General features: G+C 69.1%; 53 protein-coding genes (2 of these 53 only partly in view). 33 read left to right on the forward strand and 20 right to left on the reverse strand.

The window, feature by feature from the left end; all coding sequences use genetic code 11:
• Positions 1 to 2,646: the 5' portion of a DEAD/DEAH box helicase gene (locus JUB11_RS04375; RefSeq protein WP_207456490.1), read on the reverse strand. The gene continues 696 nt to the left of window position 1, outside the view; the window shows 2,646 of its 3,342 coding nt (coding positions 1-2,646); its start codon is at positions 2,644 to 2,646; its stop codon lies beyond the left edge, outside the window.
• Between the two features lie 272 nt (positions 2,647 to 2,918).
• Here JUB11_RS04375 and JUB11_RS04380 point away from each other — a divergent pair, with 272 nt between their 5' ends.
• Positions 2,919 to 3,197 carry a helix-turn-helix domain-containing protein gene (locus tag JUB11_RS04380; protein ID WP_207456491.1) on the forward strand — a complete coding sequence of 93 codons (279 nt, stop codon included), beginning with the start codon at positions 2,919 to 2,921 and terminating at the stop codon, positions 3,195 to 3,197.
• 53 nt (positions 3,198 to 3,250) lie between these two features.
• Here JUB11_RS04380 and glgX read toward each other — a convergent pair whose 3' ends face one another.
• Complete coding sequence (glgX, locus tag JUB11_RS04385) at positions 3,251 to 5,518, reverse strand: glycogen debranching protein GlgX (protein WP_247886836.1); 2,268 nt, start codon at positions 5,516 to 5,518, stop codon at positions 3,251 to 3,253.
• Between the two features lie 577 nt (positions 5,519 to 6,095).
• Between glgX and JUB11_RS04390 the strand changes: the two genes are divergently transcribed.
• Entirely contained in the window at positions 6,096 to 8,240 is a 2,145-nt protein-coding gene (locus JUB11_RS04390) for an ATP-binding protein (protein ID WP_207456493.1), read from the forward strand.
• Between the two features lie 128 nt (positions 8,241 to 8,368).
• Complete coding sequence (locus JUB11_RS04395; protein WP_207456494.1) at positions 8,369 to 9,664, forward strand: pentapeptide repeat-containing protein; 1,296 nt, start codon at positions 8,369 to 8,371, stop codon at positions 9,662 to 9,664.
• Positions 9,665 to 9,680: 16 nt separating this feature from the next.
• On the opposite strand, the gene JUB11_RS04400 is transcribed toward JUB11_RS04395, so the two are convergent.
• The 3 genes from JUB11_RS04400 to JUB11_RS04410 form a co-directional block, all read right to left on the reverse strand.
• A complete protein-coding gene (locus JUB11_RS04400; protein WP_207456495.1) occupies positions 9,681 to 10,328 on the reverse strand; it encodes a PRC-barrel domain-containing protein in 648 nt (215 codons plus the stop codon).
• Between the two features lie 87 nt (positions 10,329 to 10,415).
• Positions 10,416 to 11,066, reverse strand: coding sequence for a methionine biosynthesis protein MetW (metW, locus tag JUB11_RS04405; RefSeq protein WP_207456497.1), 651 nt, complete (start codon positions 11,064 to 11,066; stop codon positions 10,416 to 10,418).
• A 22-nt stretch (positions 11,067 to 11,088) separates the two neighbouring features.
• A complete protein-coding gene (locus tag JUB11_RS04410) occupies positions 11,089 to 12,267 on the reverse strand; it encodes a homoserine O-acetyltransferase (protein WP_348771358.1) in 1,179 nt (392 codons plus the stop codon).
• Positions 12,268 to 12,460: 193 nt separating this feature from the next.
• Between JUB11_RS04410 and pheA the strand changes: the two genes are divergently transcribed.
• A complete protein-coding gene (gene pheA, locus JUB11_RS04415; protein ID WP_207456502.1) occupies positions 12,461 to 13,354 on the forward strand; it encodes a chorismate mutase in 894 nt (297 codons plus the stop codon).
• Between the two features lie 12 nt (positions 13,355 to 13,366).
• Positions 13,367 to 14,458, forward strand: a complete 1,092-nt coding sequence (gene hisC / locus JUB11_RS04420) for a histidinol-phosphate transaminase (protein ID WP_207456504.1) — start codon at positions 13,367 to 13,369, stop codon at positions 14,456 to 14,458.
• 25 nt (positions 14,459 to 14,483) lie between these two features.
• Here hisC and JUB11_RS04425 read toward each other — a convergent pair whose 3' ends face one another.
• Positions 14,484 to 14,771, reverse strand: a complete 288-nt coding sequence (locus JUB11_RS04425; RefSeq protein WP_207456506.1) for a HigA family addiction module antitoxin — start codon at positions 14,769 to 14,771, stop codon at positions 14,484 to 14,486.
• Positions 14,772 to 14,906: 135 nt separating this feature from the next.
• On the opposite strand from JUB11_RS04425, the gene JUB11_RS04430 reads away from it, so the two are divergent.
• Positions 14,907 to 15,116, forward strand: a complete 210-nt coding sequence (locus JUB11_RS04430) for a DUF1902 domain-containing protein (protein WP_207456508.1) — start codon at positions 14,907 to 14,909, stop codon at positions 15,114 to 15,116.
• A gap of 37 nt (positions 15,117 to 15,153) precedes the next feature.
• Here the strand turns inward: JUB11_RS04430 and JUB11_RS32620 are convergent, their stop codons facing one another.
• The gene (locus tag JUB11_RS32620) at positions 15,154 to 15,360 is read right to left on the reverse strand and encodes an entericidin A/B family lipoprotein (protein ID WP_247886837.1); all 207 of its coding nucleotides are present in this window, start codon (positions 15,358 to 15,360) and stop codon (positions 15,154 to 15,156) included.
• 72 nt (positions 15,361 to 15,432) lie between these two features.
• Here JUB11_RS32620 and JUB11_RS04440 point away from each other — a divergent pair, with 72 nt between their 5' ends.
• A complete protein-coding gene (locus tag JUB11_RS04440) occupies positions 15,433 to 15,618 on the forward strand; it encodes a hypothetical protein (RefSeq protein ID WP_207456509.1) in 186 nt (61 codons plus the stop codon).
• 146 nt (positions 15,619 to 15,764) lie between these two features.
• Positions 15,765 to 16,655: a prephenate/arogenate dehydrogenase family protein gene (locus JUB11_RS04445; protein ID WP_207456510.1), complete on the forward strand. Its 891-nt coding sequence runs from the start codon at positions 15,765 to 15,767 to the stop codon at positions 16,653 to 16,655.
• 62 nt (positions 16,656 to 16,717) lie between these two features.
• On the opposite strand, the gene JUB11_RS04450 is transcribed toward JUB11_RS04445, so the two are convergent.
• Positions 16,718 to 17,734 carry a DUF2125 domain-containing protein gene (locus tag JUB11_RS04450; protein WP_207456511.1) on the reverse strand — a complete coding sequence of 339 codons (1,017 nt, stop codon included), beginning with the start codon at positions 17,732 to 17,734 and terminating at the stop codon, positions 16,718 to 16,720.
• A gap of 160 nt (positions 17,735 to 17,894) precedes the next feature.
• Here JUB11_RS04450 and JUB11_RS04455 point away from each other — a divergent pair, with 160 nt between their 5' ends.
• From JUB11_RS04455 to JUB11_RS04470, 4 genes are all read left to right on the forward strand, one after another.
• Entirely contained in the window at positions 17,895 to 18,545 is a 651-nt protein-coding gene (locus JUB11_RS04455; RefSeq protein ID WP_207456847.1) for a gamma-glutamylcyclotransferase, read from the forward strand.
• 56 nt (positions 18,546 to 18,601) lie between these two features.
• Positions 18,602 to 20,575 carry a M1 family aminopeptidase gene (locus JUB11_RS04460; RefSeq protein WP_207456512.1) on the forward strand — a complete coding sequence of 658 codons (1,974 nt, stop codon included), beginning with the start codon at positions 18,602 to 18,604 and terminating at the stop codon, positions 20,573 to 20,575.
• Positions 20,576 to 20,914: 339 nt separating this feature from the next.
• Positions 20,915 to 21,130: a hypothetical protein gene (locus tag JUB11_RS04465; protein ID WP_207456513.1), complete on the forward strand. Its 216-nt coding sequence runs from the start codon at positions 20,915 to 20,917 to the stop codon at positions 21,128 to 21,130.
• A gap of 359 nt (positions 21,131 to 21,489) precedes the next feature.
• Complete coding sequence (locus JUB11_RS04470; protein WP_207456518.1) at positions 21,490 to 23,754, forward strand: PAS domain S-box protein; 2,265 nt, start codon at positions 21,490 to 21,492, stop codon at positions 23,752 to 23,754.
• 16 nt (positions 23,755 to 23,770) lie between these two features.
• Here JUB11_RS04470 and JUB11_RS04475 read toward each other — a convergent pair whose 3' ends face one another.
• Complete coding sequence (locus tag JUB11_RS04475; RefSeq protein WP_247886838.1) at positions 23,771 to 24,100, reverse strand: hypothetical protein; 330 nt, start codon at positions 24,098 to 24,100, stop codon at positions 23,771 to 23,773.
• Positions 24,101 to 24,199: 99 nt separating this feature from the next.
• Between JUB11_RS04475 and cutA the strand changes: the two genes are divergently transcribed.
• Entirely contained in the window at positions 24,200 to 24,553 is a 354-nt protein-coding gene (gene cutA, locus JUB11_RS04480; protein WP_247886839.1) for a divalent-cation tolerance protein CutA, read from the forward strand.
• Positions 24,554 to 24,980: 427 nt separating this feature from the next.
• Here cutA and JUB11_RS04485 read toward each other — a convergent pair whose 3' ends face one another.
• Entirely contained in the window at positions 24,981 to 25,328 is a 348-nt protein-coding gene (locus JUB11_RS04485) for a hypothetical protein (RefSeq protein WP_207456520.1), read from the reverse strand.
• A 310-nt stretch (positions 25,329 to 25,638) separates the two neighbouring features.
• Between JUB11_RS04485 and JUB11_RS04490 the strand changes: the two genes are divergently transcribed.
• The 7 genes from JUB11_RS04490 (at position 25,639) to JUB11_RS04520 (ending at position 31,231) form a co-directional block, all read left to right on the forward strand.
• On the forward strand, positions 25,639 to 26,865 hold the full coding sequence (locus JUB11_RS04490; protein ID WP_207456523.1) for an MFS transporter: 1,227 nt from the start codon (positions 25,639 to 25,641) through the stop codon (positions 26,863 to 26,865).
• Between the two features lie 86 nt (positions 26,866 to 26,951).
• On the forward strand, positions 26,952 to 27,437 hold the full coding sequence (locus JUB11_RS04495; RefSeq protein WP_207456525.1) for a PaaI family thioesterase: 486 nt from the start codon (positions 26,952 to 26,954) through the stop codon (positions 27,435 to 27,437).
• Between the two features lie 182 nt (positions 27,438 to 27,619).
• Positions 27,620 to 28,084 (forward strand): 50S ribosomal protein L13, encoded by a 465-nt coding sequence (gene rplM / locus JUB11_RS04500; protein WP_207456527.1) that lies wholly within the window; start codon positions 27,620 to 27,622, stop codon positions 28,082 to 28,084.
• A gap of 5 nt (positions 28,085 to 28,089) precedes the next feature.
• A complete protein-coding gene (gene rpsI, locus JUB11_RS04505; protein ID WP_207456530.1) occupies positions 28,090 to 28,578 on the forward strand; it encodes a 30S ribosomal protein S9 in 489 nt (162 codons plus the stop codon).
• Positions 28,579 to 28,846: 268 nt separating this feature from the next.
• Entirely contained in the window at positions 28,847 to 29,899 is a 1,053-nt protein-coding gene (gene argC, locus JUB11_RS04510) for an N-acetyl-gamma-glutamyl-phosphate reductase (RefSeq protein WP_207456532.1), read from the forward strand.
• A 29-nt stretch (positions 29,900 to 29,928) separates the two neighbouring features.
• Positions 29,929 to 30,447 (forward strand): gamma carbonic anhydrase family protein, encoded by a 519-nt coding sequence (locus JUB11_RS04515; protein WP_207456534.1) that lies wholly within the window; start codon positions 29,929 to 29,931, stop codon positions 30,445 to 30,447.
• A gap of 199 nt (positions 30,448 to 30,646) precedes the next feature.
• On the forward strand, positions 30,647 to 31,231 hold the full coding sequence (locus JUB11_RS04520; RefSeq protein ID WP_207456536.1) for an OmpA family protein: 585 nt from the start codon (positions 30,647 to 30,649) through the stop codon (positions 31,229 to 31,231).
• A gap of 170 nt (positions 31,232 to 31,401) precedes the next feature.
• Here the strand turns inward: JUB11_RS04520 and phaC are convergent, their stop codons facing one another.
• The gene (phaC, locus tag JUB11_RS04525) at positions 31,402 to 33,153 is read right to left on the reverse strand and encodes a class I poly(R)-hydroxyalkanoic acid synthase (protein WP_207456851.1); all 1,752 of its coding nucleotides are present in this window, start codon (positions 33,151 to 33,153) and stop codon (positions 31,402 to 31,404) included.
• 532 nt (positions 33,154 to 33,685) lie between these two features.
• Here phaC and JUB11_RS04530 point away from each other — a divergent pair.
• The 6 genes from JUB11_RS04530 (at position 33,686) to JUB11_RS04555 (ending at position 38,864) form a co-directional block, all read left to right on the forward strand.
• Complete coding sequence (locus JUB11_RS04530) at positions 33,686 to 34,075, forward strand: hypothetical protein (RefSeq protein ID WP_207456538.1); 390 nt, start codon at positions 33,686 to 33,688, stop codon at positions 34,073 to 34,075.
• Positions 34,076 to 34,250: 175 nt separating this feature from the next.
• Entirely contained in the window at positions 34,251 to 35,543 is a 1,293-nt protein-coding gene (locus JUB11_RS04535; RefSeq protein ID WP_207456541.1) for an LL-diaminopimelate aminotransferase, read from the forward strand.
• A complete protein-coding gene (locus JUB11_RS04540; RefSeq protein WP_207456542.1) occupies positions 35,540 to 36,865 on the forward strand; it encodes a homoserine dehydrogenase in 1,326 nt (441 codons plus the stop codon). The genes JUB11_RS04535 and JUB11_RS04540 overlap by 4 nt, the downstream gene beginning before the upstream one ends.
• 84 nt (positions 36,866 to 36,949) lie before the next feature.
• The gene (glpX, locus tag JUB11_RS04545; RefSeq protein ID WP_207456854.1) at positions 36,950 to 37,909 is read left to right on the forward strand and encodes a class II fructose-bisphosphatase; all 960 of its coding nucleotides are present in this window, start codon (positions 36,950 to 36,952) and stop codon (positions 37,907 to 37,909) included.
• A 176-nt stretch (positions 37,910 to 38,085) separates the two neighbouring features.
• On the forward strand, positions 38,086 to 38,439 hold the full coding sequence (locus JUB11_RS04550) for a hypothetical protein (RefSeq protein WP_207456543.1): 354 nt from the start codon (positions 38,086 to 38,088) through the stop codon (positions 38,437 to 38,439).
• Complete coding sequence (locus tag JUB11_RS04555; RefSeq protein WP_348771353.1) at positions 38,436 to 38,864, forward strand: PIN domain-containing protein; 429 nt, start codon at positions 38,436 to 38,438, stop codon at positions 38,862 to 38,864. The genes JUB11_RS04550 and JUB11_RS04555 overlap by 4 nt, the downstream gene beginning before the upstream one ends.
• A 64-nt stretch (positions 38,865 to 38,928) precedes the next feature.
• On the opposite strand, the gene JUB11_RS04560 is transcribed toward JUB11_RS04555, so the two are convergent.
• Together JUB11_RS04560 and JUB11_RS04565 are read right to left on the reverse strand one after the other, a co-directional pair.
• Positions 38,929 to 40,293 carry a type II toxin-antitoxin system HipA family toxin gene (locus JUB11_RS04560; RefSeq protein WP_207456544.1) on the reverse strand — a complete coding sequence of 455 codons (1,365 nt, stop codon included), beginning with the start codon at positions 40,291 to 40,293 and terminating at the stop codon, positions 38,929 to 38,931.
• The gene (locus tag JUB11_RS04565; RefSeq protein WP_247886840.1) at positions 40,290 to 40,799 is read right to left on the reverse strand and encodes a helix-turn-helix transcriptional regulator; all 510 of its coding nucleotides are present in this window, start codon (positions 40,797 to 40,799) and stop codon (positions 40,290 to 40,292) included. Before JUB11_RS04565 ends, JUB11_RS04560 begins: the two co-directional genes overlap by 4 nt.
• 473 nt (positions 40,800 to 41,272) lie before the next feature.
• On the opposite strand from JUB11_RS04565, the gene JUB11_RS33115 reads away from it, so the two are divergent.
• Positions 41,273 to 41,401 (forward strand): hypothetical protein, encoded by a 129-nt coding sequence (locus tag JUB11_RS33115; RefSeq protein WP_282188999.1) that lies wholly within the window; start codon positions 41,273 to 41,275, stop codon positions 41,399 to 41,401.
• A 39-nt stretch (positions 41,402 to 41,440) separates the two neighbouring features.
• On the opposite strand, the gene JUB11_RS04570 is transcribed toward JUB11_RS33115, so the two are convergent.
• The 3 genes from JUB11_RS04570 to JUB11_RS04580 form a co-directional block, all read right to left on the reverse strand.
• Positions 41,441 to 42,109 (reverse strand): response regulator transcription factor, encoded by a 669-nt coding sequence (locus JUB11_RS04570; protein WP_207456545.1) that lies wholly within the window; start codon positions 42,107 to 42,109, stop codon positions 41,441 to 41,443.
• A 390-nt stretch (positions 42,110 to 42,499) separates the two neighbouring features.
• Complete coding sequence (locus JUB11_RS04575; protein ID WP_207456860.1) at positions 42,500 to 43,558, reverse strand: PLP-dependent cysteine synthase family protein; 1,059 nt, start codon at positions 43,556 to 43,558, stop codon at positions 42,500 to 42,502.
• 301 nt (positions 43,559 to 43,859) lie between these two features.
• A complete protein-coding gene (locus tag JUB11_RS04580) occupies positions 43,860 to 44,156 on the reverse strand; it encodes a hypothetical protein (protein ID WP_207456547.1) in 297 nt (98 codons plus the stop codon).
• 240 nt (positions 44,157 to 44,396) lie between these two features.
• Between JUB11_RS04580 and JUB11_RS04585 the strand changes: the two genes are divergently transcribed.
• From JUB11_RS04585 to JUB11_RS04610, 6 genes are all read left to right on the forward strand, one after another.
• Positions 44,397 to 45,419 carry a DUF4118 domain-containing protein gene (locus JUB11_RS04585; protein WP_207456549.1) on the forward strand — a complete coding sequence of 341 codons (1,023 nt, stop codon included), beginning with the start codon at positions 44,397 to 44,399 and terminating at the stop codon, positions 45,417 to 45,419.
• Positions 45,420 to 45,609: 190 nt separating this feature from the next.
• A complete protein-coding gene (locus tag JUB11_RS04590) occupies positions 45,610 to 45,990 on the forward strand; it encodes a response regulator (protein ID WP_207456551.1) in 381 nt (126 codons plus the stop codon).
• Between the two features lie 301 nt (positions 45,991 to 46,291).
• Entirely contained in the window at positions 46,292 to 47,452 is a 1,161-nt protein-coding gene (locus JUB11_RS04595; RefSeq protein ID WP_207456554.1) for a class I SAM-dependent methyltransferase, read from the forward strand.
• Positions 47,453 to 48,078: 626 nt separating this feature from the next.
• Complete coding sequence (gene recJ, locus JUB11_RS04600; protein WP_207456556.1) at positions 48,079 to 49,872, forward strand: single-stranded-DNA-specific exonuclease RecJ; 1,794 nt, start codon at positions 48,079 to 48,081, stop codon at positions 49,870 to 49,872.
• 91 nt (positions 49,873 to 49,963) lie between these two features.
• Positions 49,964 to 51,673 carry an adenine deaminase gene (ade, locus tag JUB11_RS04605; protein ID WP_207456558.1) on the forward strand — a complete coding sequence of 570 codons (1,710 nt, stop codon included), beginning with the start codon at positions 49,964 to 49,966 and terminating at the stop codon, positions 51,671 to 51,673.
• Between the two features lie 165 nt (positions 51,674 to 51,838).
• Entirely contained in the window at positions 51,839 to 52,570 is a 732-nt protein-coding gene (locus JUB11_RS04610) for a hypothetical protein (protein ID WP_207456560.1), read from the forward strand.
• 9 nt (positions 52,571 to 52,579) lie between these two features.
• On the opposite strand, the gene JUB11_RS04615 is transcribed toward JUB11_RS04610, so the two are convergent.
• The 4 genes from JUB11_RS04615 to gloB all read right to left on the reverse strand — a co-directional run.
• A complete protein-coding gene (locus JUB11_RS04615) occupies positions 52,580 to 53,851 on the reverse strand; it encodes a DUF1835 domain-containing protein (protein WP_247886841.1) in 1,272 nt (423 codons plus the stop codon).
• A gap of 188 nt (positions 53,852 to 54,039) precedes the next feature.
• A complete protein-coding gene (locus JUB11_RS04620; protein ID WP_207456562.1) occupies positions 54,040 to 54,468 on the reverse strand; it encodes a cupin domain-containing protein in 429 nt (142 codons plus the stop codon).
• 27 nt (positions 54,469 to 54,495) lie between these two features.
• Positions 54,496 to 55,098 (reverse strand): glutathione S-transferase N-terminal domain-containing protein, encoded by a 603-nt coding sequence (locus JUB11_RS04625; protein WP_207456864.1) that lies wholly within the window; start codon positions 55,096 to 55,098, stop codon positions 54,496 to 54,498.
• 52 nt (positions 55,099 to 55,150) lie between these two features.
• Positions 55,151 to 55,251, reverse strand: partial view of a hydroxyacylglutathione hydrolase gene (gene gloB, locus JUB11_RS04630; protein WP_207456564.1) — the final stretch only. The gene runs 667 nt beyond the window's last position; 101 of the gene's 768 nt are visible here — the last part of the coding sequence; its start codon lies off the right edge, out of view; the stop codon is at positions 55,151 to 55,153.

Here is a 55,251-nt window from a genome sequence, read left to right on the forward strand (position 1 = left end):
GTCGAGATCGATGTGCTCGACCATTTCCGTCTTGGGCGGCAGCTCCGTCGCGACCTGCTCCTTCGTGCGCCGCAGCAGGAAGGGCCGGACCCGCCGGGCGAGCGCACGGGCACGATGCTGGTCACCCCGCTTTTCAATGGGGGTGCGGTACAGCCGCTTGAAGGTCTTCTCGTCGCCGAGGAATCCGGGCACCAGGAAATGGAACAGCGACCACAGCTCGGCCAGGTTGTTCTCCATCGGCGTGCCGGTCAGGCACAGCCGGTGGCGTGCCTTCAGCTGCACCGCGACGAGCGCCGCCTGGGATTTCGGGTTCTTGATGGTCTGGGCCTCGTCCAGCACCACCAGATGCCAGTCCTGGCCCAGCAGGGCCTCGCGGTCGCGGGGCAGCAGTGGGTAGGTGCTGACGACGAGGTCGTGCTCCCCGATCCGGTCCAGGTCGCTCTTGCGCCCGGCGCCGTGCAGCACCAGCACGCGCAGGTCCGGCGCGAAGCGGGCCGACTCTGCCCGCCAGTTGGCAACGAGGCTGGTGGGGGCCACGACGAGGCAGGGACGGTCGAGCCGGCCGGCTTCCTTCTCGATCAGAATGTGGCTCAAGGTCTGGACCGTCTTGCCCAATCCCATGTCGTCGGCGAGCACGCCGCCGAACTCCACCTCCCTCAGGAATTGCAGCCAGCTCACCCCGTCCCGCTGGTAGGGGCGCAATTCCGCCTTCAGCCCGGCCGGTGGGGGCACCGGCGCGATGCTTCCGATCTCCCGCAGCTTGCGCCCGACCTCCAGCAGCCGGCTGTTGCCGGTCCAGCGCAACCCGGTGGCGGCCGAGGCCGCCTCGGCCTCGGCGAGGGCAGCGGCGTCCGCCCTGGACAGGCGCAGGGTGCCGTCCTCGCCCAGAGCGCCGGCCTGGAACAGGTCCCACAGCACGCGCAGCATCGCGGCCAGCCGGTCGCCCGGCGTCGGCATCAGCCGCCCGTCGGGCAGGGGCACGAAGAGGGGCTCCGTCCTTCCGGCAAGCTGCTCCAGATGCTCCTCTCCCTGGATGCCGCGCAGGAGGGGCAGGAGGAGCGGCAGCAGGTCGAGCCGTTGGCCGTCCACCGTGACGCCGAGCGACAGACCGAACCAGTCGATGCCGCTCGCTTCCTCCTCCAGCGCGGCGGACCAGTCCTCGCCGGGCTCGGCGAACCCGATCTCGTAGGCCGGGTCCGTCTCGACCCGCCAGCCTTCCGCGCGCAGCAGGGGAGCGTCACGGTAAAGGAACCGCATCAGCCGGTCGTGACCTTCGTTGAAACCGCCGAGCTCCTGCGGGGGGACCTGGAAGCGGGGCGCCCAGCCGGCCATGTCGCCGCCATGCTCCAGGATGTCCGTGTCTTCGAATCCCAGCTCCTCCAGACGCGCGACGGCCCGGGTCTCCAGGTCCCGGCGGCGCGGAACGCGAATCGGGCGTCCGTTCTCCACGAACGCCACCCAATCCTTCGGATCGGACGGGGAGAGGATGCGGCCCTCATAATCGAAGCCGAGCACCGCGCCGAGGCACTGTATCTCCTCGATATCGAGGCCGTAGCCGTCCAGCTCATCGAAGAAGTCGTCCGTGACCGCGTACACCAGCCCGACCCGGAGCACCGGCACGGGCTCGGCGGGGCGTTCCTCCGGCTCGGCCGGAAGGGGCGGGAGAAGGGCGGGCTGGTCCGGCAGGCGCTGCTCCAGCTCCTCCCGGACCCGCACCACCTCTTCCACGGGGACCGCAGGGGCGGCCAGGAGCGCCGCCGCGACCCGGTCGGGCAGCCCGGTCTCGAGCGGGCCGCACAGGCCCGTCTCCGGGTCGAGGTACCAGGGCGGCACCAGCGGCAGGACGATGGCGCCCGGCTCCTTCATGACGAGGACCGGGCGCTGGGCGCCGTCCGCGTCCATGCGCCAGCGCGGCTCCGCATCCCGGCGCGGCCCCGGCCGCAGAAGCGGGCCGTCCAGACCTTGCCAATAGGCTCGGCCCGTCCGCAGGATCATGCCCAGCACGGCCGGACCGGCTTCCGAGCGCAGGGGAAACTCGGTCCGGTCGTAGCGGCCGTCCGACTCGGACAGGACGGGCAGCAGCCGGAAGATCGACCGGTCGTCCGCCTGGATGTAGTCCGGCGCCCCGAAGCCCGGGTGAAGCGGAACCGCGTCAGCGCGCAGGGGCTGGACCTGTTTCCCGAACCCGCCCCCTTTCAGCTTGTGCACGCGCAACGGGAGGACGACCGTTTCCGGCGCGTTCCGGTTCGCTTTGATGTCGAGGCAGTAGACGAGCATGCGGCCGGGCGGCGCCTCGTCTCCGGCCGCCGATTCCAGCGACGACAGCCAGCGCTTCAACGCCTTGTCGGACGTGGCCGTGCCCTGCGCCAGCGTGTCGAGCAGGAGCGCCACCATGTGCTTGCAGTGATATCCCAGGTAGCAGCTGCAATGGCCCGAGAACAGCACCGCGCCCAGCCGGTGGCGCTGCACGTTCACGGAGACGCGATAGGGATCCAGCGCGTTCCCCTGAACCATCCCGGTGATCCGCATTCCGTCCGAATCGGTCTCCAGGTCGATCACGTGGCCCCGGCGCTGGTATTCCTGACCACGTTCGAAGGCTCCCCTGGGGAAAGCCTGGCGGATATCCGCCTCGGTGAATGGAAGCATTCCGTCCCGCAAGCCTGCCAGCATCGCGCTGCCGGCCATGGATGAATTGAAACAAGCGGGCGGACGATGAAACAGGATGTCGGATTCTGCAACAGCTCGTCTGCCATGTGACAGCGGCGAAATCCGGGCGACACACGCGAACAACAATGCCCCTCTAAAGTCTCTCCCCGGATACCAATGGTCCGGCGGCCCTCCGCCGGGCATGGATCCGGCCGGAGGCGGTTGCGAACCGTCGGTCCGGCTCACCGTTTGACTTCAGAGACGAGGCCGCCATGCCGACACATGACTACCTCTCCAGGGCCGTTTCGACCGACCGCGACATCACCTTGGAAGCCTTGCGCGTCTTCACCTACCTGAGCCGGCGCCTGCAGTACGATCATCCGGTTCCCGTGCTTCAGTCGGAACTGGCCGACGCGCTCGGCATGCAGCGGCCCAACGTCAACCGGGCCATCAAGCTTCTGGAGACGAAGCGTATCCTGCTCCGTGACGCCAAGCATGGCCGCGCGGTCACCTTCCGCCTGAACGGAGAGCTGGAAGCCGGCCACGCCTGACGCGTTCCCCGCGGGGGGAGGTCATGGCGGAGCTCCGCCGGCCTCCCCCGAGGTCACTCGGCCGGTGTCTCCAGCGCCTGCACTTCCTCCGCGGGCAATGCCGCCTTTTCGTCCAGCGCCCGTGAGGCATCCCGCAAGGCACGGGCGGCGGCCTTCAGCGCGTTGGTCGGGCGGCGCCGTTCCGGCATCAGTTCGAACAGCTGGAGCGAACGCCCGCCGACCGCGATCTCGTCGCCGCTCTGTGCCGTGGTCAGTTCCACGCGCTCCGGATCGCGCGTGTCGATCAGGTTCACCCAGCGGCTTCCGCCGACCACCGCCGGCAGGGTGAAGGGCACGACGTCGTGGTGGGAATTGACGATCAGCAGCACGGTTGCGTCCGAGGCCGGCTTCTTGATCCCGGTTGCCTGGGCGCGACCGTCGATCAGCAGCCCCAGGCAGCGGGCCATCGGGTCCTGCCATTGCTCCGTCGTCTTTTCCCGGCCGGCCGGCGTCACCCAGGTGATGTCCTTGACCTCCGTGTCCGGGTTGAAGGCGCCGGTCAGGAAACGGGCACGGCGGAGCTGCGGATGGCTCTGCCGCAACGCGATCAGCCGCCGGACGAAGTCGGTCAGGGCCAGCCCGTCCTCGTCGATGCCCTCCCAGTCGATCCAGCTCACCTCGTTGTCCTGGCAATAGGCGTTATTGTTGCCGTTCTGCGTCCGGGCGAACTCGTCGCCGGCCAGCAGCATCGGCGTGCCCTGGGACAGCAGCAGCGTGGCCAGCAGGTTGCGCATCTGCCGGAAGCGCAACGCCTTGATCTCCGGGTCGTCGGTCGGCCCCTCGACTCCGTGGTTCCACGAGATGTTGTGGGAGTGGCCGTCCTTGTTGCCCTCGCCGTTCGCCTCGTTGTGCTTCTCGTTGTAGGAGACGAGGTCGTGCAGCGTGAAACCGTCATGGGCGGTGATGAAGTTGACCGACGCCCAGGGCTTGCGCCCCCGGTGGTTGAAGGTGTCGGCTGACGCGGTCATGCGCGTCGCCAGTTCCGGCAGCTTGCCCTCGTCGCCCTTCCAGTAGGCGCGCACCGTGTCGCGGTACTTGTCGTTCCATTCCGCCCAGCCCGGCGGGAAGCCGCCGACCTGATAGCCGCCGGGGCCGCAGTCCCAGGGCTCCGCGATCAGCTTCACCCGCGACAGCACCGGATCCTGCCGGCAGCTGTCGAGGAAGCCGCCGCCCTGGTCGAAGCCGTGCGGCTCGCGCCCGAGAATGGTGGCGAGGTCGAAGCGGAAGCCGTCGACGTGCATCTCGGTCACCCAGTACCGAAGACTGTCGGTGACCATCTGGAGCACGCGCGGGTGGCTGAGGTTCAGCGTGTTCCCGGTGCCGGTGTCGTTGATGTAATAGCGCTGGTCGGGGGCCAGCCGGTAGTAGCTGGCGTTGTCGATGCCCTTGAAGGACAGGGTCGGACCCATCTCGTTGCCTTCGGCGGTGTGGTTGTAGACCACGTCCAGGATCACCTCGATCCCCGCCTCGTGATACCGGGCGACCATCTCCTTGAACTCGCTGATGCGGCCGGTGCCGAGATAGCGCGGGTCCGGCGCGAAGAAAGAGATGGTGTTGTAGCCCCAGTAATTGCGCAGCCCCTTTTCCAGAAGATAGCGGTCGTCGACGAAGGCGTGGATCGGCAGAAGCTCGACGGCGGTGACGCCGAGCGAGCGGATGTAGTCCACCACCTCCTGCTGCGCCATGCCGGCGAAGCTGCCGCGGTGCTGTGGCGGCACGGCGGGGTGCCGCATCGTGTAGCCGCGCACGTGGGCCTCGTAGAAGACCGTGTTTTCCCATGGAACGCAGGGCAGCCGTTCCTTGCCCCAGGTGAAGGCGGGATCGACCACCACGCATTTCGGCATGCCGGGCGCGCTGTCGCGCCGGTCGAAGGACAGGTCGCCCCGCGCCGCACCCACCCGGTAGCCGAAATGGGCGTCCGACCAGCGCAACGGCCCGACGAGCTGCCGGGCGTAGGGATCGAGAAGAAGCTTGTGCGGGTTGAAGCGGTGTCCGGCGCGCGGCTCGTAAGGGCCGTGCACCCGGTAGCCGTAAACGGTGCCCGGCCGGGCGTCCGGCAGATAGCCGTGCCAGACCTCGTCCGTGTATTCCGGCAACTCGATCCGCTCCAGCTCGCGCCGGCCCTCCTGGTCGAACAGGCACAGCTCCACCTTGGTGGCGTTGGCCGAGAAGAGGGCGAAGTTCACGCCCAGCCCGTCCCAGCTTGCGCCGAGCGGGTAGGGAAGGCCCTCCCGCACGCGTGAACGGCGGAGGATCTGCGGTGCGAACGGAGTCTTCTTCAATTGGGAGCCTCTTGGATGGGACCGCCTGGCCGGTCCGTGCGCCGAAGGGCGGGCATGGACAGACATGGGAACCGGGCTGGCGGGCGCAATGATCCGCCCGTGGGGCCTGCCCCGAACGAACGGGCGGGCTTTGCTGTCGAATTCGTGTGGCTCTCGTGCGAAGGGGGTGCTGCCTTAGGCGCATCGTCATAGTCGCCAAGGCAGGTCGCGCCAGTGCGCCGCTCATGCTATGCTACAGCCTAGAAATAAAGATAAATTCCCAAATGGTCGGGGTGCCGGGGCCAGTGTCGCGGCAGTCTGTCCCAGTCGCCGTCCGGTAGGGCGCTTGTGCTCCTCTGGCTTGGTTGTTAAGGATGGCGGCGTCTTTGCCGTGAGTGCAGGGTTTTGACGGGCGGCGCGGCCAAGCCACCTTCGGTGGAAAGATTTTTCCGCGTCTTCCAGCCTTGCCGGGCGGGTGCCGGTCCTTGCGCCGGTGAAACCTTGCCCCGACGCCGTGCCGCCGAGAGCTCTCCCTCGCCCTCTGTTCCGACGCCCTCCGTTACGACGACGCCTGCTCTTCAATCTTCGTCCTGGTGCCATGCTTCGCTTCCCGAACCGCACATCCTCCTCGGCTCCGCGGGCGGTCCTGATCGGCATCGTCGTGGCGATGACGGCGTTGGGCGGGCTGTCCTGGAGCGCCGTGACCGCGCTGGATTTTTTGGACACGCTGGACCGGGCGGAGGGTGACACGCTTCAGGCCGCCTCGATGATCGAGGGGCAGGCCGGTCCGGTCCTGCGCCACGGCTTCGAGCGGCTGGACGGTGTTGCCCGGCGGCTGGAGGCGGGCGGCGGGCTGTCGGCATTCGCGGACGCGGCGATCGCCGAGGGGCTTTCGGCGTCCGGGGCCGGAACCCTCTCCATCCTCGACACCGAGGGCCGGACCATCTTCGGCCCGACCATCGCGCTGGATGCGGGGGTCGCGGACAGCCTCGTGAGCGAGATGACGGCGGCCGTTGGCCGGGGTGTGGCCGCCCTGCCGGGCCGGGCCGAGGGCGAGGAAGCCGTCGTGCTGGCCCAGCCGGTCGCCGGGCCGGGCGGCCGTTTCCAGGGAACGGCGCTCTTCGCCATTCCCGCCGTTCGGCTCACCGGCGTGTCCAAGGCCTTCGAGGGGCGCGAGCGTACCGCCGGCCTCTTCCGGCCGGACGGGCTGCGGCTCGCCGGCCATGGTGCGCTCGGCCTGGGCGCGCTTCCCCTTCCCGCGCCGGGCGACGGCCTCGTGGAGATGGAGCGGCCGCTCGGCGGGCGGGCCTCCCTGCTGGCGCTGCGGCGGGTCGGTGACCTGCCGGTGCTGGCGGCGGTCGGCGTGCCGCGCGAGGTGGTGCTGGCACCCTGGCGCATCCGCCTGGACCGCGGCGTGGCCGTGGCCCTCACCAGCCTGCTGGCCCTGTTCGGCTTGGCCTGGATGGGCTGGGCCAGCCAGCGGCGCGAGACGGCGGCCCGCACGGCGCTGGAGGAAGCCAACACCCGGCTGGAGCAGCGGGTGGAGGAACGGACCTCCGACCTGCGGGCGCTGAACCAGAAGCTGGTCCGGGCGCTGAACGAGAAGGAGCGCGCCAACCAGGCCAAGGCGCGCTTCCTGTCGGCCGCCAACCACGACCTGCGCCAGCCCTTCCAGGCCCTGCGCCTGTTCCACCACATCCTGATCGAGCGGCTGCGCGACACGCAGGACCGCGAGATCGCGGAGCGGATGGGGGAGGCGCTGGACAGCGGCGAGAAACTGCTGCACTCCCTGCTGGAGGTCGCGACGCTCGACGCCGGGGTGGTGCGGCCCAACGTCACCGACGTGCCGGCCGCCGCCGTGCTGGAGGACGTGGTCTCGGAATTCCGCGCCGCCGCCGCCGCCAAGGGGCTGGCCCTGCGGGTGCGGCCTTGCCCGCTGCTGGTGCGCACCGACCGGGCGCTGCTGACGCGCATGCTGCGAGACCTCGTGCGAAACGCGGTCGCCTACACGGAATCGGGCGGCGTGACGGTCGGCTGCCGGCGGCGCGGCCAGTGGCTGCGGATCGAGGTCTGGGACACCGGCCCCGGAATCCCGGCGGAACAGCTCGACGCCATCTTCGAGGACTTCGTCCAGCTCGGCAACCCGGAGCGCGACCGCAGCCGCGGCCTCGGGCTCGGGCTCGCCAAGGTGCGGCGCAAGGCGGCGCTGCTCGGCCACGCGGTGGAGGTGCGCTCGCGCCTCGGCCGGGGCTCCCTCTTCGCCGTCAGCGTGCCGGTCGCGGCCGCCGATCGGGCCGCCCCCGCCTTCGCACCCGCCTCGTCCGGGCGGGAGCCCCGGAAGGACGGGCGGCTCATTCTGGTGGTCGAGGACGATCCGGTGCAGCGCGGCGGCATGCAGCTCCTCCTGGAAAGCTGGGGCCACCACGTCCTGACGGCGATGGACGGGGAGGCCGCACTCGCCCGGCTGCGCGCGGCGGAGCGGCCGCCCGACGTGGTCGTCTCCGACTTCCGCCTGCCGGGCGACCTCAACGGCGTGCAGATCGTGACCCGCGCCGGCGAACTGCTGGGCCGTCCCGTGCCTGGCATCATCCTCACCGGCGACACCGCACCCGAACGCATCCGCGAGGCGGTCGCCACCGGCTGCCGGCTGCTGCACAAGCCCTTCACCCCCGATCTTCTGCGCGAGGCGCTGGCCGCCGTCGGCACGGAGCGGGCCGCCCGTCAGGCGCAGACGGCGGCCTGACCGCGGGCGTTGCCGAGGCCTGTCCGGGCCGAAGCGGCGGCACCCATTAAGACATTGTTGAAACCGCGCGCTTAGCCTGGGCGGAACGGGCCCGCGCCATCGGCGCCCCGGAACCGGAACCGAGGCGAATGATCCAGTCGCGGCCCTACAACAAGTTGGACCAGGCGCAGCTCGACACGGCGGTTCGCCGGCATGAGATGTTCCGCAACGCCCGTATCGGCGGCGCGCGGGCGATCCTGTCCTTCTGCGACCTGACGGGGCTGAATCTTGCCGGGCGCGACCTCGCGCACGCCGACATGACCGGTGCCATCCTGCGCGGCGCGAACCTCGCGGGCGCGCGGCTGGACGGGGTGGCGCTCTTCGCCGCCGACCTCCGGCAGGCCAACCTGGAGAACGCCAGCCTCATCAAGGCGGACCTGCGCGGCGCCTGCCTGCGCGGCTCGATCCTGATCGGGGCCAACCTGTTCGAGGCGGACCTGCGCGACGGCTCGCTCGCCGAGAAGGACCGCATCGGCAACCTGCATGTCGTCCAAGTGGAGGACCGGCCGACCGAGGCTTCGGGAGCCGACCTGTCGGGCGCCAACCTGACCAACGCGCGGCTCTCCGGCGCGATGGCCGTGCACACCGACTTCACCGACGCCGTCATGAAGGGTTGCAAGCTGGTGCGCGCGACGATGCGCGGCGCCAACTTTTCCGGCTCGAACCTGGAAGGCGCCGACCTGTCCGGGGCCGACCTGCGCGGCGCCTGCCTGCGGGGTGCCGTGCTGACCGGCGCCTCGCTCACCATGACCGACATGACCGACACCGACACGGAGGACGCGCTGACCGACAGCCCCGTCGGCCGCGTCGTCGCCGAGCTGGGCCGCCCGCTGGAGGCCCTGGTGGCCGAACACATGTCCTGGGTCGGATCGGGCGGCGCCGAGGGAACGGCGCTCGACCTGTCGGGCTTCGACCTGCGCCACGCCCCGTCGCTGGCGCACAGCTGCCTGACCATGATGCGTGCCGTGGGGGCGACGCTCTACGGGCTCGACCTCGCCGGCATCCAGCTCCAGGCGGCGGTGATGGAGAAGGCGGATTTCCGCTTCGCCCGGATGGGCGGCGCCGACCTGCGCGGCATCAACCTGAAGAACGCGAAGCTCAACAACGCCGACCTGCGCGAGGCCAAGCTGGACGCCCTGTTCTTCAGCGCCGAGCGCTCGATGCGCGCGGACCTGTCGGGCGCGAAGCTGCGCTACTGCGACCTGCGCGGGGCCAGCCTGCGCAACGCCAGCCTCGCCGGCGCCGACCTGTCCTACGCCAACCTGATGGGCTGCGACCTCGCCAAGGCCGACCTCGGCAACGCCAAGCTCTTCGGCGCCCGGCTGGAGCGCCGCGCCCTGATGCAGGCCGCCAGCCTCGAAGGGCTGGCGGGGGTGAAGCTGTAGGGGAGTGCGCGCGGGATTACTGGTTGTTCACCAGCGTCTTGGCCTTGCCGTCATAGGCGAAGGACGGCGCCTTGGTCAGCTCCTCCAGCGTCATGTCGAGGCTGAGGCGGGTGGTCGGCTTTTCCGATGCGGGCGGGGTGCTGGCGTTTTCGGGCGCGTCCATCCGCAGCTCCGAGGCGGGGACGGAGATCATCTCGGCCTCCGCGCCGATGAAGGCGCCGCTGCTCAGCACCACGCGGTCCACGCCGCCGTTCGGGCCGCCCAGCGTGAAGTCGCGGATCATGCCGCCCGACTTGCCGTCGCGGGTCTGCACGTCGCGGCCGACCAGCTCGCGCGCGGCGGCCGTGTCGAGCGTCAGGGGAGGGGCGGCGGCCACCTCCTCCTGCGCACCGCCGGTGCCCTGGCTGGCCGTGCCCTGGGCCGGAGCGGTCATCTCGTCCGAGGGCGCGCTGCCGTCCATGCCCTCCTGCGAGCTTTGCGGGGAGGTGGTGGCCGTGTCTTCCGGACGCGGCGCGGTCATCAGCGGCGTGGTGCCGCCGGCCGCGGGCGCGGCGCTCTGGCCGGCCGTGCCTTGGTTGACCGTGTCTTGAGCGGCGGCCGTCGGGGCGGCCGCGGCTGCGGCCAGCAGGGCGAGGGCGGACGCGGCGAGGATGGCGGAACGCATGAACGGATCTCCGGTTCGGCATCTGGGTCCGTGATCAACAGCCCAAACTGCCGTCCGGTTGCACCCTGCCGCCGCGAAGCCTCCGCTTCAGTCGCCGCGCACCAGGAAGACGCCCTGTTCCCCCATCAGGTTGGCGAGCCAGCCATGGTCGCTGCCGGTGATGCGGCCGGCGCGGTTCACGATCACGCTGCGCTCGACCCGGAGCCCCATATCGCGCACCAGCTCGACGAAGTCGGCGATGGTGCAGAGATGGATGTTGGGCGTCTCGTACCACTGGTAGCCCAGATTCTTCGTGACCGGCATGCGCCCGCGCGTCAGGAGCTGGAGGCGGATGCGCCAGTAGCCGAAGTTGGGCACGGACACGATGGCCCGCCGGCCGATCCGCGCCAGATGGCCCAGCACCGCGCGCGGCTCGCGCATGGCCTGGAGCGTCTGGCTGAGGATGACATAGTCGAAGGCGCCGGCCGGATAGTCCTTCAGATCGGTTTCGGCATCGCCCTGGATGACCGACAGGCCGCGCGCCACGCATTGGTGCACGCCGTCCATGGACAGCTCGATCCCGCGCCCGTCCACGCCCTTCTCGCGCGTCAGCACCTCCAGCAGCGCGCCGTCGCCGCAGCCGACGTCGAGCACGCGGCTGCCCGGCTCGACCATGTCGGCGATCAGCTTCAGGTCGAAGCGGATGTCGCGAGCGCTGCGGGCGGCGAGGCGGGAGGCGGTGTCGTCAAGAGGGCTCATGGCCGGAAGAACCTTTCTGAACTCAGGGCGCGCGGCGCCGGGCCAGCCCGCGGTGCTCGGCGCATCCGTCGAGGAAGCCGCGGATCACCTGGTGCAGTTCCGGCTCGTCCAGCAGGAAGGCATCGTGGCCCTTGTCGGTCCGCACCTCCACGAAGCTGACGTTGGCCGCCACCGCGTTCAGCGCGTGCACGACGGCGCGCGATTCCGACGTCGGGAACAGCCAGTCCGAGGAGAAGCTCGCCAGGCAGAAGCGCACCGGCGTGGTCTTCCCTTGCGGCCGGAAGGCGTTCGCCAGCACGCCGCCATGGTCGGCGGCGAGGTCGAAATAATCCATGGCGCGGGTGATGTAGAGGTAGGAGTTGGCGTCGAACCGCTCCACGAAGGTGATGCCCTGGTGGCGCAGGTAGCTCTCCACCTGGAAATCCGCGTCGAATCCGTAGGTCACCGACTGGCGGTTCTGCAGGTTGCGCCCGAACTTGCGGTGCAGCGCCGGCTCCGACAGATAGGTGATGTGGGCGGCCATGCGGGCGACGGCCAGCCCGGCGCGCGGCCGGCGGTCCTCCAGCAGGTAGCCGCCGCCGCACCATTCCGGATCGGCCATGATGGCCTGGCGCCCGACCTCGTGGAAGGCGATGTTCTGCGCCGAATGGCGCGCCGCCGTCGCGATGGGCACGGCGGCGAAGACCGACTCCGGGTACGCCACCGCCCATTGCAGCACCTGCATGCCGCCCATGGACCCGCCGATCACGCAGAAGAGTTGGTCGATGCCCAGATGCTCGACCAGCAGCTTCTGCGCCCGCACCATGTCGCCGATGGTGATGACCGGGAAGTTCAGGCCGTAGGGCTGTCCGGTCGCCGGGTCGGTCTCCTTCGGGCCGGTCGAGCCCATGCAGCCGCCGATCACGTTGGAGCAGATGACGAAGTAGCGGTCGGTGTCCACCGGTTTGCCGGGGCCGACCATCATCTCCCACCAGCCGGACTTTCCGGTCACCGGGTGGCGGTCCAGCACGAAATGGTCGCCGGTCAGCGCGTGGCAGACCAGGACGGCGTTGGACCGGTCCTCGTTCAGCGTGCCGTAGGTCTGGTAGGCGACCTCGAAGGGACCCAGTTCCGCCCCGCTGTCGAGCCGCATCGGGCGGTCCGCGCCCAGCGTCACGCGGTGGCCGGGGAAGGGGACGGCCTCGGCCGTCGGGTCGGCCATCGGGCCAGCCATCGAGACGGCCGTTGCGGCGGTGGAAGGCTGTGCGGACATGGCGTTTTCTGCGGATTTCGGGGGCTCCGGCCCGGGACCGTATAGCTACGGAGCGAGCCTCCGGGGTGTCAATGTTTTCTTTGCTTTTGCACCCCGGCCGGACTACTACTATCTGGTTCCGACTGCACGGTTTTTTGGACCAATGACGCCCGCCAGCCCCGCCAATCCTGCCCTCGACGAACTGCGCCGCGAGATCGACCAGATCGACAATTCGATCCACGATCTGCTGATGCGCCGCGCCTCGGTGGTCGAGCGCATCGGCGTCGCCAAGGGCCCGGGACCGGCACCGGGGCAGGCCGTGTTCCTGCGCCCCGGCCGCGAGGCGGTGATCCTGCGCCGGCTGATGGCGCGCCACGCCGGCAGCTTCCCGGCCCAGGTCGTCGTGCGGATCTGGCGCGAGATGATCTCCGCCTTCACGCGGCTCCAGGGACCCTTCGCCGTCGCGGTCTACGCGCCGGAGGACCGCCGCGGCTTCTGGGACGTGGCGCGCGACCATTTCGGCAGCCTCGTGCCGATGAGTGCCGTGAACAGCCCCGTGGCGGCGCTCCGCGCCGTGGCGGAGGGCACGGCCACCGTCGCGATCGTCCCCTATCCGGCCGAGGACGACGCCGACCCCTGGTGGCGCTTCGTGGTGTCGTCGGACGCCAGCACGCCCCGCATCGTGGCGCGGCTGCCCTTCTGCGGCCGCGGCAACGCGCGCGGGGAAGACCGCGACGCGCTGGCGCTGGCCATGGTCCCGCACGAGCCGACCGGCGACGACCGCTCGATGCTCGGCATCGAACTGGGCGCCGATCTCAGCCGCGGCCGGCTGAAGGATTTCCTGGAGGCCTCGGGCCTGCCGCCGACCTCCTTCTGCACCTGGCACGCCCGCGACCGCTCCGGCCCCTCGATCCACCTGGTGGAGATCGCCGACTTCGTCGATCCCGCCGACCCGCGCCTGGCCGATTTCCTCGCCCGGATGGGCGAGATCCCGGCGCGTGTCAACGTGCTCGGCGGCTACGCCGTGCCGCTGAGCTTTCCCAACGACGCCCGCTGAGGCCCATCCGTCATGACCCAGCCGACCGGCCCGGTGCCCCGCCCCGGGATTCTCGACATCGCCGCCTATGTCGGCGGTGAGCACCATGGCAGCATCCGCCTCGCCTCGAACGAGGGCGCGCTCGGACCCAGCCCGCGCGCGGTGGAGGCCTACCAGCGCATCGCCGGCGAGCTGCACCGCTACCCCGACGGCGGCTCCACCAAGCTGCGCCAGGCGCTCGCAAAGCGCTACGGGCTGGACGCGGACCGCATCGTCTGTGGCGCCGGCTCCGACGAGCTGATCGGTCTCCTGGTCCGCGCCTACGCAGGGCCGGGCGACGAGGTGCTGTACAGCCAGTACGGCTTCCTGATGTACCCGATCGCCGCCAAGTCGGTCGGCGCCACCCCGGTGGTGGCCCCGGAAAAGGGGCTGACCGCCGATGTGGACGCGCTGCTGGCCCGCGTCACCCCGCGCACCCGGCTGGTCTTCCTCGCCAACCCGAACAACCCCACGGGCACCTACCTGAAGGCGGAGGAGGTCGCGCGCCTGCACGCCGGGCTGCCCGCGGACGTCATTCTGGTCATCGACGCGGCCTACGCCGAATACATGACGCAGAACGACTATTCCGACGGCACCGGGCTCGTGGAGCGCCACCCGAACGTCGTGGTGACCCGCACCTTCTCGAAGATCTTCGCGCTGGGTTCGGTGCGGCTGGGCTGGGCTTACTGCCCGGCGGCCATCGCCGACGTGCTGAACCGCATCCGCGGCCCCTTCAACGTCACCGCCGCCGCCCAGGCGGCCGGCGTGGCGGCGCTGGAGGACGTGGAGTTCATCGACCGCTCCCGTGCCCACAACGACCAGTGGCGCGCCTGGTTCTCCGACGCGGCGACGGCGCTCGGCCTGACCGTCCATCCCAGCGTCGCCAATTTCGTGCTGGTGGACTTCAAGGGCCAGAGGCCCGGCAAGGACGACGCCGAGGCCGCGCGCCTGTTCCTGAAGGAGCGCGGCATCCTGGTCCGCCAGATGCCCAGCTACGGCCTGCCGAGCTGCCTGCGCGTCACCATCGGCACCGAGGCCGAGATGCGCGCCGTGGTTCAGGCGCTGAGGGACTTCCTGGCCGCCTGACGGGCCGGAGACCCTGCGGGAACCTTCAGGCCGCCCTGGGCTGGACGTCCCGCTCGATTTCCGCGCCGCGCTCCGACGCGGCGGATGACAGGTCGTGCGCGGCCTGGAGGTTCATCCAGAACTCCGGCGTCGTGCCGAAATAGCGGGCAAGGCGCAGGGCCGTGTCCGCCGTCACGCCCCGCCGCTCGTTGACGATCTCCCCGATGCGGGTCGCCGGGACGCGCAGGGCGAGCGCCAGCGCGTCTGCGGAAATCGAAAGCGGCGCCATGAACTCCTCGCGGAGCACGTCGCCGGGGTGAGTCCTGATCCGCACGGCAAGCCTCCTTCGCCATCCCAGTACGCGCCTTCACTGTCTTCGAATTGACACCCCTCCACAAGCGATGTCATGGCTCCCGCATGCTCCTCATCTTTGGGGATGCATGATCACGCAACGCATCACGGGAAACCGATGACCAGGGCCTCGACTCCCTCGATCTTTGTCCGAGCCGAATGGGACTCGGAAGCCAGCGTCTGGGTCGCCGTGAGCGACGACGTGCCGGGCCTCGTCACCGAAGCTGAAACTCCCGATGAACTTGAGCGGAAGCTCGGGGTCATGATCCCTGAGCTTCTTGAACTGAATGACGCCCTGATGGGCGGGTTCCCGCCCAAAGCCCGGTAAGCCTGCCGAAACGGTTCTGACCGGCAGCCGAATCCTGTCAGTTCACGGCCCGCTTCATCGCCCGGCCGACCGACTTCACGTCCTCGCCAACGCCTTCCACCGTGTTGCAGGCGGACAGCAGGGTCATGGCGCCGAAAAGCAGCAGGAACAGGGCGGACAGCGTCTTCATGGGATGGCTCTGGATCGGGAACTGCGGTCCCGAGAGATAGCGCGGGGCAGCCCCTCTGCCAAGACGGCGCTTCATGGGCGGCCCGTTCCGGAACGCTCCCCCGGCGGCGCTGTTGTCCTGCGACGAGCAACCGACAGGAGACCCGCAATGAGCAAGTCCATGCCCCCGATCCCGCCGGAGCAGCAGAGCGACAAGGGGCCCGGCGGCCCCGGCACCATCCACGGCGAGGGCGGCGGCAGCAAGAGCATGGCCAACGACAACCCGGACAAGAAGGGTCAGCAAGGCAGCGTCAAGGCCAACACCACCCACCAAGGCTACCAGCAGGACCGCTGAGCGAGCCCGAAAGGCGCGGCCGTGGAGCCGGCACCCGCCGGTTCCGGCCGAGTTTCGTTCCGGCGCAACTTTCCCTTGGTCGGTCCGCGCCCCGGTGGTGTAAAGCTGTCGCCCCAACGACCGCCACCCGCCGCCGGGATTCCGCCATGACCGACACCGCCCCCCTGTTCGACCGCGTCGCCATCATCGGCATCGGCCTGATCGGCTCCTCCCTGGCGCGGGCGCTGACGGAGTATGGGGTGGCGCGCAGCGTCGTCTGTGCGGACCGCAGCATCGACGTCTGCGCCAAGGCCATGGAGCTGGGCATCGTCGAGATGGCCACGACCGAGATTCCCGTGGCGATGGACGGCGCGGACCTCGTGGTGCTCTGCTCCCCCGTCGGCAGCTTTGCCGAGGTGGGGGAGGCCATCGCCCCGCACCTGCGCGAGGGCATGATCATCTCCGACGTCGGCTCGGTGAAGCAGGCGGTGCTGCGCGACATCGGCCCGCACCTGCCGGACGGCGTCCATCTCGTGCCCGGCCATCCGGTCGCGGGCACCGAGCATTCCGGGCCGGAGGCCGGCTTCGCGTCGCTGTTCCAGGGGCGCTGGTGCATTCTGACCCCGCCGCCGGGCACCGACGCGGGTGCGGTGGAAAAGATGACGGCACTCTGGCGCCGCATCGGCTCGACGGTGGAGATCATGGAGGCGAGCCACCACGACCGCGTGCTGGCCATCACCTCGCACCTGCCGCACCTCATCGCCTACACCATCGTCGGCACGGCGTCGGACCTGGAGGAGACCACCAAGTCGGAGGTCATCAAGTTCTCCGCCGGCGGCTTCCGCGACTTCACCCGCATCGCGGCGAGCGACCCGGTGATGTGGCGCGACATCTTCCTGAACAACCGGGAAGCGGTGCTGGACACGCTCCAGCGCTTCACCGAGGACCTGACCGCCCTCCAGCGCGCGATCCGCTGGGGCGAGGGGCAGCAGCTCCAGGACCATTTCAGCAAGACCCGCACGATCCGCCGCAGCATCATCGACGCCAAGCAGGCCTGATCCCGCCCGCCCGATTCCAACCGCCCCATCCCAACCGCCGCGTCCGAGCGGGCGGAGAGCCCCTACCAGGAGAAGCGCGGCAGCGGCATCAGCTTCAGCGGCCCCAGGAACAGGGCGCCGTTCTGGAGCGTCACCGGCGCCTGGATCACCGGCGTGCCGTCGGCGCCCGGGCGGGACAGCATGGCGACGACCGTCCGCGCCAGCGTCACCTGGTTGCGTGGAAGCTGCGGCTCCACGGCGGCCAGCAGCTTGTCGGCCCCGCGCAGCTCCGCGCTGAGGGCGCCCTGCGGCTGGAGTGCCTCGTCCAGCGCCAGCGTTCCGTTGAGCGCCGCCGCCGCCGGCCCCCAGTCGAGCGCCAGCCGGTCCAGCTCGACCGTGCCGCCGTCGCGGCTCCAGGCGGACAAGGACGGCGGCTCGATGCGCGGCGGGCGGCCCTGGATGCGCGCGGCGGCCTCCAGCTTGGGGATGCTGCGGCCGAGCGGTCCGGCGACCGCGTCGGGCAGCCCCTCGGGCAGGGTGATGCCGGTGGCGGTGAGCGCCAGCGACAGGCCGGTTTCCTTGTGCGTGGCCGGCGGTTCCGCCGGCTGCCGCACGGTCACGCCGAGCGCCGCGATGGCGGTGGGCGCCGCCTCGGGCTGGGCCATCAGGTCGGTGAAGCCGAGCTGCAGCTCCAGCGGCTGCCCGGCCCCCGTCAGCAGCGCATGGCCCGTCCCGCCGCCGCGCGACAGCAGTTCCAGCGGCACCAACCCGGCCTGTGCGACGGAAGCCCGCTGCTCGCCGGGCAGGGTCAGGGCGATCCGCCGGTAGTCCCAGGCCGGCGCCTCGGCCACAAGGCGGACACCCCGCCATTCCATCCCGCGCATGGCGAGGTGTGGGGCCTCGACCGTGGCGCGCAGCGCGAAGGGGAACCCTTCGACCCGCAGCCCCTGATGCTCGACCAGCGCGCCCTCGGCGCGCCGCGCTTCCATCCAGTCGAGCGCGCCGCGCTCCACGGCGCTGGCCGCCCACCACCACCAGACCGTCCAGGCGAGCGCCGGGATCAGAAGGAGCAGGATGCCCGCCCAGGCCAGTCTTCTCACCGGTTTCCGCTCCCTCGTCGTGGCATTTCCATGATCAGGGGGCCACTTATAGCCCTGCGTGGTGGAGCGTGCTAGCCTGACCCCGTCGGCTTCACCAGGCCGTCACCGATGTTTTGCCAAGCTTCCTGCCAAGCTCCCTTCCGGATCTTCCTGCGTGGACATGCTGCTCGAGACGTCCCTCCCCAGTCTTCTTCCCGCCGATCCCGGCGCGGACGCCGCGCCGGCCGGCCGGCTCCCGCCATCGTCCGACTGGACCCGCGACATCGCCGTGGAGCCCGGCACGGATCTCTGGGTCTTCGGCTACGGCTCCCTGATGTGGAACCCCGGCTTTGCTCATCAGGAGGCGCGCCCGGCCGTGCTGCGCGGCTATCACCGCAGCTTCTGCATCTCCTCTTCGCGCTACCGCGGCACGCCGGAACGGCCGGGGCTGGTACTCGGCCTTGACCGGGGCGGCTCCTGCCGGGGCGTGGCCTTCCGCGTTGCCGTGGAGGGCGTGCCCGGGGCGCTCGCCTATCTCTGGGACCGGGAGATGAGCACGCGTGCCTATTGCCCGAAGCTGCTGCCCCTGCGGCTGGCCGGTGACGGACCAGGAGCCGTGACGGCGCTCTGCTTCGTGGTCGACCGGCGGCACCGGCAATATTGCGGCTGCATCGGCCAGTCCGACATGGCGGAGCGCATCGCCGGCTGCTGTGGCGAGCGCGGCCCCAACACCGAGTATCTCGCCAACACCGTCGCCCATCTGGACGCGCTGGGCATCCGCGACAAGCGCTTGTTCAGCCTGTACGAGGAAGTCCGCCGGCGCACCGGCTGACCTCGCCCGGCACGGCCGTCCTGGCCGGCGGGCGCGCCCGCCCCATATGCTGGGGCATGCCGATCCGATCTCTTTCTTTCCTGCTTCTTCTCCTGTGCGCGGGTCCGGCCTTCGCCGCCGGCCCGCACCATGATCTCGACGTCACGCTCGACCCGGCCGCGCGCCGGCTGGAAGTGGTGGACCGGATCCGACTGCCGCCCGGCGAGCGGACCCTGTGGCTGTCGCCCGCGCTGGCCGTCTCGGAGGCCTCCGTCGCCGGTCGGCCACTGCCCGTGCGGCGGGAGGGCGGGCGGATCCGGCTTACGGTGCCCGCGGATGCTGCCACCGGGGACGGCGCGGAGGTGATCCTGCGCTACGGCGGCACGCTCGCCGCCTTCGGCTCTGACGACAGCGGTGATGGGCCGCTGGCGGGGGAGGAAGGGGCCTTCCTGCCCGAAGGCTCCGGCTGGATACCCGCGATGGGCGGAGAGCCGCCGTCCTGGCGCCTGTCCGTCCGGGTGCCCGCACCCTTCGTCGCCGTGGCGACCGGCCGTCTGTTGGAGGAGGGAAGAGGTCCCGAGGGACACCGCGCTGTCTTCGCCGAGGACCGCCCGGTGGGCGAGCCGTCGCTCTTCGCCGGCCCCTGGACCGTGCGGGAACGGATGCACGGGGGGCTGCGGCTGCGCACATATTTCCACCCGGAGCAGGCGGAGCTGAGCGACGGCTACCTCGATCTGACTGCCCGGACCATCGATGACGCCTCGGCGCGGATCGGAGTTTATCCCTTCGACGGCTTCGCCATCCTGTCGGCGCCGCTCCCCGTCGGCTACGGCTTTCCGGGTCTGACCTACATCGGGCGGCAGGTCATGCCCTTGCCCTTCATCCGCAGCCAGTCGCTGGCCCACGAGATCCTGCACAACTGGTGGGGCAACGGCATCCGCGTGGGGGAGGGCGGCAACTGGGCCGAGGGGCTGACCACCTTCATGGCCGATCATGAATCCGCCGCGCGGCGGTCGCCCGAGGCGGCGCGGGCCATGCGGCTCGACTGGCTGCGCGACTTCGCGGCGCTTCCGCCGGAACGCGACATGCCGCTCACTGCCTTCCGTGCGCGCGGGCACGACGCCTCGCAGATCGTCGGCTACGGCAAGGCGGCCTTCCTCTTCCACATGCTGGAGGGCGAGATCGGCAAGGACGCCTTTTCGGCCGGCAGCCGCCGCTTCTGGGAGACGAACCAATTCCGTGACGCCGGCTGGAGCGACCTGCGCCGGGCCTTCGAGGCCGCGTCGGCCCGCGATCTCGGCCCCTTCTTCGCCCAGTGGCTTGAGCGGTCTGGCGCGCCCGTGCTGCAGCTGAAGGACGTCCGGGCGGAAGACGGCCGCGTGACCGTGACGGCGGCCCAGGACGAGCCCGCCTATGGGCTGAGCATTCCCGTCGCGATCGAGACGGCGGCTGGGATCGAGCGGCACGTCCTGCGGCTCGATGGGCGGCAGGCCACGGCGTCCTTCACCCCCTCCGCCCCCGCCCGGGCCGTCGCGCTGGACCCGGACCAGGACCTGTTCCGCCGTCTCGCTCCCGGCGAGGCGCCACCCATCCTGCGCGACGTGACGCTCGACCCCGCCACGGACGTCGTCGTCGCGGCGGAGGGGGAGGCGGATGATGCCGCCAGAGAGCTTGCTCGTCGGCTGATGGACGGCCCGCCGCGCCTCGTTCCGGCTTCGGGTGCCGACGGTTCAGCCCCGCTCGCCCTCATCGGCACGGCGGAGGCGGTGGAGGGGTTCCTCACCGCGCGCGGCCTGCCGCCGATGCCCGAGGTCGCCGCGACCGCGCAAGGCGTGACGGCGCGTGTCTGGACCTTCCGGACCCCAAAGGGACGCCCGGTGCTGGCCGTCGCTGGCCGGGACGCGGCGGCCTTGCGCGCCCTGCTGCGCCCGCTCCCCCATTATGGCCGCCAGAGCTGGCTTCTGTTCGACGGCTCCAGGGTGGCCGAACGCGGCGTCTGGCCGGCCGGCGACAGTCCGCTGCGGCGTGCAGTGGGGACGGAGGGGAAGTGAAAGGGGATCTGGCCGCTCGGGTATGGGGGGAGGGCCGCCCATTGACCGGTGGGCGGCCCTCCGGGGAACCGGCGGCATGCCGACGAAACAGCCGCCGGATGCAGACACCATAAAGCGGTCGCCGCCGTGCGGGCAGCTGTCAGAGTTCACAGCTGGCGGTTGGCCAAATCACGGAGCGGGTACCACGCAGGACCTCCTCCATCGCGCAGAACCGTGCCGGGCGGCGCAACCGGACTCCGCCGCATCCGCCTTAAGTGCTGGGCCCTTCGTCGGAAGGGCCTTGGGGCCGCTGACCAACGTTGGATTGTGAATTTCAGTTACCGGTTTAATTTACGGTTCATGCAAACCGCTCTCTTCCGATACGCCGCACGACCCGACGCCGATGGCCGCTGCTGGAGCGTCATCGACCGCGAATGCGGCAGCTATGTCCGCGCCGGCGGGCGCTGGCTTGCCGGACTCGGTCCCCAGGCCGCCGCCGAATGGGTCGCCGCCCTGAACCGGTCGGAGCGCGGTTCGCTGGATGAGGATGCGACCGCAGGTCGCCTGGGGCGCTGACGCTCCGTCCCGGCGCGGAAAAGCCCTTGTCGAACAGAGGCTTCTCCGTCCGTGGTAACTTGGCCGGGATTACTGGTTGCGTGCGGCGTCCTGTTTGGTTAACGTTCGCTTAACCATAACGTTGGGGTTCGGGCGTCCGAACTGCGAACACACAGCCATATGCGTGACGACCGGAACCATTTCAGCGCCGCCCCACGGGCTGCCCACAGGCAGGGCCGTGCCGCGCCATGCCCGCTCCCGTGCGTGCCGCGCAACCGCCAATGCCCGTCCGCGCCGCGGCTGTCCTGATCCCGTCCGCGCGCACGCCGAACGAATGTCCCCGAACGAATGCCGATGAGACGCCCGGAAGGCCGCGCCGCATGAGCCTGCTGCACCGCCTGCTTCTGCTGGTCCTGCTGGCCATGCTCCCGGCGCTGGTGGCCCTCGGCATGGCCGCATCGGGCCTGCTCGGCGCGGCGGCGATGCGGTGGCTCGCCGCCGTCGCCCTGCTTGGGCTGGTGAGCCTGCTGGCCGTCTGGTGGGCCGGCAACCGGTTCCTGCGCGGTCCCGTCTCGTCCCTTATCGAGACGACGCGGCGCTGGCGCGATGGCGACCTGTCGGCGCGCACGGGGCTGGCGCGGGACGGGTCGGAGATCGGGATCCTGGGCCGCGCCTTCGACGCGATGGCCGAGGATCTGGAGCGCAAGGCGGGGGAATCCCAGCGGGTGAACGCGCTCGCCCACAAGATGGCCTCCGTGCTGGCCAGCACCACCGACGGCGTGTTCGAGGTGGACCCGGACTGGCGCGTCACCTTCATGAACGAGCGCGCCCGGTCCATGACCGCCGGCAGCCGTGCCGTGGTCGGCCAGTCCCTGTGGGAGGCCTATCCCGAGGCGGTCGGCTCCGTCTTCGACGAGCAGTACCGGCGCGCCATGGCGGAGCAGGTCCCCGTCGAGTTCGAGGCCTATTACGCGCCGCTGGAGTCCTGGTTCGCGGTGCGCGCCTTCCCCTCGCGCGACGGGCTGGCGGTCTTCCTCCAGGACGTGACGGCCCGCAAATGGAGCGAGCACGCGCTGGCCGACGCCGAGAACGCCCGGCGCCAGAGCGAGGAGCGCTTCCACTCGATCTTCGAGCTGGCGGCCGTGGGCATCGAGCGGGTCTCGCTCGACGGGCGCTACCTCGACGTCAACGCCAAGCTCTGCGCGATCCTCGGCGCCCGGCGCGAGGAGCTGCTGGGCGGTTCCATCCGCGACCGCGCCGAGCCCGCCGACCAGCAGGCCGAGGACGCCATGATCGGGCGCCTCCAGGCCGGCGACATCCCGAGCTACGCGGTCGAGAAGCGCTACCGCCGTCCCGACGGATCGGTGGTCTGGACACTGGTCACCTCCTCGCTCGCCCGCATCACCGGGGGCGAGGACGCCTACCGCATCGCCATCGTCGAGGACATCACCGAACGCAAGGCGATGGAGGAAGCGCTGCGCGGCGCCAAGGAGGAGGCCGAGCGCGCCAACCTCGCCAAGAGCCGCTTCCTCGCCGCCGCCAGCCATGACCTGCGCCAGCCGCTGCAATCGCTCTTCTTCTTCACCGCCGCGCTGGAAGGCCATCTCGGCGCAGCACGGGAGGGTGATCCGGCAGGGGGCGATCCGCGGGCCGCCGGCATGGTCCGCCATCTCCAGGAAGGGCTGGACGCGCTGAAGGAGCTGCTCGACAGCCTGCTCGACGTCTCGCGCCTCGATGCCGGGGTGGTGACTCCGACGCTGGAGGAATTCCCCCTTTCGGAGCTGTTCGAGCATCTCGACGCCGCCTACGCCCCCGCCGCGGCGGAGAAGGGGCTCGACTGGCGGCTGGAATCCTGCGGCGGAACCGTGCGCAGCGACCGCACCCTGCTGCTGCGGCTGGTGCGCAATCTTGTGGAAAACGCCTTGCGCTACACCGAATCGGGTCTCGTGCGCGTTCAGTGCCGGGCCGAGGGCGAGCGCGTGGCGATCATCGTGCAGGACACCGGCATCGGCATCCCGCCCGAGCATCTGGAGCGGATCTTCGAGGAGTTCCACCAGGTCGGCAACCCGGAGCGCGACCGCGCCCAGGGGCTGGGGCTGGGGCTCGCCATCGTCCGCCGATTGTCCCGCCTGCTCGACCATCCGGTGGAGGTTCGCTCGGTCCACGGCCGGGGATCGGCCTTCCGCGTGCTGGTTCCCGCCGCGGGAGCACAGCAGCGCGCGCCTGAATCGGCGGTGCCCGCGCGGCCCGAACCCGCGACGGAGGGGCAGGGGCGCCTCGCCGTGCTGGTGGACGATGACGCCGTCGTCCTGATGGGGCTCCAGATCATCCTGCGGGAATGGGGCTACAGCGTGCTCGCCGCCGGCGACCCCGACCAGGCGATGGAGCGGCTCGGCCGGCAGAACCGCGTGCCGGACATCGTCATCGCCGACTACCGTCTGCGCGAGGGCCGCGTCGGGACCGAGGTCGTTCGCCGCGTGCGCGAGCGCTTCGGCCCCCAGGTGCCGGGCGTCATCCTCACCGGCGAGACCGGTCCGGAATGCCTGCACGACGCCGCGGCGCACGGCCTGCGCGTGATCCACAAGCCGGTGACCCCGCGCCAGCTCTCCACCGCCGTCGAGCGGCAGCTCAAGGCGACCGGCTGAAGGGCGGGGAGGGCCGTCAGCGGCTCCCGGCGGTCAGCTTTTCGGCTTCCAGCCCCAGCGTGCCCTGCGTGAAGTCCACCGCGATGACGTTGCTGCGCGCCAGGACCAGGGCGCGGCCGGCCTCGGTCAGGCGGCAGACCTGCCAATCGCGTTTCATCGGGTTGTCGAACCAGGGCTCCGCCCAGCCGGCCTTGAGGCAGGCGGCGACCAGCGTCTTCTTGACCCGCTGGCCCTGGGCGTCGAACAGCGGCAGCTTGCCGCCCGGCTGGTCGATGCCGCGGCGCAGCCACGCCACCTGGGGTTCGGTCGGGGTGCGGCGGGTGCCGGTGCGGCGTGGCGCGGCCATGGTTCGGGTCGTCCCTGCTGTGTCGCCCGGGATCGGGCTGTGGCAATCTTGAGGCCATCTATGCCGGAAGGACAGCCGGCGCAGCAAGGGAACCACCCGATGAATTCCGAAACAGCCGCCGATGCTGGCGCCGATGCCACGGACCTCGCCTTCGTCTACATGACCGCCGCATCCCGCGCGGACGCCGCGCGCATCGGCCGCGCCCTTGTGGAGGAACGACTCGCGGCCTGCGTCAACATCCTGGACGGCATGACCTCCATCTACCGCTGGCAGGGTGCGGTCGAGGAATCGGCCGAAGCGGTCCTCATCGCGAAAACCCGCCGCGCCCTCTTCGACCGGCTCGCCGCCCGCGTGCGGGAACTGCACGGCTACGAGGTGCCCTGCATCCTCGAACTGCCGCTCGGGCGCGGCAACCCGGCCTATGTGGACTGGCTGAGGGAGGGGACGGGGTAAGGACGGCCGGCAGGGATCAGAACCGCGAGCCCGCGCGGCGCAACGGCGTCTGGTCCGTGAGGATGTTGTGATGCCGGAATTCCGCCGGCGACGCCCAGGATAGATACTCCCGCATGCCCGGTGAATCGGAACCGGTCGTGAACCATGGTTCCTTCAGGACCTGTCCGGCATGCGACACCCACTTCGGTATCGCGGGCAGGCGGCTTTGCTTGGCCAGATACGCCGCGATGGCCCCGAGCAGAGGGTACGCGGGCGGCTCATCCGGTGATCCTTTCGGCCAGATGTGGCGAAGCAGGAAGCGATGCTTGTCTTCCTGCCTCGCGACACCATGGACCTGGCGCCGGTGAGCGGCAAGTCGCCCCCTGAGCATGCCCGGCCGAAGGCACGCTGCCGGGCATCCGGCGCCCGGCAGGGCCGAGAGGGTGGATTACTGGATGACCGACCGCGTGTCCGCCGTGACCTTCACCGGCAGCTGCACGGTCATCGGGCTTTCCGCCGGCTTGGCGGCGACGAGGCGGCCGGCTTCGGCGTGGGCCGCGAAGGTCGGGGCGGTGATCAGCCGGGCCTGGAGCGGGCGGGCGACAGTGGCGGGCCGCGCGGAGGCCGAGGCCGGAGCGTGCGTGGCGACGAGGCGGGTCGCCTCGGCTTGGGCTGCGAAGGTCGGGGCGGCGATCAGCCGGGCCTGGAGCGGGCGGGCGGTGTCGGCGGCGAAGGCTGCGCCGGACGCGGCCAGGATTGCGGAGGCAACGGTCAGGGAAGCGGCGAGCTTGAACATGGGAACACTCCTGCGAACGCTGCGGCGGGGGCGGCCTTGCGGCCCGGTCCCTCGCGAAGGGGGCGGTGGTGTCCTCCTGGCCGGCAGCCGGTTTCGGATTTCCGGTCGGGGGCACCACCCTGTTGAGAGCTAATTTAGTCCCGCCTACGACAAAGAAAACCAAATTATTTTGCAATGCAATGTAAGGGATCACTTGTGAATCACTCTGGACCGCCCACGGCGGCATGTCCGCCATGACGGGGCCGCTCTGGACCGCGCCCCTGGCGGCGTGAGAGCGTGAGTTGATCCCCATTCCCGGCCGGAGACCCCGATGTCCGACCTGTCCGCCCGCCTGTCGCTCGGCTTCTCCTGGGTCGGTCATTCGCTGATGCACATCGTGTCGGGTCTCTATCTGACGGTGGTGCTGGCGCTCCAGCACGAATGGCATCTTTCTTATGACGAGCTGATCCGGGTCTGGACGCTCGGCGCCACGCTCATCGCCGTCGGGGCGCCGCTGGCCGGCTGGCTCGGCGACCGCTGGAGCGAGAGCCGCATGATGGCGGTCTTCTTCCTGCTGACCGGCGCCGGATCCATCGTCAGCGGCCTGGCCTCGGACACGGGCGTCCTCTTCTGGGGACTGGCGCTGCTCGGGCTGGGGGCGTCGATCTATCACCCCGTCAGCATGTCCTGGACCGTCAAGAACGCCGCCAACCGGGGCAAGGCGCTGGGCTATCTCGGCATCTTCGGCACGGTCGGCATCGCCTCGGCGGCGGTGGTCGCGGGCGGGCTGACCGACTGGATGGGCTGGCGCGCGGCCATGATCCTGCCCGGCGCCGTCTGCGTCGCGCTGGGCGTGGCGCTGGCCGCGCTGATCGCCACCGGCCATGTCCGCGACCGCCGGGGCGACGTGAAGCCGCAGCCGGCGGCGGAGCGGGGCGACATGGTCCGCGCCTTCCTGGTGCTGTCGGTCACCATGATCTGCTCCGGCCTGCTGTTCAATTCGATGCTGATCGTGCTGCCGAAGCTGTTCGAGACGCGGCTCGGCGGGCTGCTTGGGGAGGGCACGCTGGGCGTCGGCGGCATGGTGACGCTCGTCTATCTGGCGGCGACGGTCCCGCAGCTCATCGGTGGGCATCTCGCCGACCGCTACCCGGTCAAGCGCATCTATGTGCTCTGCCTGCTGCTCCAGACGCCGATGATGGCGCTGATGGCCGTGCTGTGGGACCTGCCGCTGGTCTTCGCCGCCATCGGGGTGGTGATCGGCTCGCAGGTGCAGATCCCCGCGGAAAGCCTGCTGCTCGCCCGCTACACGCCGGCCCGGCACCGGGGCCTCGCCTTCGGCGCCAAGTTCGTGCTGAGCTTCGGCGCCGGCCCCGTCGCGGTGCAGATGGCCGCCGCCGTCTTCGACCGCACCGGCGACTTCCAGGCGCTCTACCTGCTGCTGGCGGCGCTGGCGCTGGTCGCCTTCCTGGCGGCGCTGCTGGTCCCGGAGGAGCGCAAGGAGAAGCCGGCGCCCGCCGCTCCCGCTCCCGCCGCGGCCATCGCCGGCGGGGACTGAGACCGGAACTGTTTCCCGGCGGCGACCACGAACCAAGCGCTCCGCGGACCGCCGCCGCGAAGAGAGCGCGTGACGATGGGTGAGGAATGAGCAGTCAATCCCCGGCCGGCTCCGCGATCCCCGCCGAGGAGCTGGAGGTCATGATCCGCGAGGGCGTGCCCCTGATCGGCAATCTCGGCGTCGCGGTCGAGAGCATCGGTGCCGGCACCGTGCGGCTGCGGCTGCCCTACACCGGCGACATGGTGCGGCCCGGCGGCACCATCACCGGGCCGGCGATGTTCGGGCTGGCCGACGTGGCGCTGTGGGGCGCCGTGATGAGCCTGATCGGCCGGGTCGAGCTGGCGGTGACCACCAGCGCCACCATCAACTTCCTGCGCAAGCCGCCGCCCGTCGCCCTGATCGCGGACTGCCGCATCCTGAAGCTCGGCAAGCGGCTGGCCTACGGGGAGGTGCTGCTCTTCTCCGAAGGCGATCCCGAACCGGTCGCCCACGTCACCGGCACCTATTCCATCCCGCCGCACGACCCCGTCAAGCTTGCGGTATTGGGATACCATGATGGTGAGACGGAGTGAAAAATCCTTTCAAATCAAGGGCTTTGCACTAGAGGTATCTAATTACCGCTTTTGCAAGCCGTTGATTTTGAAGGCGAAAATTTATGTTGACGCGGTGCCGTCGAAACCGTACAAATCCGGCCGCTTCGGCGCCGCGGGATCCGGCGGCCTGCCGATCCCCGATTCACGCAACGAGTGTGACGATGTCGACCTTTAATCTGAAGCCGTCCGAGATCGAGAAGAAGTGGGTGGTCGTCGATGCCGACGGCCTCGTTCTCGGCCGGCTCGCCAGCATCCTGGCGAATATCCTGCGCGGCAAGAACAAGCCGACCTATACCCCGCACATGGACTGCGGTGACCACGTCGTGGTCATCAACGCCGAGAAGGTGAAGCTGACCGGCAAGAAGCGCGATCAGGACATCTTCTACTGGCACACCGGCTATCCGGGCGGCATCAAGGGCCGTTCGAAGGGCCAGATCCTCGACGGCAAGTACCCTGAGCGCGTCATCGAGAAGGCCGTGGAGCGCATGGTTCCGCGTGGCCCGCTCGGCCGCCGCCAGATGTCTCACCTGAAGGTTTACAAGGGTGCGACCCACCCGCACGAGGCGCAGCAGCCGGCCGTGCTGGATGTCGGCGCGTTGAACCCGAAGAACAAGCGGAGCGCGTAATCCAAATGGCTCAGGTCACCACCACCCTCTCCAGCCTGCAGGACCTGCAGGGCAGCGCCACCCCGGTCGCCGCTCCGGCCGAACTGGCCGAGCCGAAGCTGGACGCCCAGGGCCGCGCCTACGCCACCGGCAAGCGCAAGGACGCCGTCGCCCGCGTGTGGATCAAGCCGGGCTCCGGCAAGATCACCGTCAACGGTCGCGACCAGGAAGTCTACTTCGCCCGTCCCGTCCTGCGCATGATGATCGCCCAGCCGTTCGACGTGGCCGGCCGCGTCGAGCAGTATGACGTGATCGCCACCGTCACCGGCGGCGGTCTGTCGGGCCAGGCCGGTGCCGTCCGCCACGGCATCTCCAAGGCGCTGACCTACTTCGAGCCGACCCTGCGTCCGCCGCTGAAGACCGCCGGCTTCCTGACCCGCGACGCCCGCGTCGTCGAGCGTAAGAAGTACGGCCGCGCCAAGGCCCGCCGCAGCTTCCAGTTCTCGAAGCGCTGACCCGCGCACGCGAACTCTGCCATCGGCATCGATACGGCGAGGGGCGTCCCAACGGGACGCCCCTTTCTGCATTCCAGGCAGCGTCCCAACGGGACGCCCCTTTCTGCATTCCAGGCAGCGTTCCAACGGGACGCGCCTTTCTGATTCCGGGCTTGCCGCCCGGTGGCGCCCTTTCTCTTTTTGCACCGCACGCGCTTTCCCGTATCTTCCCATCCGACCTCCCGGCTCCATCCCCGGATCAATCCAACATCGAGAGGGATCCTCGTCCATGGACACTTCCACCGCCCCGATCCGCGTCGGCATCCTCGGCGCGTCCGGCTACACGGGCGCCGAACTGGTGCGCATGCTGCTGCGCCACCCGAAGGTGCGGATCGACGCCCTGACCGCCGAACGGCAGGCCGGCAAGCCGATGGCGGAGGTGTTCCCGCATCTGGGGCGCTACGGTCTGCCCGATCTGGTGAAGATCGAGCAGGTGGCCTGGGACGGGCTGGACATGGTCTTCTGCGCGTTGCCGCACGGCACCACCCAGGAGGTCGTCGCCGGCCTGCCCAAGACCCTGAAGGTCGTCGATCTCTCCGCCGACTTCCGCCTCGCCGACCCGGCCGAATACGCCACCTGGTACGGGCATGAGCACCGTGCGCTGGACCTCCAGAAGGAGGTCGCCTACGGCCTGACCGAGTTCAACCGCCAGGGCGTGCGCGCCGCGCGCTTGGTCGCCAACCCCGGCTGCTACCCGACCGCCACGCTTCTGCCGCTGCTGCCGCTTCTGCTGGACGGGCTGATCGAATCGGACCGGATCGTGGTCGACGCCAAGTCGGGCGTGTCGGGCGCCGGGCGCGACGCCAAGCAGGCCAACCTCTTCACCGAGGTGTCGGAGGGCTTCCACGCCTACGGCGTCGGCCACCACCGCCACATGCCGGAGATCGAGCAGGAGCTGCGGCTGGCCGCCGGCCAGCCGGTCACCATCTCCTTCACGCCCCATCTCGTGCCGATGAACCGCGGCATGCTGGCGACGATCTACGTCCGCATGGCGGAGGGCGTCACCGCCGACGACCTGCGCGCCGCGCTCGCGCGCCGCTATGAGTCCGAGCCCTTCGTCGGCGTCACGCCGGCTGGCGTGGTGCCCGCCACCCGCCATGTCCGCGCCTCCAACCACGCCTTGATCGGCGTGGTGCCGGACCGCGCCCCGCGCGGCGCCATTCTGGTGTCCGTCATCGACAACCTCGTGAAGGGCGCTTCCGGCCAGGCCATCCAGAACATGAACGTCATGTTCGGCCTGGACGAGACCGCCGGCCTGGAACAGGCGCCGCTGTTCCCGTAAGGGACGCGATCACCCCTGGGGAGACGACCATGTCCGGAGTGATCCTGCCCTTCCGGGACCGGTTTCCGCTGATCGACCCGACCGCCTACGTGGCGCCGACCGCCGCCGTGGTCGGCGACGTGGCGGTCGGGCCGGAATCCAGCATCTGGTTCGGCTGCACCGTCCGCGGCGACGTGAACGAGGTGCGCATCGGCGCGCGCAGCAACATACAGGACGGCAGCGTCGTCCACGTCTCCTCCAGGGGGCAGGGGACCTACATCGGCGACGACGTGACCGTCGGCCACATGGCGCTTCTGCATGCCTGCACGCTGGAGAGCGGCTGCTTCATCGGCATGAAGGCCTGCGTCATGGACGGCGTGCTCGTCGAGTCGGGGGCGATCATCGGCGCCGGGGCTCTCGTGACCCCCGGAAAGCGGGTCAAGGCGGGCCAGCTCTGGGCCGGGAGCCCGGCGCGGATGGTCCGCGAGGTGACCGAGGAGGACCGCGAATCCTTCCTCAAACTGGCCGCCGGCTACGTGGAACTGGCGCGAATCCACGGCGGACGCTGATTCCACCCTATGATGCAGTCATGCAACACTGGCCGAGAGTCGGTGGTTAGGACCAAGAGAAGGGGTGCCGGAACCTGTGTCCTCACCATATGTTTCGCGAGTTGCTGGCACGCTAAGTGCGCGCGGGCTGACACTTCATGCGACGGGTCGCTGGCGCAAGCATAGTGGTTGGGAATGTTCTCGAAGGAGTGCAAATAACATGAACAAGCTTTTCCGTTCGGGCCTGGCCCTGGTGCCGGCCGCCCTCGTTGCGGGCATGATGATCGGCGCCGCGCCGGCCCAGGCTCAGACCGCCACCACCGGTGAGTGGTGCAACCCGGTGATCGGCTGGAACAACGTTCCGGTCCGCACCGCGAGCGGCGGCTACGCCATCCACCAGGGCAGCTTCAAGTGCCCGGCGACCGCCGCGGCTCCGGCTCCGGCGACCACCGCGCCGGTCCAGACCGAATATCTGGTGTTCTTCGACTGGGACAAGTCGAACATCACCCCGGCCGCCGAGCGCGTCATCGGTGACGCGGTCGCCGCCATCGGTGCCGGCAACGCCGCCCGCATCCACGTGATCGGCCACACCGACACCTCGGGTTCGCCGGCCTACAACCAGCGCCTGTCGAACCGTCGCGCCGAGGCCGTGAAGCAGGCCCTGGCCGCCCGTGGCGTCCCGGCCTCCAACATCACGACCGAAGGCCGTGGCGAGACCCAGCTGCTCGTCCAGACCGGCCCGAACGTCCGCGAGCCGTCCAACCGTCGCGCGCAGATCCTGCCGCGCACCGGCGCCGGTTCGTAAGGAACCGCATCGGAACGCTTCCCGGTCCGCAAGGGCCGGGCGGCGCTCCGCCGCGAACGGAAAAGGCCCCGGGGTTTTCCCCGGGGCCTTTTTCTTGGTGCGCCTTTCCGGCCGGTTTCCGGCGGGGCCGCCCCCGGTCGCGGCGGACCGCAACCGGAAGCCCCCCGCCGTCAGACCGTCCGCGCCTTCACGTAGGAACCCGGCGCGTCCTCGATCGGCGGCAGGCCGCCCTGGGCGGGGTCTCGGGCCGGCACGGTGCCATCGGCGTACTGCGAGACCCACGCGTTCCATTCCGGCCACCAGGAGCCCGGCCGCTGCTCGGCCCCGGCCAGCCAGTCGTCCGGCGCCGCGGGCAGCGCCTCGCTGCTCCAGTGCGAGTACTTCCCCGCCGCCGGCGGGTTCACCACGCCCGCGATGTGCCCCGACGCGGCCAGCACGAAGCGCACCGGGCCGGAGAAGAGCTGCGTGCCGGCGTAGCTGCTCTTCCAGGGCGCGATGTGGTCCTCGCGCGTGGACAGGAAGAAGGACGGCGTCTCCACCCGGCGCAGGTCGATCGGCACCCCGCCCAGCTGGATCCCGCCCGGCTGCACCAGCAGGTTCTTCTGGTACATGTTGCGCAGGTAGAAGCTGTGCATCGCGGCGGGCATCCGCGTGCTGTCGCCGTTCCAGTACAGCAGGTCGAAGGGGAAGGGGTCCTTGCCCAGCAGGTAGTTGTTCACCACGAAGGACCAGATCAGGTCGTTCGCGCGCAGCATGTTGAAGGCCGTCGCCATCTTCGACCCGTCCAGATAGCCCTGCACGGCCATCTGGTTCTCCAGCGCGGTGAGCTGCTCCTCGTCGATGAAGACCGACAGCTCGCCTGCCTCGGCGAAGTCCAGCATGGTGGTGAAGAAGGTCGCGGACTTGATCCGGTCGTCCCCCTTGGCCGCCATGTAGGCGAGCGTGGAGGCCAGCAGCGTGCCGCCCAGGCAGTAGCCGATGGCGTTGACCTCCTCCTCGCCGGTGGCGGCCTTGATCGCCTCCAGCGCCGCCAGCGGCCCCAGCGCCATGTAGTCCTCGAAGCTCTTGTCGGCCAGCGTGTGGTCCGGGTTCACCCAGGACAGGACGAAGACCGTGTGGCCCTGGTCCACCGCCCACTTGATGAAGCTGTTCTTCTCGCGCAGGTCGAGGATGTAGTACTTGTTGATCCAGGGCGGCACGATCATCAGCGGCCGCTTCTTCACCTCCGCCGTCGTCGGCGTGTACTGGATCAGCTGCATCAGCGAGGTCTGGAAAACCACCTTGCCCGGCGTGACCGCGATGTTCCGGCCGATCTGGAAGGCATCCTGGTCGGTCATGGAGATGCGCAGCTCGCCCTTGCCGCGCTCCAGGTCGGCGAGCAGATGCTCCAGCCCCTTCACGAGGTTCTCGCCGCCGCTTTCCAGCGTCGCGCGCAGCACCTCCGGGTTCGTCATGACGAAGTTGGAGGGCGCCATCGCGTCCACATACTGCCGGGTGTAGAACTCCAGCTTCCTTGCCGTGTGGGGGTCCATCCCCTCCACGTCGTGGACACGCCCCTGCAGCCAGCGCGCGCTCAGCAGGTAGGACTGCTTGATGAAGTCGAACAGCGCCGCCTCGTTCCAGGCCGCGTCCTTGAAGCGCCGGTCGTCCTTTGCCGGGGCGATCACCGGCTCCGGCGTCTGGCCCATGAAGCGCTGCGTCGTGCGCTGCCACAGGGTCAGGTAATCCTGCCAGAGATCGACCTGGGCCTGCACCAGCTTGGCCGGGTCGGCCATCATGCGCGTGGTCATCTCCACGAAGGCCTGGCCGAGCCCCAGCGGGTCCGGGTTGACCTTGCCGAGGCCGTCCGGGTTCTGGCGCGACAGGAACTCCGTCACCAGCCGCTGGCTCTGCTCGGCGATCCGCGCCATGGCGCGCGACATCTCGACCGGGTCGGGCAGCGTCACCTCCGGGACCTGGGGCGCCGAGGATCCGTTGCTTGCCGCGTTGGGGCCGCCTGCCTTGGAACCTTCCGCCTTGGGGCCGCCCGGCTCCACGCCCGCCGGCCTGGTCCCGGTGGAGGGGCGGTCCGAGGAACGGTCCATGGACGGGGCGGCGGCGGACGGGCTCGCCGGGGCGGCGGCAGGCCCGGCGCCACTCTGCTCGGCGCCACTCTGCCCGGCCCCGCTCTGTCCGGCATTGTTCGGTTGAGGGGCGGCTCTCCTGCCGGCCGTGCGGTCGGCTCTCTTCTCGGCCATGGCGGCGGTTCCTTCGGTCACGCGCGAGTTTGCGCTTCTTGGCGGCGGCGCTCGGGTTTATACAGGTCCGACCGGTGCCGGGAAGGTTCCGCCCAAGGTCAGATCGTCCCCCGGCACCCCTGCGGAGTGTCATACACCCATCCGTTGAAGATTTCATGTTCCGCCCGGATCTTCAAGGCGGGCGGGCAGCAAAAGCGCGAGGTTTCGGGAGATGGCGATGCGGCATGGGACGATCCGGCGAGAGGCAATCCGGTGCGGGGCGGCCGGCGTCGCCGGGCTTCTGCTGGCGGCGTCGCTGCTGGGCGGCTGCAGCGACCGCGTGCTCGACCATGGGCTGATCGGCGCCATGACCGGGGAAGCGACGCCGGGCGACGGCCCCTCGCCCGTCCGCCGCATGGGCGGTGGCGAGGCGGAGTTCCCGAACCTCGCCACCGTGCCCCCCCGGCCGACCGACTTCTCGACCCCGCGCCAGCGCCGGCAGGACATGGAAAGCCTGGCGCGCGACCGCGCCGATGCCCAGGGCCTCCAGCGCGCCGCGGGCATCGAGGGCGTGCCCGCCCCGCTCGAGGTGCCGCCGCCACCCAACCTCAGGCCCGGCGCGCCCTGATCCGTCCGGCTCCGGATCTGATCGCGGCTGGGCCCCGTGGGTAACGAATGGCCGATAATTGACGCCGCTGACTAAGAAATTTGCCTCGCATCCGACCCTCCAGGGCGGTAGATAAGGGGTCCCGGTCCGCCCGGCTTTGGATGTGCGGCGCGGCCGGTCTGGCTCCGGAGTGCCCATGAGCGATTCAGAATTTCACCGCATCAAGCGTCTTCCGCCCTACGTCTTCGCCGAAGTGAACGCCATGAAGGCGCGAGCCCGCGCCGCCGGCGAGGACATCATCGACCTCGGCATGGGCAACCCGGACCAGCCGACCCCGCAGCACATCATCGACAAGCTGGTGGAAGCGGTCCGCGACCCGAAGACGCACCGCTATTCGAACTCGCGCGGCATCCCCGGCCTGCGCAAGGCGCACGCGGCCTATTACAAGCGCCGCTTCAACGTGGACGTCGATCCCGAGACCGAGACGATCGTCACCATCGGCTCGAAGGAGGGCCTGGCCAACCTCGCCCAGGCCATCACCAGCCCGGGCGACATCATCCTGGTGCCGAACCCGAGCTACCCGATCCATCCCTTCGGCTTCATCCTGGCCGGCGCCTCGGTGCGCCACCTGCCGGTGGGCATGGCGAACGGCACCTCGACCGACATCGACAGCTTCATGGTCATGCTGGAGCGCGCCGTGCGCCACAGCGTGCCCAAGCCGCTGGCGCTGGTGCTGAACTACCCGTCGAACCCGACGGCCGAGGTGGTGGGGCTCGACTTCTACCGCCCGATCGTGGAGTTCTGCCGCAAGCACGGCATCTACATCCTGTCGGACCTCGCCTACGCCGAGATCTTCTTCGACGGCAACCCGCCGCCCTCCATCCTCGAGATCCCCGAGGCGCGCGAGGTGGCGGTCGAGTTCACCTCCATGTCGAAGACCTTCTCGATGGCCGGCTGGCGCATCGGCTTCGCCACCGGCAACAAGAAGCTGATCAGCTCGCTCGCCCGCATCAAGTCCTACCTGGACTATGGCGCCTTCACGCCCATCCAGGTGGCGGCGACCGCCGCGCTGAACGGGCCGCAGGACTGCATCGACCAGGTCCGCGCCATGTACAAGCAGCGCCGCGACGTGATGATTGAGGGGCTGGCCGCCGCCGGGTGGGAGGTGCCGAGCCCGGCCGCCTCCATGTTCGCCTGGGCGCCGATCCCCCCGCAGTTCGCCCATCTCGGCTCGCTGGAATTCTCCAAGCTGCTGCTCCAGGAGGCCAAGGTCGCCGTGGCGCCGGGCGTCGGCTTCGGCGAGTACGGCGACGGCCACGTCCGCCTGGCGCTGGTGGAGAACGTCCACCGCATCCGGCAGGCCACCCGCTGCATCAAGGAATTCTTCCGCTCCAACGCCGCCGGCGTCGCCGCCGGCAAGGACCCGGAGGCCCGCAAGGCCCTTCTCGACTCCGCCAAGAGCGGCCCGGATAAGGTACAAGTGTCGTGACGTCGTCCAACCAGAATACTTCCAACCAGAAGACCGCCCCGCTCAAGATCGCCGTCGCCGGACTGGGCACCGTCGGCGCCGGCACCCTGAAGCTGCTGGCCGAACAGGCCGACGTCATCGAACAGCGTTGCGGCCGCCGCATCGAGGTGGTCGCCGTCAGCGCCCGCTCGCGCGGCAAGGACCGCGGCGTGGACCTGTCCGGCCTGCGCTGGTACGACGACCCCGTGGCGCTCGCCGCCGATCCCGAGGCCGAGCTGGTGGTCGAGCTGATCGGCGGCTCCGAGGGCTCCGCCCGCAACGTGGTGGAAACCGCGCTGGAGGCCGGCAAGCACGTCGTCACCGCCAACAAGGCGCTGCTCGCCCATCACGGCACCGATCTGGCCCGCAAGGCCGAGGCCAAGGGCCTGACCCTCGCCTTCGAGGCGGCGGTGGCCGGCGGCATCCCCATCATCAAGGGTCTGCGCGAGGGTCTGGCTGGCAACCGCGTGTCGGAGGTGCACGGCATCCTCAACGGCACCTGCAACTACATCCTGACCGAGATGCGCACCACCGGCCGCGAATTCGCGGACGTGCTGGCCGAGGCGCAGGAGCTGGGTTACGCCGAGGCCGACCCCAGCTTCGACATCGACGGGGTGGACGCCGCCCACAAGCTGGCCATCCTGACCTCCGTCGCCTTCGGCTGCCCGGTCGATTTCAAGAACGTCCATGTCGAGGGCATCCGCCACGTCTCGGCGCTCGACTTCGACTACGCCGACGCGCTCGGCTACCGGATCAAGCTGCTGGGCATCGCGCGCCGCACCGAACAGGGTGTGGAGCAGCGGGTCCATCCCTGCATGGTTCCCAAGGCGGCCCCCATCGCCGCCGTGGACGGCGTCTTCAACGCCGTCGTGGCCCAGGGCGACTTCGTCGGGCAGGTCCTGTTCGTCGGCCGCGGCGCCGGCGCCGGCCCGACGGCCTCGGCCGTCGTCGCCGATCTGGTGGACGTGGCGCGTGGCCGGTCTACCCCGACCTTCGGAGTCCCGGCCGGCCGTCTGGCCGAGGCCCAGCCCTCGCCCATGGAGTCCCGGCAAGGGTCGTACTACGTACGCCTGATGGTGCTGGACCGCCCCGGCGTGATAGCGGACATAGCCGCGGCCATGCGCGACCAGAACGTTTCCATGGAACAGTTCCTTCAGCGCGGACGCGCCCCGGGAGAAGCCGTGCCGGTGGTCCTCACCACCCACGACACGACCGAGGCGTCGATGCGCAAGGCGCTGGAGACCATCGCCCGTCAGGGCACGGTCGTGGAACCGCCGCGCATGATCCGCATCGAGCAGTTTTGATCAATCCATAATCGCCGATCGCAGAATCGGGCCGATCATAAACTTGGGGGTGTAACGATGGCCAACAACATGGACCTTCCGGGCATGGACCGGAACCTGGCGCTCGAAGCCGTGCGCGTCACCGAGGCCGCCGCGCTGTCCGCGTCGCTGCTGATGGGCCGCGGCGACGAGAAGCTCGCCGACCAGGCCGCCGTGGACGCCATGCGCAAGGCGCTGAACACCCTGTCGATCGACGGCACCGTCGTGATCGGCGAGGGCGAGCGCGACGAGGCGCCGATGCTCTACATCGGCGAGAAGGTCGGCGCCGGCGGTCCGAAGGTGGACATTGCCCTCGACCCTCTCGAAGGCACCACCATCACCGCCAAGGGCGGCCCGAACTCTCTGGCCGTCATCGCCATGGCCGAGGAGGGCGGCTTCCTGAACGCCCCCGACGTCTACATGGACAAGATCGCCGTCGGCGGCGGCCTGCCGGATGGCGTGGTGGACCTGGACGAGAGCCCGGCCACCAACCTCAAGAACCTCGCCAAGGCCAAGGGCACCGACGTCGAGGAGCTGCTGGTCTGCATCCTCGACCGCCCGCGCCACAGCGAGCTGATCGCCCGGGTCCGCGAGGCCGGCGCCCGCATCATGCTGATCTCCGACGGCGACGTGTCGGGCGTCATCGCCACCAGCCAGATCGGCGCCGCCGTGGACATGTATGTGGGCTCCGGCGGCGCGCCGGAAGGCGTCCTCGCCGCCGCCGCCCTGCGCTGCATCGGCGGCCAGTTCCAGGGCCGCCTGCTGTTCCGCAACGACGACGAGAAGGCCCGCGCCGCCCGCTGGGGCGTCACCGACCTGAACAAGAAGTACAGCATGCTGGAGCTCGCCAGCGGCAACGTCATGTTCGCCGCCACCGGCGTGACCGACGGCGCCATGCTGAAGGGCGTGCGCCGCATCCCCGGCGGGGCCGTCACCCACTCCGTCGTCATGCGCTCCAAGTCGGGCACGGTCCGCTACGTCGAAGCCCACCACAACCTGACCCGCAAGCCGGGCCTGGAAAAGTAAGCAGGCCGGAGGGGAGGGGGCTCCGCCCCCTCCACCCCCGCCAGGGACCGGACGGCCCCTGGACACCGATCAAGGGCGCTCGATTCCGGCCGCGCGCCCTTTTTCTTTGGGGAACGCCGAAGTTTGCAGAAGCGTTTGAGTGGTGCGATGATGCTGCGAACCAGGAATGCACGCCCATGGCACGCTATGTCATCAAAGCGAAGGATGCCGGACAGTTCCAGCGGGTAAAGGCGTTGGTGTCGGTTGGCCGTGTGCCCGTGTTCCTGGCTTCGGAGCGGCGTCATGTCCTCATGACCGGCGCCCTGTCTCCCGAATTGGAGCGTGATGTGATCGCCGCCGGGGCGACAGTGGCCCTGGAGGCCGGCCATGAGCCTGAAACGGCTTACGAGGAGGCGCGGGCTCAAAGTGCCTCAACTCCGAAGCAAGCTCTTCTCGAACGTCTGCGCGGTCAGCCTGCACGCGGCATAGACTGGAAGCGCGAGGATCTGTACGAGGACCGCCATCGAGGGTCGCGCTCGACAGCAACGTGATCCTTTATGCGGAAGGGTTGAACGATGCCGAGCGGCAGGTTCGGGCTCTTGAGATCATTTCCGCACTGCCCGAATCCGAGACGACCATCCCTGTCCAGGTGATGGGGGAAGTTTTGCGGGCTCTTCTGGCAAAGGGGAAATGGCAAAGGCGGGAGCCCTGTGACGCGGTCGGGTCATGGCGGCTTGTCTATCATGTACAGGACACCACCGACGCCGTTCTGACAGGCGCCATGGATCTTATAGAACGCCATGGCTTTCAGGTTTGGGATGCGATCATCCTGGCGGCGTCCGCCGAGGCGGGATGTGGTCTTCTTCTGTCGGAGGACATGCAGGACGGCTTTTCATGGCGGGGTGTGACGATTGCCAACCCGTTTATCGACCCGGTGCATCCGCTGCTTGCTGCCGTGCTGGCGAAAGCTTCTTGAAAGGCTGAGCGCAAGGAATTCTTTGCAGCGTGCTTGACCCTCCCAGGCAATCGGCCCTCCGCCCTCACACCGTCAGGTCCGATTGCGGCGTACCCCTCCGGGACAGCAGCATCTCCTCGTCCTCCTCCAGGCTCGGCGGCGGCTCGCGGCGCAGGTTGATGAGGACGCGGGAGCAACGGGCCTTGATGACGCCCGTGATCTGATCGAGGATCTCCGGCGCGACCGGGAAACGCCCCGCCTCCTCCCGCAGGATGCGGGCGGCCAGCGCCTCGGCGGCGGCGGGCAGGAGGCCGGCCAGGGCGGCCACGCGCTTGCGCAGGCTGAGCGGGGCGAAGCCGACCGCCGTGGCGAGCCGGTCCCAGTGCCGGCCGTAGATGTGGTCCCCGCGGTTGCTCCCGGCGACCGTCATCGCGAGATTGCGCGTCACCCCGTCGCAGACCGCGCCGCACATCAGGTCGTAGAGCGGCGCCAGGCGGACGGCGTTGCCCGGCCCGATCAGAAGGGAATAGTTCTTCGCGTGCGCGTCGACATTGTCGATCAGCACGTTGAAGATAATCGCATCCCGTAGCGCCAGCCGGTCGCGCGCCTTGTCCGTCGAGACGCGGTCGAGGACCGCGAAAAGGTCCGCGATGCCAGGACCCCTGCCATAGCCCTTGTCCTTCTCGTACTTGGCGTAGGGGGGCCTTTCGCAGGCCTGGCAGAAATCCTCCTGGTGAAGGCGGGCGATGCCCCCTTCCTGCCGCGCCCGGTCGTAACGCCGGACCAGGAGGAACGGTTCGTCCCCGGCGATCCCCAGTTCCGAGCGCGCGGCGTCCAGCCCGATCTCGCGAGCGAGCGACAGGCAGAAATGCTCGTTCTCGGTGCTGCCGTAGAAGCGCCTGATGGCTGGCTTGAGGATGAAGGTGCTCGGCGCGCCGCCAAGCGGCAGCGCCAGCCCGCCACCGGCCGCCTTGGCGACCCCCACCTTGCTCTGAGCACCCGCGAGCGACATCTGGATGCCGTCGTCGCCGGCCAGGAGCGGCCGTTCCTCCAGCCGCCGGATGACCTCCACCAGATCGGCCTCGTCCAGCCGCTTGTAGCGCGCGCGCTGTTCGGCGGCGGGGCCGGGCGGGTGGATGGACAGGGCTCCCGCGACGTCGGCGCCCAGCCTTTCCAGCAGACCGAAGACGTCGACGTGCGACACGCCGAGATGCCGGCCCACGAGGGGCAGGTCGTTGCCTTCCGGCAGAAGGTTCAGGAACCAGATGTAGGTGGCGGCCGAACCGAACGCCTCTGCGCGGAGCGGCATCCGCGTCGAGATCGGGAAGGCCCCCGGACGCGACAGCCACGCCGGGCTGTAGGCGAAGGAAATGGCTTCCCGGCCGGGGCCGTGCCGCTCGATCACGCCGACGGCATGGCCGTCATAGGTGATGTCCAGGCGGGCGGTCATTCGGCCTCCACCTCGAGGTCGTCGTCATCGTCCCTGGCGGGTGCGGCGCCCGCCCGCCGCGCCGGAAGGGGCCGGTGCCCGGCCTTGGAGGTATCCTTGGGAAGCGCGCCTCCGGTCGGGAAGCCCTCGAAAGGCGCGCCGGCCGGCTCGCTCATCCCGCGCAGGACCGTGCCGGCCGCCGGCTCTTCCTCGCCGGCAGCCCCGCCCGCCACGGCTTCCGCGCGCGCGCCGCTTTCGCCGGCCCGCCTGTCCGCGTCGCCGGGCTCCGCGATCAGGCGCGTGCCCAGCACGTCCAGGATGCGCAGCGCCTTGCCGATCTGCGCGGTTTCCTTCCCCGCTTCCAGTTCGAGCACATAGCGGTAGCTGACCCCCGCGGCTTCGGCGAGGTCGGTCTGGCGGAGTCCGGCCTCCTTGCGCCGCCTGCGGACATATTGCCCGAAATCCCGGCTGTCCTTCAGAAAGCCTCGGCTCATCATCGCCTCCAGCTGCGCGACCGGTAAGTTCATCCCCTGGAAAGCGCCGGATGAGCATGTCGCTGATCGAACGCTCATTTCTTTTAAACCATTGAGCGTGCGCGCTCAATCAGTTTTTGGCTGGATTCGGCATTCAAAGCCATGAATATGATTGAGGGCTCAGGTGGCTAGCATTCCAACAACTGACCGACCGATCATTATATGGCAGAGTCAGCCCGATAGTGATGCAAAACTTACCAAGCGGTCATTTCTTGAATCGGGCCGCTTCCATGAGCGCATGCTCCGCCCGGTCAAATTGTCGCAACTGATGCAACAAATATCTTCATGGTAGAGCGTTTATCCCTCCAGAAGAAATCTCTATTTCTTTCCTCATGAAAGCCCAGAGCGCGGCATCGGCATCCCCCAAACCCAGGAAGGGAGCCAAGCCCGAACGCCAAGAGGCCCGCCGGTTTCCCGGCAGGCCTCTTTGAGGACGTCCGATCCCTCATCCGAAGAGGAGAGTCGCCATGCGTACCCTGCTGAATTCCTTCAAACGCGACTGGCGGTCCTGGAACCCGTACGAGCGGGCATCCGCCGTCGGGATCGTCGGAGCCGTGTCGGCCGGCGCCGTCATGGCGCTCCACCAGGCATTGTGATCCGGGCGCCGCCGCGTGAAAGGTCCTTCGCCGCTATGGTCAGACGGTCGCCGCCACACCCGCGACCTCGTCGCCGATGCCGTTGTTCATGGCCCAGATGGCGGCCTGGGTGCGGTTGGACGCGTTGATCTTGCGCAGCAGGCTCTTCAGGTGGACCTTCACCGTCGCCTCGGTGATGCCGAGGTGGTTGGCGATCATCTTGTTCGAGCTGCCCTTCACCAGCGTCTGCAGGATCTGCATCTCGCGCTGCGACAGGCCCTTGCGGCCGCTCGGCTCCGGCTGAAGGTCACCGCGCCCGACGCCCGACAGCAGCAGTTCCGCGAGGTTGGTCGGGAAAACCTTCTCGCCCAGCAGCACGAGCTGCAACGACTGGAGCAGCGCCTCGCAGGCGATGTCCTTGACCAGATAGCCATGGACGCCCGCGCGCAGGGCGCCCGACAGGCGCTGGGTGCACAACTCGTTGCTCAGCACCACCGCACGGGCCTGCGGCGCCACGGAACGCAGAAGGGCGATCTCCTGCTCGGCCACGGACGCCACGTCCATGAGGACGAGTTCCGGCTGCTTGCCCGATGCGGCCAGCGCCGAGGTGGCTTCGTCCAACGTGCCGGCTTCTCCGATCACCGTGAAAGCCGTCCCCTCGAAGAGGCGCTTCAGCCCCTCACGGAAGAGCCGGTTCGAATCGATCAGAAACACGGTCGCGGGCTTCATGCTCTTCTCTCCAACTGTCTGGTTCGGCCGGCGCCATTCCGTGGTGCCTTGGCTCAATTCGCTCCGAAGGTGGTGCGCTCCGGCGTCGCCGCCGGTGCTTCGGGACCACTTCGACTGGCGCGAACCTTACTTGGAAGTTGATGGCCGCCATACCAGCCATAGGTAACGTTTTTAGAGGAATTAGTTCTAATTTTCCGGCAGCCGCGCCTGGTCGTCCTGCCTTGGTCCTATGACTCGGCTGTATTCGAAATAGACCCCTCAGGGACTGCCACTTTTGTTCCGTGACAATACTTGGGCATCGCGAGTGGAGTTGGCTGAACTGGACTTCCTTTTGCTCAACCGATGCGTTGAATGCACGCAGCGGTTTAGAATCCCATCGCCGTTCCGGTCTCAGGCTCCCGCCGGCTCGACCCAGCGCCCGCTGTCGAGGAAGCGCGCGACCTGTTCCACGTAGGGGGCGATGTCCAACCCGTTCTCCGCCAGCCATCCGTCATCGTAATAGGTGTGGAGGTAGCGCTCGCCCGGATCGCACAGCAGCGTGACGATGGATCCCGTCTCCCCGCGTCCGGCCATTTCCGCGGCCAGGCGGCACACACCGTAGAAGTTGGTGCCCGTCGAGCCGCCCGGCTTGCGGCCTAGCCGTTCCGCCAGCACGCGCATGGCACCGATGGAGGCCGCGTCCGGCACCCTCTCCATCCGGTCCACCACGCCGGGCACGAAGGACGGCTCGCAGCGCGGCCGGCCGATGCCCTCGATCCGCGACCCGACCCCGATGGTGATGTCCCGGCGCCCCTGGCGGTAGCTGTCGTAGAAGACGGAATTGGCGACGTCCACGACGCACAGCCGGGTGTCCACCTGCTTGTAGCGCACGTAGCGCCCGATGGTGGCCGAGGTGCCGCCGGTGCCGGCGCCCATCACCACCCATCGGGGGATGGGGAAGCGTTCGCGCTCCATCTGGCGGTAGATGGATTCCGCGATGTTGTTGTTGCCCCGCCAGTCCGTCGCCCGTTCCGCATAGGTGAACTGGTCCATGAAATGGCCGTTCCGCTCGCGGGCGAGCGCCTCCGACACGGTGTAGAGCGCCGCCGGGTCCTCCACGAAATGGCAGTCCCCGCCATAAAAGCGGATGGCCGCGACCTTTTCAGGCGAGGTGCGGCGGGGCATCACCGCGATGAAGGGGAGGTTCAGCATCCGGGCGAAATAGGCCTCCGACACGGCGGTGGAGCCCGAGGAGGCCTCGATCACCGTCGTCCCCTCGCGGATCCAGCCGTTGCAGATCGCGAACAGGAACAGCGACCGCGCCAGCCGGTGCTTCAGGCTTCCCGTGGGATGGGTGGATTCGTCCTTCAGATAGAGATCGATGCCCGGCAGCGCCGCGACCCCGTCCAGCCGGAACAGGTGCGTGTCCGCCGACCGGTGGAAATCCGCCTCGATCCTCTGAAGCGCCATGTTGGTCCAGGCCCGTGAATCCGCCACCACCGCATCCCATTCCGTCCGCCATCGTCGAGGCGGGCAATTTCACACAAATCCATGCGGTTATGGGAGGCTTTTCGGCGAGCGCCTTGCGGGAGAGATCGGATGCGGCCGGATAAGCTCCAGTTGGCAACAGAGCATCATGGACGGAGCAAGGTCGCTTTCAGGGATGCATTGCCGGGATCTCTATTGATCAAGCGCCGTCCCGCCTCCGAATGACCACCACCGTAGCTCGGAGCCGTTCTCGGCCATGGCATCAATTGCGCGAATGGCACGCTCAAGCAGCTTTTGCCAGTTTTGCAAGTTCACCCTCCAGCACGCCATTGGCTTCGCCGGTCAGGGCCTTGACCCTGGAATAGCTTTTCAGGAGCGCGTCGCTCGGGATGGCGTGATTCTGCGCAAATCCCAAGACGAGGTGCGGACGGACTTCGGTGAAGAAGGTCGCCAGATGAGGAAGCCACTCCTCGACATCCACATCCGTGATCATGGCGGCGAGCACCGGAGCGCTCAACGAGCGCTTCCAAGGCGCATTCACCGTTCCCGTCACGAGATTGTCGATGCTCTTCGTCTTCATGGAACCGCCGAATGCAAGCGATGCTTACCAATGTAAGCGAAGCTTACCTTACGACAAGCCGGGTGAGGCGGGCCAGCCTGGCGATGCGTCTTATGCCCGGGACATTGCGGAGCGTACAACCGCAGACCCTGTCGCTCCGGTGGCGCCCCGCCGTGCCCCATGCGGCTTTCCCCTGTTGTCCCCTCGACAGGACGGCGCCATCCAGGCAAGGGAACGGGAAAACAAAGCTAGGGAAGGGGCATGGAGAACCTGCTGTTTCAACTGCTTCCGCAGACCCCGCGTTCGACCTGGGTCCGTTATGGCATCACGCTGGCGGTGACGGGGGCCGCGACGCTTCTGCGCTACAGCCTGGAACCGGTCTTGAAGGGTTATCCCTTCCTTCTCTACATACCCGGCATCTTTCTCGTGTCGCTGCTGTTCGACCGCGCCTCGGGCTTCCTCGCGGTGATCCTGTCCGGCCTGCTGACGGCTTGGCTGTTCATCGAGCCGCGCGGCTCGCTTTGGATCGCGAACCAGGGGGAGCAGCTCGCCTTCATGATCTACATGGCCCTGGGCTTCGGCATCGCCGCAGTCACCGAGGCCCTGCGCAAGACGCTCAACAAGTTGCAGCAGGCGCTGGATAAGGTCGCCGCCTCGGACCGTGAGAAGGACCTGATGCTGAGCGAGGTCCATCACCGCATCCGCAACGACCTTCAGCTGATCTCCATCCAGCTGAGCCTCGCCGCCGACCGGCCCGAGCGGATGCAGTCCATCCTGAGCGGGACCGTGGAGCGCATCGGCGTCCTGGCGCGGGTCTATGGCCGGCTGCGCCGGGTGGAGAGCATGAGTCTCGTCAACGCCAGGGAGTTCCTGGAAAGCCTCGTCCAGGATCTCCAGCTCGGCATGGTGGGCGTGCGGCCGATCGCGCTCGGCGCCAGCGCCGAGGACGTCGAGCTGGACATGGGGGCCGCCATCGCCGTCGGCACCATCGCGAACGAACTCGTCACCAACGCCGTCAAATACGCCTTTCCCGGCAACCAGGCCGGCCGGGTCGATCTGACCTTCGCGCGGGAAGGGGAGGATTACGTGCTGACGGTCAGCGACGACGGGGCCGGCATCACCTCCGACCAGCCCAAGGGAACGGGGCTGGGGCGCCAGATCACCCAGCAGCTCGCCCAGCAGCTCCACGGCACGCTCGCCGTCCGACCGCGCCCGGGCGGAGGGGTGGACGCGGTCCTCCGTTTCCCCGCCCCGAAAAGCGGCGGGCCGGTGCGGGCGTCCTGAAGGGGAGGGGAGCGTCCGGAACGGCCGGGAAAGAATTGACTCGAAACCAACGCCCGGCCATGCTGCCCACGGGCGCGCGCCCGGTGAAAAGGTTCGATTCAATCCGTCGCAGCTTGTTGCAGATTGACGCGGATCCGGAACGGGCCCGCCGTCGTACGATCCCCGAAAAGCCCTTCCGTCCGGTAGCCGCATGAACGCCTCGCCTCACATCCTCATCGCGGAAGACGAAGACCTCGTCGCCCTCGCCCTGGCCGACCTCCTCCAGAACCAGGGCTACCGCGTCACCGTGGCCCACAACGGCAAGCAGGCCCTGGAGGCCGAGGAGCGGGAACCCGTGGACATTCTGCTGACGGACATGCGCATGCCGGTGATGGACGGCCGCGAACTGATCCGCCACGTGCGCCAGCGCCGCCCCGACCTTCCGGTTGTCGTGATGACCGGCTACAGCGAGAACATCCCCCGCGAAGAAGCCGGCCGCCTCGCCGTCCTGCGCAAGCCCTTTCCGCTGGGCAAGCTCGGCCACGTCCTGCAAACCCTGCTGCCGGGCGCCCTGCCGGAGAGCGCGGATTGAGGGAGGTCTTGCGGCATGTTGCGTGCCGAGAGCATGGTAGGCATCATTTCTCGAGTGGCTGGGGCCTGCTCTTGAACGCATCGCCGGCGCAAGCGGCAAGTTGCTGGACCGGATGAAAGCGCCTCGGTCTCGTTCAGTCCGGAGTGCGGCCACGATCCAATCCTGCGAGGACAATTTTTACAACGCTCTGGAAGGTCGTCCTCGACTGCCGATAGCAGCAATTGTATGATATATTCATTGCTCCGATTTGTTGTGTGAAAATTCCCCTAATTGCAACATCATTGTGGCCGGATTTGTATTCATGAATGCAGAGGATTTGCTGGAGCAAGGATACGCCGCGCTCGCCGTGGGCGGGCGGTTGGAAGAGGCTGAGCTTTGCTTCCAACGTTGCCTTGATGTTCAGGCCGGCGATCCGGCGGCCTTGACCGGCTGGGGAGTGGTTCAGAGAGCGTTGGGTCGTCCGGCTAGAGCCCTGAACGCGTTCCGCCAAGCCGTCATTGCCACCCCTGCCTTCGCGGACGCATGGGCGCAAATGGGAACGACCTTGAGGGTGCTCAATGACCTGAAAGCATCGGGCGAAGTGCTTGAGCGTGCGCTCGCGCTCGAACCCGGGCACAGCTATGCATGCAGCAATCTGGATGTTCTGAGCAACTTTCATCGTCGGGATGAATGCGTGTTCCTGGACTATAGGCCCCGCCCGAAAGTCCGCTATGGCCATGGACAGCCCCGGCATGGCCGACTTGCCGAGTTGTTGGCCGATGAAGCAGACAACTATCAAGAATATTTTTCGTCGCTTCTGAGGCTTGCCGCGACCTTGGCGGAACTGCCCAAGGACGCTGATCCCGAGCAGCCGCAACGGCCATGGTGGAACAACCCCTGGTTTCCGCCTTTCGACGCCGCCATGTTGTGCGCGATGATTGCACGTCACAAACCACGCCGATTGCTTGAAATCGGATCCGGCATGTCGACGCGTTTCGCCCGGTGGAGTATCGGGCGCTTTGCAACAGGCACATATCTCGAGTCAATTGATCCTGAACCGCGGGCCGAAATTGATGCTCTTTGCGATCGGGTGGTCAGGTGTCGGCTTGAGGATTCTGATATCGATCACTTCTCTGCCCTGGCAGCGGAGGACATCGTCTTTTTTGACGGCTCACATCGCTCCTTCCAGAACAGTGACGTGACCGTGTTCTTTATGGATGTGATGCCGAACCTCGCGTCCGGAGTTATCATCCATATTCACGACATATTCCTGCCATTTGACTATCCTCCGGATTGGACAGGGCGCCTGTACAACGAGCAATATTTATTGGCTTCAATGCTCCTGGCAGGCCAAACGCGGTATCGAATCCTATGGCCCGGCGCTTTCGTCGCCGATCTCTTGCCCTTCGGCGAAGGGCAGCACCCGACTGTTGCCGACCGTTTCGGTGATCGCGGCGGATCGTTCTGGCTTCAGGTGAAATGATGCATTTGGGCCGGATCCTACGCGCGGGGCGCCCGATAGCCCGGCTGGCATTCAAGTCTCGATAAAAGTTCCCGGTTTGCACACTCAGGTTGATTCATGAGGCCAAGCTTATGGCCAAGGCTTTGCCTTTTTTCCGCTAGACGGGCATCCACTTGGATTGATAATTGGCGTACGGGATGGGCGCTGTCGCATGTTTTGATGCCCCGCTGCATCTTTCCACACCACAGCGCCCGGCTTCCCCAGGTGAACATGCGCCAAAACAACATTCAGGCTTCATGTCCATGCGGCGACGCCCGCTTTTATTGTTCCCTCAAAGCGTCACGAACCAAGTATCCGATACGGTCGTGGGATTGATCCCGTAAAGCGTTAGCGTACCGGACGTGGAGAAAATCAGCACTGCGGGATCAAACGCTAACAGGCCCTAAGCTCCTCATTTTAAAAGCAATTCGCCTCTTCCGGCCCATTGTGCGGCAGGCGTTTCCAGCACAATTCGTCCAACGCTGCACAACGCAAGCCATGCGCCCGGCGCATGGCGCTGCCTGGGGGGCTTGTCACGTCGGGTCCCCTAGCCGCCCTTCGTCCCGATCTGCTATGGGTTCGCCCTTTCCCGTGGCACCCTGGGCAGCATGACCGACGCACCTCCTCCCTTCCTCAACGTCGCCCGATCCCTCTCCGGCAAGCGCTGGCAGGCGCGGGCCTGCGACGAGCGGCTGGCCTGGGCGCTGACGCAGGGGCGGGGGCTGCCGGAGATCGTCGGGCGGGTGCTCGCGGCCCGTGGCGTGACGGAGGAGAGCTGCGACGGCTTCCTCAATCCCACCCTGAAGTCGCTGCTGCCCGACCCCTCCCGCTTCAAGGACATGGACCGGGCGGCCGAGCGCATCGCCCGCGCGGTCATGGACGGGGAGCCGGTCGCCGTCTTCGGCGACTATGACGTGGACGGGGCGACCTCCTCGGCGCTGATGCGGCGTTTCTTCCGGGCGGTCGGCGCCGACGTGCGCATCTACATCCCCGACCGCATCGCCGAGGGCTACGGCCCGAACGGGCCGGCGCTGCTGCGGCTGAAGGCCGAGGGCGTGCGGCTGGTGGTGACGGTGGATTGCGGCATCTCCGCCTTCGCCGCGCTTGAGGCGGCGGCGGGCGCCGGGCTCGACGTCGTCGTGCTCGACCACCACGCGGCGGAGCCGCGCCTGCCACCGGCCGTGGCGCTGGTCAACCCGAACCGGTTGGACGAGGACGGCGCCTACCGCACCCTCTGCGCGGCGGGGGTGACCTTCCTGGCGGTGGTGGCGGTCAACCGCCTGCTGCGCGCCGCCGGATTCTACAAGGACCGGGCGGAGCCGAACCTCATGGAATGGCTCGACCTCGTGGCGCTCGGCACGGTGTGCGACGTGGTGCCGCTGGTCGGGCTGAACCGGGCGCTGGTCTCACAGGGGCTGAAGGTCATGGCGCGCCGCGCCAACCCCGGCCTGACCGCGCTGGCCGACGTCGCCGGGGCGAAGGACCGGCCCGACGCCTACCAGGCCGGCTATGTGCTGGGGCCGCGCGTCAACGCCGGCGGGCGCGTCGGCGCGTCGGACCTCGGCGCTCGGCTGCTCTCCACCGACGATCCCATCGAGGCGATGGAGCTGGCCCAGAAGCTGGAGGCCCACAACGCCGAGCGCCGCACCGTCGAGGCCGCCGTGCTGGAGGAGGCGCTGGCCGGCATCGATTCCCATGCCGGCGAGCGGGCGGAGCTGGTCTACGCCGTCGGCCATGGCTGGCACCCCGGCGTCATCGGCATCGTCGCCGCCCGGCTGAAGGAGCGCTACAGCCGCCCGGCCTGCGTCATCGCCATGGTGCCGGGGCCGGACGGCACGCTGGTCGGCAAGGCGTCGGGGCGCTCGGTGCGCGGCGTGGACCTAGGCGCGGCCGTGATCGCCGCCCGGCAGGAGGGGCTGCTGATCGCCGGCGGCGGCCACCGCATGGCGGCGGGCTTCACCGTGGCGGAGGACAAGCTGGAGGCGCTCCGCGAATTCCTCACCGGCCGCATCGCCGAGGAGGTCGCCGCCGCCCCGCTGGTGCCGACGCTGGAGCTGGACGGGGCTCTGTCGGTCGGGGCCGCCAACGCCCGGCTGGTGGACACGCTCGACAAGCTCGGCCCCTACGGCACCGGCAACGCCGAGCCGCGCTTCGCGCTGGCCGACGCCCGCGTGCTGCGCGCCGACGTGGTGGGGGAGAAGCATGTCCGCTGCATCCTCCAGGGCAGCGACGGCGCCCGGCTGAACGCCATCGCCTTCCGGGCGCTCGACAACGAGCTGGGCAAGGGGCTGCTGCACGGGCGCGGCTCCCCCTTCCACCTCGCCGGCGTGCTGCGGGTCAACCGCTGGAATGGGACGGAGAGCATCCAACTCCTGATCGACGACGCGGCCCCGGCGCAGTAGGGGCCGCCGCTTTACACCCACTGATTTACGGTTGAAGCCGCCGCCCCGCTCCGTCACCCTGGAACCGGAATTCGAAGGAAGGAGCAGGGCGATGGCTGCGTCGCGCGACGATCTGAAGAAGCGCATCGGTCAGGCGCTGGGCGAGACCAAGGCTGATCTCGTCATCAAGGACACCCGTTTCCTGAACGTCGTGACGGGCGAGATCGCGAAGGGCGACATCGCCGTCTGCGGCGACCGCATAGTCGGCACCTACGACGGGTATGACGGGGTGGAGGAGATCGACGGGCGCGGCCTGACCGTCGTGCCGGGCTTCATCGACACCCACGTCCATTGCGAATCCACCTGCGTCACCCCGCAGGAGTTCGACCGTTGCGTCCTGCCGCGCGGCACCACGACCGCCGTCTGCGACCCGCACGAGATTTGCAACGTGCTGGGCGAACAGGGGCTCCAGTATTTCCTCGACAGCGCGCTCGGCACCGTCATGGACCTGCGGGTGCAGCTCTCCTCCTGCGTGCCGGCGACCGATCTGGAGACCTCCGGCGGGCGGCTGGAGGCCGAGGACCTCGTCCGTCACAAGGACCACCCGAAGGTCATCGGGCTGGCCGAGTTCATGAACTTCCCCGGCGTCTTCCACAAGACGGACTCCGTGCTCGACAAGCTCGCCGCCTTCGACGGGCGGCACATCGACGGGCATGCCCCGCTGGTGCGCGGGCGGGAGCTGAACGCGCTGCTGTCCTGCGGCATCCGCAACTGCCACGAGACGACCAGCGCCGGCGAGGCGATGGAGAAGCTGCGCAAGGGCATGCAGGTGCTGATCCGCGACGGCTCCGTGTCGAAGGACGTGCACGCGCTGGCGGAGATCATCCAGCCGGAGACCTCCCCCTTCCTCGGATTCTGCACCGACGACCGCAACCCCTTGGACATCGCCGAGGAGGGGCACATGGACCACCTCATCCGCACGGCGATCCGGCTCGGCGCGCCCGTGGCCCATGTCTACCGGGCGGCGACCTGGTCGGCGGCGCGCGGCTTCGGCCTGCACGACCGCGGCCTCGTGGCGCCGGGCCAGCGCGCCGACCTCGTCCTGCTCGACGACCTGGAAAGCTGCGCCGTGAACCGGGTGATCCGCAACGGCCGCGTCGTGACCCCGGACCGCTTCGAGGGGCTGCCGTCCGTGCAGCCGGTCGGGCTCCATTCCGTGAAGCTCGACCCGGTGTCGGTGGAGGATTTCCGCCTGCCCGGCACGGTCGGCACCCAGTCGGTCATCGGCGTGCTGCCCGGCAAGATCCTGACCGAGCATCTGCGGCTCGACGTGGCCGCCAGGGACGGCGAGCTGGTCGGCGACGTCGAGCGGGACATCCTGAAGATCTGCGTCTTCGCCCGCCACGGCACCAACCGCAACATCGGCCGCGGCTTCGCGAAGGGCTTCGAGCTGAAGGCCGGGGCGCTGGCCTCCTCCGTCGGGCACGACAGCCACAACATCTGCACGGTCGGCACCAATGACGCGGACATGGCCATTGCGGTCAACCGGCTGATCGAACTCCAGGGCGGCTTCGTCGCCGTGCGCGACGGCAAGGTGGTGGGCGAGCTGGCCCTGCCGCTCGCCGGGCTGATGAGCCTCCAGCCCTTCGAGACCGTCGAGCACGACCTGCGGGCGCTCCGCCAGTCCGTGAGGGAGATGGGCTGCCCCCTGGCCGAGCCCTTCCTCCAGCTCGCCTTCCTGCCCCTGCCGGTCATCCCGCACCTGAAGATCACCGACCTCGGCCTCGTGGACGTGGACCGCTTCGAGCTGATCGCGGCGTAGGCCGAGGGGGCAGGGCGGGCCGGCAGGAAACTCCCGCCGGGGTGCAGATTTTGCCCCGGTGCCGGGACCGCCCTCCGGCTAAGACCCGGAAATCCGAGGGTCTTTCCCTGGCTCGCTTCCTGCATCGGACGTCTGCAGGACGTTTCGGTGCGAGAGGAGCGGGCGATGGCCGGCATTTCGGGTTTGGGCAGCGTCGCGGGCATGGCGCAGAGCCTGCAGCAGTCGATCGACGCCGCGATGAAGCGCGTGCAGGATCAGGCCCAGCAGGAAGCCGCCGCCGCGAAGCCCGCCGGCGAGGTCGAGGCCTTCGAGCAGACCGTCAACAAGTCCAAGCTCAACGCCGCGATGTTCGCCACGAACATCGGCACCCTGACGAAGGACAGCACCCGGCTGAACGTCTTCAGCTCGCTGGCCGCGAGCGACCCGGCGGATTTCTACAAATTCTCCGTCACGACCAAGGGCGAGGCCACCATCGGCCGCGTCGGCGACAGCGGCGTGCGCGTCCAGCTCCTGAACCGCACCGGGACCGTGATCGCCGACAGCGACGAGGGAGCGGGCGCCGCCCATGACGCCTACAAGCAGTTGGAGAAGGGGGAGCTGACGCTCGAGAAGGGCGACTATACCCTGCGTGTCGCCCGCGACCGGAACCTGCCCCTGGCGGAGGCCAAGTCGGACAAGAACTACGGCGTCCAGTTCAGCATGGGCACCTACGCCAAGGACTACGACACCATCGCCAAGCAGCCGGCCAAGGGCGACAACCCCTTCCAGAACAACCCGGAACTCAAGTCGCTGGGTGCGCTGCTGACCACCGGCGGCACCGCCGGCCGCCTCGGCCTCCTGCTGGGCGAGGGAACGGGCTCGACGGCGCGCGGCTCTCTCATCAACGGTCTGTTCTGAACCCAGGCATCAGCGCCGGACCGGACGTTCCCCGGCCTCGTCCCAGCGCCAGTCCGGCGCGCCCGGGCCGATGCGCACGCCGCCAACCCAGCGCTCCGGCGGACCCATGGACAGCCAGTCCAACTCGCCCCGCAGGAGCGCCCGTCCCGCCGCCGTAATCTCCAGCCGCCGGTCCGGCCAGCGCACCTCCGGTCCGGCATCGGGCATCGTGAAGGCGGGCTCGCGCGCCCGCGCCATGCCTTCGACCACCGCCAGGAACATGACGTCGCCCAGCCAGGGCAGGGGCTCCCGCTCCCGCGTCAGCCGGGCGAAGAGCTGCCCGACCGTCAGCGGTGCGGCCTCGATCAGGTCGAGCGTCAGCCGTTCCGTCAGCGACAAGCCGTCCCCAGTCCAGGGCAGCTCCCGCAGGTGACGGCGGAGCGCGCCGGGCAGGTCCGGAAGCCCGGCGCACTCCGATGCGGCGAGGGCCGCCAGCCCGGTCGGGTCGGCTCTCCGCAGGGCATTCCAGGCGCGCACGCCAATGGCGAGTTCGGCTTTGCCCAGGGGGCGCCGCTCCGGCCACAGCACGCGCAGGGCTTCCGGCGGCAACTGGCCCAGCCCGATGAAGCGTGCGGCTCCCGGAAACCGGTCGATCGACACCAACTCCAGGACGGCCGGCGCGCCGGTCTCCGCGAACAACGCGAGGCAGCGGGCGAGCGTGAGCTGGTCGTAGCTGTCATGCTCGCACCAGACCACGACCCGCTCGTACTCCGCGGCGGCCCGCGCCAGCGCCTCCTCCTCCCGCCGCAGCCGGTCGGCGGCGGCCTCCTCCGACAGCCCCATGACCCCGCCATAGGCCCCGGCGATGAAGCGCGCCCGCACGGCGTCGAGGTCCGGCCCGTCCGGCACCGGCCCCTGGCAGTAGGGGTCGGAATGCTCCAGGAAGTCGCCGGTGAAGCCGGCCTCGATCAGCGAAGCCCGGATGTCGGACCCGCATCGGACATGCAGTGTCCGCATCCCGCCGTCCGGCGCCGACCCGCCGATGGCGGCCCGCTCCCGCCCCATCGCCTCGACATGCGCCCGTAGCCGAGGCCAACTCGGGCTGCCGAGTTCGCGGGCTATTACGAACTGCGCGTCGGAGAGCCGCGCCTGCGCGGGATCCCGCTGGGGGTGAGCCTGCCAGCGCGCCAGGGCCGCCGGCTCCCCGGCGCGCAGGTCGCGGAGAAGCTCCTTGGCCCGCTTGCGCTGCTGTTCGAGGTCGAGGCGGAACGGCGCCTCGGGCCGGCCGGATCGGTCGGTCATGGCAATCCCTTTTCATCCACGTCCGTGTCCGCCGTCAGACAGAAAAGGGAAGGCGAGGGCGATCCCATGCTGTGGTTGCGGGCGCAGCCCTTTCCGCGGACGTGGTGGGGTCAACCGAACCCGCGCCGATGGTCCGGCAGGCCGGTCCGGCTGTCAACAGCGGGATCGTTATCGGGAAAATCGGGGTTTCAGTCCCGCCCCGGCTCCCAGCCCTCCGGCGCCATCTCGAAGCCGGCGAATTCGAAGGCGGGGGAGACGGTGCAGCCGACCAGGACCCAGCCCGCCAGGGGGCGCGCTGCCTGCCAGGCGTGGGCCGGGACGACGCCCTGGGGGCGCTCGCCCGCCGCCAGGTCCATGCCGAGGATCAGGCGGGACACCGCCCGCCCGTCCTCGGAGATGGACAGCTCCAGCGGCCCGCCGGCGTGCCAGTGCCACATCTCCACCGCGTCCACCCGGTGCCAGTGCGACCGCTCGCCCGCGCGCAGCAGGAAAAAGATGCCGGTCTTGGCACCGCGCCCGCCGCCGTCCGGCCGGTCCCGGTAGGTCTCCACATAATGGCCGCCCTCCGGGTGGGGGCTCATGCCGAGCGTCTCGATGATGCGGTCGGGGTCGAGCATGGCGGGCTCCCTGGTGTTCTTGCGGACTCAGGCGGCCGGCACGGTGCGGCGGAAGCTGTCGCGGTCGCTGGCGCGCTCGAACCAGGCGGCCAGCGCCGGGCGGCCCTTGCGCCACTCCTCCGCCGCGTAGCGGAAATCGAGATAGCCGAGCGTCGCCAGGATGGCGACGGTGCCGATGGTGAGGCTGTCGCCCAGGCTGCCGGCCTCCGCCTCCATGCCGTCGAGCGAGCGTTCCATGGCGGCGCGCTGGCGCTCGATCCAGGAGGGGGACTTTTCGCCCTCGGGCCGCATGCCCTCGCGCAGCCGCAGGATCGCCGCATCGCAGAGCCCGTCGGCGAGCGCCTGCTGGCGCAACGCCGCCCAACGCGCCGGGCCGGTCGGCGGGAACAGGCGCGGGCCGTCGTGCAGCGTGTCCAGATACTCCGCGATCACCGGGCTGTCGTAGAGGGCCGTCCCGTCCTCCAGCACCAGGGCCGGCACCTTGCTCAAGGGGTTGTCCTTGATCAGGTCGGTGTCCGGCGCCCAGGCGTTGGTCGGGACTGCCTCGACGGAGCCTTCCAGCCCGCATTCGATGGCCACCATCATGACCTTGCGGACGAAGGGGGAGGTGGGGCTGTGGCGCAGCTTCATCATGTCGGGGACCTTTGCGTCTCGTTGTTTTCGTGGGATTGCGGGCGGGGGCTCAGCCCCGGAACACGTCCTTGCGGCGGCGGATTTCGGCGAACACCTCGGTCGGGGCCGCGCCGCTCATGCCGACGGCGGCCTGCACCGACGGCTGGTCGG

The organism is Azospirillum sp. SYSU D00513 (genome assembly GCF_017356015.1).
GTDB lineage: Bacteria > Pseudomonadota > Alphaproteobacteria > Azospirillales > Azospirillaceae > Azospirillum.

Coding starts and splice junctions, on each gene's coding strand:
- JUB11_RS04380 (WP_207456491.1), top strand. CDS start 2,919: ATGCCGACACATGACTACCTCTCCAGGGCCGTTTCGACCGACCGCGAC.
- JUB11_RS04390 (WP_207456493.1), top strand. CDS start 6,096: ATGCTTCGCTTCCCGAACCGCACATCCTCCTCGGCTCCGCGGGCGGTC.
- JUB11_RS04395 (WP_207456494.1), top strand. CDS start 8,369: ATGATCCAGTCGCGGCCCTACAACAAGTTGGACCAGGCGCAGCTCGAC.
- JUB11_RS04400 (WP_207456495.1), bottom strand. CDS start 10,328: ATGCGTTCCGCCATCCTCGCCGCGTCCGCCCTCGCCCTGCTGGCCGCA.
- metW (WP_207456497.1), bottom strand. CDS start 11,066: ATGAGCCCTCTTGACGACACCGCCTCCCGCCTCGCCGCCCGCAGCGCT.
- JUB11_RS04410 (WP_348771358.1), bottom strand. CDS start 12,267: ATGGCCGACCCGACGGCCGAGGCCGTCCCCTTCCCCGGCCACCGCGTG.
- pheA (WP_207456502.1), top strand. CDS start 12,461: ATGACGCCCGCCAGCCCCGCCAATCCTGCCCTCGACGAACTGCGCCGC.
- hisC (WP_207456504.1), top strand. CDS start 13,367: ATGACCCAGCCGACCGGCCCGGTGCCCCGCCCCGGGATTCTCGACATC.
- JUB11_RS04430 (WP_207456508.1), top strand. CDS start 14,907: ATGACCAGGGCCTCGACTCCCTCGATCTTTGTCCGAGCCGAATGGGAC.
- JUB11_RS32620 (WP_247886837.1), bottom strand. CDS start 15,360: ATGAAGCGCCGTCTTGGCAGAGGGGCTGCCCCGCGCTATCTCTCGGGA.
- JUB11_RS04440 (WP_207456509.1), top strand. CDS start 15,433: ATGAGCAAGTCCATGCCCCCGATCCCGCCGGAGCAGCAGAGCGACAAG.
- JUB11_RS04445 (WP_207456510.1), top strand. CDS start 15,765: ATGACCGACACCGCCCCCCTGTTCGACCGCGTCGCCATCATCGGCATC.
- JUB11_RS04455 (WP_207456847.1), top strand. CDS start 17,895: ATGCTGCTCGAGACGTCCCTCCCCAGTCTTCTTCCCGCCGATCCCGGC.
- JUB11_RS04460 (WP_207456512.1), top strand. CDS start 18,602: ATGCCGATCCGATCTCTTTCTTTCCTGCTTCTTCTCCTGTGCGCGGGT.
- JUB11_RS04465 (WP_207456513.1), top strand. CDS start 20,915: ATGCAAACCGCTCTCTTCCGATACGCCGCACGACCCGACGCCGATGGC.
- JUB11_RS04470 (WP_207456518.1), top strand. CDS start 21,490: ATGAGCCTGCTGCACCGCCTGCTTCTGCTGGTCCTGCTGGCCATGCTC.
- JUB11_RS04475 (WP_247886838.1), bottom strand. CDS start 24,100: ATGGCCGCGCCACGCCGCACCGGCACCCGCCGCACCCCGACCGAACCC.
- cutA (WP_247886839.1), top strand. CDS start 24,200: ATGAATTCCGAAACAGCCGCCGATGCTGGCGCCGATGCCACGGACCTC.
- JUB11_RS04485 (WP_207456520.1), bottom strand. CDS start 25,328: ATGTTCAAGCTCGCCGCTTCCCTGACCGTTGCCTCCGCAATCCTGGCC.
- JUB11_RS04490 (WP_207456523.1), top strand. CDS start 25,639: ATGTCCGACCTGTCCGCCCGCCTGTCGCTCGGCTTCTCCTGGGTCGGT.
- JUB11_RS04495 (WP_207456525.1), top strand. CDS start 26,952: ATGAGCAGTCAATCCCCGGCCGGCTCCGCGATCCCCGCCGAGGAGCTG.
- rplM (WP_207456527.1), top strand. CDS start 27,620: ATGTCGACCTTTAATCTGAAGCCGTCCGAGATCGAGAAGAAGTGGGTG.
- rpsI (WP_207456530.1), top strand. CDS start 28,090: ATGGCTCAGGTCACCACCACCCTCTCCAGCCTGCAGGACCTGCAGGGC.
- argC (WP_207456532.1), top strand. CDS start 28,847: ATGGACACTTCCACCGCCCCGATCCGCGTCGGCATCCTCGGCGCGTCC.
- JUB11_RS04515 (WP_207456534.1), top strand. CDS start 29,929: ATGTCCGGAGTGATCCTGCCCTTCCGGGACCGGTTTCCGCTGATCGAC.
- JUB11_RS04520 (WP_207456536.1), top strand. CDS start 30,647: ATGAACAAGCTTTTCCGTTCGGGCCTGGCCCTGGTGCCGGCCGCCCTC.
- phaC (WP_207456851.1), bottom strand. CDS start 33,153: ATGTCGCGCGCCATGGCGCGGATCGCCGAGCAGAGCCAGCGGCTGGTG.
- JUB11_RS04530 (WP_207456538.1), top strand. CDS start 33,686: ATGCGGCATGGGACGATCCGGCGAGAGGCAATCCGGTGCGGGGCGGCC.
- JUB11_RS04535 (WP_207456541.1), top strand. CDS start 34,251: ATGAGCGATTCAGAATTTCACCGCATCAAGCGTCTTCCGCCCTACGTC.
- glpX (WP_207456854.1), top strand. CDS start 36,950: ATGGACCGGAACCTGGCGCTCGAAGCCGTGCGCGTCACCGAGGCCGCC.
- JUB11_RS04550 (WP_207456543.1), top strand. CDS start 38,086: ATGGCACGCTATGTCATCAAAGCGAAGGATGCCGGACAGTTCCAGCGG.
- JUB11_RS04560 (WP_207456544.1), bottom strand. CDS start 40,293: ATGACCGCCCGCCTGGACATCACCTATGACGGCCATGCCGTCGGCGTG.
- JUB11_RS04565 (WP_247886840.1), bottom strand. CDS start 40,799: ATGAACTTACCGGTCGCGCAGCTGGAGGCGATGATGAGCCGAGGCTTT.
- JUB11_RS33115 (WP_282188999.1), top strand. CDS start 41,273: ATGCGTACCCTGCTGAATTCCTTCAAACGCGACTGGCGGTCCTGGAAC.
- JUB11_RS04570 (WP_207456545.1), bottom strand. CDS start 42,109: ATGAAGCCCGCGACCGTGTTTCTGATCGATTCGAACCGGCTCTTCCGT.
- JUB11_RS04575 (WP_207456860.1), bottom strand. CDS start 43,558: ATGGCGCTTCAGAGGATCGAGGCGGATTTCCACCGGTCGGCGGACACG.
- JUB11_RS04580 (WP_207456547.1), bottom strand. CDS start 44,156: ATGAAGACGAAGAGCATCGACAATCTCGTGACGGGAACGGTGAATGCG.
- JUB11_RS04585 (WP_207456549.1), top strand. CDS start 44,397: ATGGAGAACCTGCTGTTTCAACTGCTTCCGCAGACCCCGCGTTCGACC.
- JUB11_RS04590 (WP_207456551.1), top strand. CDS start 45,610: ATGAACGCCTCGCCTCACATCCTCATCGCGGAAGACGAAGACCTCGTC.
- JUB11_RS04595 (WP_207456554.1), top strand. CDS start 46,292: ATGAATGCAGAGGATTTGCTGGAGCAAGGATACGCCGCGCTCGCCGTG.
- recJ (WP_207456556.1), top strand. CDS start 48,079: ATGACCGACGCACCTCCTCCCTTCCTCAACGTCGCCCGATCCCTCTCC.
- ade (WP_207456558.1), top strand. CDS start 49,964: ATGGCTGCGTCGCGCGACGATCTGAAGAAGCGCATCGGTCAGGCGCTG.
- JUB11_RS04610 (WP_207456560.1), top strand. CDS start 51,839: ATGGCCGGCATTTCGGGTTTGGGCAGCGTCGCGGGCATGGCGCAGAGC.
- JUB11_RS04615 (WP_247886841.1), bottom strand. CDS start 53,851: ATGACCGACCGATCCGGCCGGCCCGAGGCGCCGTTCCGCCTCGACCTC.
- JUB11_RS04620 (WP_207456562.1), bottom strand. CDS start 54,468: ATGCTCGACCCCGACCGCATCATCGAGACGCTCGGCATGAGCCCCCAC.
- JUB11_RS04625 (WP_207456864.1), bottom strand. CDS start 55,098: ATGAAGCTGCGCCACAGCCCCACCTCCCCCTTCGTCCGCAAGGTCATG.